Here is a 56,413-nt window from a genome sequence, read left to right as displayed (position 1 = left end):
CAGAACCCCGGCTCATGGAGCCTTCCTGCGAGAGCGCACCTGGGATGCGCACACAGGGTGTCTTCGGCCGCCACCACACTCCGCTGAGCGGTACGTCCAACGTCCATCCCGGCCCCCGGTCTGCTGCGAAGGGCCCCGTCCAGGCCGTGCTTGACCATCGCCCGCAGGGGCCGGTGCATCAGCATCGTGTCAACACCGGCCTGACGACAGGTGAGATCACCCAAGCCTGAGTACCGGTCTGAGATTTCCGAGCAATAGGCTGACTGGATGAAGATCGGATCGGACGTCCATGGGGTGACCGCAGCAGCCTCGAGCTCTCGCCCTCGAGCTGCGGCCGCTGAAGGGGCCCGGCGGTCCGATGCTCGGCTGGTGGCTGCTGCGGTGCTCGGCTCCGTCTTGACTCTGCCTTATGGGTTGGTTGTGGGGAACTCTCGCAATAGAGGATCCGGTGCTGGCCACCTTTGTTGAGAAGTCCACCCACCTCACCTGGCAGTCAGTGGACCAACAGGCTCGGTGCCTGGCCGGGGAGTTGGCCAGCTGCAAGTAGAGGTGGAAGGCATGCCAGACGGGCGAGTGCCTGCGTGACATCCCTGCTTGCTCAGCAGCCGCTGAGCAGGAGAACCCACCGTAGACTCCCGTCTACGACCGCTGAAGACCGGCGGGTTCCCGCTCCGTCCCTTCCAGCAATCCCGGAACCCCCTGGTTTCGGTCAGCCCATGGGTGCAGTTCCGAGCCTGCGGTTCCCAGCCGCTGACCGAGGCCCGTGCGGCTTTCACCCACCTGGAACACGACCACCCGCTGGGCAAGGCCGTCCTCCCGTCGCCGTCCCGGCACTGGAGTGAGCCGGTGCCGGTGCTGGTGTCGCCGGAAGGCCTGTCTTCGCTGCTCGGCGAAGGTGACCGCGACACGGGCGTGCGACGTCTGCTGGACGCGTACGCCGACGAAATCGACCCCGACAACGTCGGCTACGTCATCGTCGGCCCAGCCGTAGTGGCGTGGCCCTTTCGCGCCGCCTGCCTATCGGTGAATCGACACGGAACTTCCCACCGGCCGTGCGGAATTCGGTGCGGCACGAGACGGCCATGACGGATCCGACCCAGTGCTGGGCCAGCGCGGGGTTGGGTTGCCTCCGTAGACCTCGTCGCCGGCCACCACCCAGCCGACCCGCGGCGGGAGCCTGCGGCCCGCCTGCAGGTCGCCAGTGGTGCGGTCGAGTGCTGGCGGAAGGACCCGGAGCAGCCGGGGTCTTCCTGACGTACGCAAGGTGGTACGTGCTTCAGGCCGCCACCCGTGCCGTCCCCTTCGACGCAGCTCGGTCGGCCACCACCCGCCGCCGCCGTACCGGAATGCCCAGCGTCGGGTTGGCAACAGCCCAGGCCGCGCCCTTGCAGACCAACTCCTTGTAGCGGGCCGCGAAGCTGCCGGCCAAGGCGCGGTCCACGGAGCGGTCGTCGGCGGTGACGAACTGGATCAGGCCCTCCTTGCGGCCGAGCGAGATGCACTGGTTGAAGTAGCGCAGCGGGGCGTTCGGCAGCTTGGTGTCGGTCAGACGGGCCGCGATGGAGTCGGCGGCCTGCCAGGCCATGGGGGCGCCCGAGGCGCAGGACATACGCAGTGGCTTGTCGCCTGCGCCCAGGGCATGGCCGGAGTCACCGATCGCATACACGTCCGGGTTTGAGACCGAGCGCATCGTCGCGTCGACCACGATGCGGCCGCTGTCCGCGAGTTCGAGGCCGGTGGCCTTCGCCAGCGGGTGAACCGCGAAGCCCGTGGTCCAGACGGTGACGGCGGCCGGAATGGTCCGGCCGTCCGTGGTCGTGACGCGGTTCGCCTCGACCGTGGCCGCCGAGGCGTTCTCGTACACCGTGATGCCGAGCCCGTCGGTGACCTTGCGCAGGTGTGCGCGGCCCTTCGCGGAGAGCCAGTCGCCCAGTTCGCCGCGCGCGGCCAGCGCGACGTCGAGGTCCGGGCGGGCCTCGGCCACCTCCGTGACGAACTCCAGTCCGGTCAGTCCGCCACCCACGACGACCACCGTCTCGCCCTCGGCGAGCTGGGACAGGCGCTCTCGCAGCCGGAGCGCACCGGAACGGCCCGCGATCTGGTGGCCGTGCTCGGCGACGCCAGGGACGCCGCCTGCGTTCCATCCGCTGCCGAGGGCGTAGACGAGGGTGTCGTACGACAGTCGTTCCGAGCCGTCGGCGCTCTCCACGTCGACCGTCTTGCGGTCCACGTCGATCGTCGTGACCTTCGCCAGCTTCAGCTCGACCCCCGTGCCCGAGAACATCTGACGCAGTGGGCGCGACTTCAGCTCCTGGCCCACGGCCAGCTGGTGCATCCGGACCCGCTCGACGAAGTCGGGTTCGGCGTTGACGAGGGTGATGGCGACGTCCTCGCGGCGCAGCCGTTTGGCGAGCCGGCCGGCCGCGATCGCTCCGGAGTAGCCGGCGCCGAGGACGATGATGCGGTGCTGCATTTGCCTGCTCCTGTCTGCGCGGATCCGGCGCCTTCTGGCCGGTCACACCCCCTGAACCGGGCAGCCCGTGGATTCCTGACAGGAGAGGAGTGTGGCCTGCGTCACATGGCGGCTCAGAGGGCTTCGGCCAGAACCGGACTACCGAAATCGCCTGCGGCCCAGCGCTCTGTCGCGCGCTCCAGCTTGTCAGGGTTGACCTGGCTGCGGACCGCGACGATGCCCTCCCGCGCCCGCTCCAGGCACATGATCCCGAAGACCCGCCCGCCGACCACCGCGACGATCGCGGGGCCACCGTTGGCGGTGGTGGCGTAGAGGTCGGGCGAACCGCCGACCAGATCCCGCTTGGCCTGGGCCGGCTTGAACAGCCCGCGCAGGAACTTCGCCACCACGACTGCGCCCTCGAAGGCGCTGGCCCGGGCCGGCACCTTCCCGCCGCCGTCGCCGACCGCGATGGCGTCCGAGGTGAGCAGCTTGATCAGCGGCCCGGTCTCACCGCTGGTCGCCGCAGCGAGGAACTCCTCGACGACACGGCGCGCGGCCGCCTCGTCGATCTCGGCCCGTGCCCCGGCGGCAGCCCCGCCCCAAGCCGCCCCGCCAGCTGCACCCTCATCAGCCACACCCCCACCAACTGCACCACCATCGGAAGCCGCTTGCGCCCTGCCCTGCGCCACATGCTTCTTCGCGCGATGGAAGATCTGCTGGCTGGCCGCCTCGCTGAGGCCCAGGATCTCGGCGATCTCCCGGTGGGAGTACGCGAACGCCTCGCGCAGCACGTACACCGCACGCTCGTTGGGCGAGAGCCGCTCCAGAAGGACCAGCACGGCGTACGACACCGACTCGCGCTGCTCGGCCGTCTCCGCCGGGCCCAGCATCGGGTCCCCTTCGAGTAGCGGTTCGGGCAGCCACTGGCCGACGTAGGTCTCGCGGCGCGCACGGGCCGAAGCGAGCTGGTTGAGGCAGAGGTTGGTGAGCACCTTGGTCAGCCAGGCCTCGGGCACCTCGATGCGTTCGACATCGGCGGCCTGCCAGCGCAGATAGGTCTCCTGCGCGGCGTCCTCCGCCTCGCTCGCCGAGCCGAGCATGCGGTAGGCGATGGCCTCGAGGCGGGGCCTGGCCGCCTCGAACCGGTCCACGTCACTCAGGGTCAGAGCCATTCCAGGATCCTAACGGGCGGGATGCGCGGTTCCCCGGCTGCACGAGAAGGGCACGTCTATCGGCGAACGCCGACCTCGCCGTTCGGCACGCCGATCAACGCGTGCTCATTGCCCAAGTCGATGGCGTACGTAGGGTGTTCGCCCGAGGTCCGGTTGGAGGCCCTGCCGGCGGGGAGCGTCATTCCAGGCCTGCGGTATGCGGGGCGTGGGGCGGATGTTGGACGGTCGCCCATGGGTGCAGGAGTCGTCCCTCCCGTGACTGCCCTCGCTGTCTGCGGTGCCGTCGGTGTCGGCGCGGCCCCGCGTACTCGCACTCGACGCTCGAGACGCACGCCTCATACCGCTTGATGTACGAGTCAGCGTAGATCTCGCACCAGTCGACCAGGTGAGGCAAGTCCGCGTTCGCACCACCCATGAACTTCGTACAACCAGCTGCACCCTTCGATGGTCACACCAGACGACTCGTACCCCGTCGACCGAGTGGAGCCTCCGTGCCACACAACTGCCGCATCCTGACGTACGCCATCGCAGCCGCCGCCGCGGCCACCGCCGGGCTCGTGTTCCCGTCCGGCGCCACCGCTGCCGCACCCCGTACCGTCACGAGCGACTTCAACGGCGACGGCTACGCGGACCTCGCCGTCGGCGTCCCGGACGGAACCGTCGGCGGCCAGGCCAAGGCCGGGTACGTGAACGTCGTCTGGGGCGGCCCGAAGGGCGTCGGCGCCCACGGAAGCATCCGAGTCACCCAGGCCACTCCCGAGGTTCCCGGCACCCCGGAAGCGGGCGACCGCTTCGGCGCATCCGTGGCCCTGACAGACCTCAACGGCGACGGCATCGCGGAACTCCTCGCCGGTGTCCCCGGCGAGGACGTCACCGACCGCGGTACCGATGCGGGCATGGTCATCGCCGTGGGCGGCTCGAAGGGCGGGCCGGGACCGGGGTCGACGGTGCTCACGGGGCCGTCACCGTCGGCCGCGTACGGCATGTCGGTCATGGCAGCCGACCTGACCGGCGGCGACAACAAGGTGATCGTGATCGGCGGGACCGACAAGGTCGTCGCCCGTGTCATCCAGGGCGAGGACAGCATGGTCACCACCGTCGTCGCCGCCCCCATGGGCGGCCGCGCCCCCGTCCTGGCCACCGGCGACTTCGACAGCGACGGCATCGGGGACCTGGCCGTGGCGTACTGGACCGCGGGCAATCCCAACACGCAGTCCCACGTGCGCCTGTGGAAGTGGGACGCAGACCGGGCCGAGATGGCCAACTTCTGGAACACGGACAACGCCGGCGTGACCGCCCTGGCCGCCGGCGACTTCGACGGCGACGGCCACGACGACCTGGCGCTCGGCGAATGCCGAGAGATCGCCGACGAGAACATCGACGACCCGTGCGGCCCCGAAAAGCTCGCCCAGGGGGGCGGTATCCACATCCACTACGGAAGCCCCGCGGGCGGTTCGTTCGGCAGCCGAGCCCAGACCCTCAACCAGGACACGGCGGGCGTCCCGGGCGTGGCCGAGGACGGCGACCGCTTCGGCGCCGCACTCGCCGTCACCGACGTGAACCGCGACGGCCGCGACGACCTGATTGCGGGCGCTCCCGGCGAGGCCATCGGAAGCAAAGCGGGGGCGGGCGCCGCCTGGCTGCTCTACGGCGGCGCTCAGGGCCTGCTCGACGCAGGGGGCGCCGCCAGGTCCGTTGCCTGGAACCAGGACACGCCCGGCGTCCCGGGCGTCGCCGAGGCGGGGGACACCTTCGGCGCGGCGGTCGCCTCGAGTGACGGCAACGCCGACGGTGTACCGGATGTCATGGTCGGATCCCCCGGGGAGAACGCCTCCTTGGGCGCCGCATGGTTCCTCCGCAGCGGCTCGGCCGGCGGCTCGACGGCCTTCTCACCCCGCACACTCGGCCTCCCGGACCTCTCCACGGCTCAGAAGTACGGCAAGCCGCTGAGCAGCCGCTGAGTGCGCCCAACCGACGTTGCGCCCCCCCGCACACACAGCGCTGGCCCGCCCCGCCATGGAAGACCTGTCGAAGTGGTGGACGATGGATGATCAGCTCCTACCTGGTCGCGGGATGCAAGGGCATGCTCTCGATTCGGTCAGCTTGAGGGGCGTGCCGAGGCCGGAGGTCACAGGTCTGAGAGCGCGAGCTCACGCTCAACGGGTCCGTCCAGGAGGTGCTTGGGCGGACTCGGTCCGCCGGATCCTGCCGGGGCCGCGTACGGGTGGGGCGGCGCCCTCCATGTTCGAGGTCGCCGTGTGGTGCCTGTCGTCGCCGTACGGCCTTCGCGGGCACTCTGTGGCGCAGGCGGGCACCGCTGCCCATCAGGGGTGCGGGCAGGGAACAACTCACCACTGTTTCGGCGGAACGCGTTGGCCTGGCAAACGTGTTCTCGGCACTCGACGGTGCCGCGCCGCCTCCGTACAGCTGGAGGCGACCGTCCGCTCGGCCAGTCCCCAGCGCACGCCACGGGCCGGCGGCCGGTTCGCGGTTGTCTGCGATGCCGACCGCCACGCCGGTCGCTCAGCCACGCGTTCATGGAACAAGGCCCTGTTCTGCGCGGGGTGTGGCTGGCGCGGTTCAAGGAGCAGGTCGCGCCAGGCCCGCCTGCTGACCTCGTCACCGGCGATGAGGCCGTCGACGGCGGAGAACTGTCCGATGACTCCGATCGCGGCCCCCACGGTCTGCGCCTGGGCGGTGAGGTGGAGGCCTCCGGCGCGGATCTCGCCGGAGGCGGGGTCGAGGGAGTGGAGAGTGGAGAGGATCTTGACGGTGGTGGTCTTGCCGGCGCCGTTCGGCCCGAGCAGGGAGAAGATGATTCCCTCAGGGACGGTCAGGTCGATGCCGTCGAGGACGGTCTTGTCGCCGTAGGACTTGCCCAGCCTGTTCGCCGCGATGGCAGGGTTCGTCATGCTGACTGTTTCTCAGAGACCGCGGGCGGGGTCAGAGGCTGCGGGCGGTGATGTCGCCGTGGGCGGTGGTGGCCTGGATGTTGAGGCCGGCGGTGGAGCCTTCGGTGTTCTTCAGGGTGTTGTGGATGCGGCCGTAGGTGGTGCCGGCGTCGAGGGTGGCGGAGGTGCCGCGGGCGGCGCCGATGGTGATGTCGCCTGATTCGGTGCGCAGTTCGACCGTGCCGCTCGTGGCTTCGGCGATGTTCAGGTCGCCCTTCTGTGTGCTGATCTGTGCGGGACCGCCCAGGCGGCCGATGAGGATGTCGCCGGCCTGGAGGGTGAGGCGGGCGCCGGCAGTCTCGTCGAGCTTGACCAAGGCCTGCGCGCCTTCGAAGGTGACGTCGCCGAGGCGTCCCACGCCCCGCAGTTCCGCGGCGGCGGTCTTCGCCTTGACGCGGGAGTCGGCGGGCAGCTGGACGGTCACTTCGACGGATCCGGAGTTGCCCAGGATCCGGTTCTTCGAAGCTGCCGCCTCGATCCGAAGAACACCGTCGGCGTAGGTGACCGTGGTCTGCTCGGCCGCTTTCACGTCGCGGCTCTTGGACTTGTCGGCGGGCAGGATCTCGACGGTGGTGTCGGCGCGGTCGGCGGCGATGAACTGGATGCGTCCCGCGGGGATGTCCAGGACGGCGGTGACGGGGGAGGGGGTGTCGAACTTCTGCATGGTGCACTCCGTGAATCCGTGGTTTCTGATGAGCGAAACGCTACGTTGCATTCAATGATCGGGCAACACCCTTGTTGTGCAAGAACCCTATAAGCGCAGGTAGTTGCAGGGATTTCATTGCAATGGTCTGGACTCTAACGCAACGGGCCACACCCCTGGTCGTTGCAATGGAATGGGAGTGAACGCTATGGTCGACCCGCCGGACGTCAGTCACGGATGCCGGACGCGAATGCCGGCCTCTGGGCACGGTTGCCGGGTACGAACACCGGATGCCGCGGATGGGCGCCGGGGTCGGCGCAGGGTCGTGAAGGAGAAGGGGAGCGCAATGCCGGGAGGCAGACTTACCCAGCAGGAGCGTCAGCAGATCGCGCTGGGGTTGGCCGATGGCCTGGCTTATGCCGAGATCGCCAGAAACCTGGAGCGTCCGACGTCGACGGTCACGCGTGAGGTGATGCGTAACGGCGGCCCGACCGCCTACCGTGCGGACCTCGCCCATCGTGCGACGGAACAGCGTTCCCGCCGCAAGCAGCCGGCAGCGCCCCGTGACCCGGGCGCGCGGGCGCAGGCTCACGGGCGTGACGTCGAGGCGGTGCGCGCGTATGAGGAGACGTTCACGACGGTTCTCATACAGTCGGGCACGCCGAAGATGATGGCCCGGGTGATGTCCTGTCTCACCCTCACCGACACGGGCAGTCTGACCGCGGCCGAACTCGTCCAGCGTCTGCAGGTCAGTCCTGCGTCCATCTCCAAGGCGGTCGCGTTTCTGGAGAGTCAGGGCATGGTCCGCCGGGAGCGCGATGAACGCCGCCGTGAGCGTTATGTCGTGGACAACGACATCATGTACCAGTCGATGATGGCCTCCGCCCGCTCCACCGCCCACATGGTTGACATCGCGCGGCAGGGTGTCGGCGTTCTCGGGTCAGGTACTCCGGCGGCAACCCGTCTGGAGAACATCGCCCGTTTCCTCGATTTCGTCTCCGAAAGCATCGCGCGCGCGGCGGAACAGGCCCGCGACATCCTCCATACCCAACCCGAACCGCCGAAGGACAGCACTACCTGAGCCGCCCTCGGACCGCAGACACGTAGCCGTCTTCGCCGGCGCGCAGGCGAACCGGCTCAACAGCTTCCGGGCTGTGGCCATGAGGGACGACCAATCGCCGTCACCCCTTGGAGGCGGCTTCCCGGATCAGTGGCTCGAACTCCCGTCGCACGTAGGCGTCGAACGGAGCTGTCAAGGCGCCGTCGATCACCTGCTGCACCCCCTGCTCCGCCGCGAACTCCTTGACCGCCGCGCGGGAGTCGGGCTCCACGCCCCCGCCGATGATCAGCACCCCGAACTCCTCGGTCTCCAACAGCCTCCGGGCCCCCTCGTCGGTGCTCACTCCCTCGGCGTCAAAGCCGTCCGCGTGCAGCGTGGCCAGCACCTCCGTCACCCTGGCGGGCGTCCTTCCCAGCACCAGTGCCCTCATGGCGGCTCCCCTCAGATGCGTCAACATTGGCGCCCCGAATCTAGAAGCTCAACCAGACTTGAGGTCAACCCCCAACTCTCGTCCCCGCCCGGGCTGCCACACCGCCCTCGCAGGCAGGCCGACGCTCCGCTCCCGCAAGCCCTCGGACTGGCGGCTCGGATTCTCGCCGTCCCACACGCGTCCCGCACGCTGATCTGCCGCCGGGCAATGTGCACAGAATGACGGTGCCTGCCTGGTAGGAGGTTCGTTCCGAGAGGGCGCTTCACGCGATCGGGGGGCGGTTAGATGCCGCCTCCGCCGGGTCGAGGCCTGCCACCCCTCAACTCGTGGAAACCGCGGCTGTCGCATGACGTGCGCAGCAAACACCATCGTCGCGCTCGAGCGCAGGAATGCGGCGTCGGCGCGTTCGCGAGATGCCGGCCCGCGCGCCCATCGCGTCCGTGTCTCTGCGGGGTGCGGGGTGCTCAGGTGGGCAGGGCGGCTCTGCCACGAGCGTGGGGGGTGCGAGCCAGGTCCGGCGGCCTAGTACTTCTGGGCACCCGGACGCCACCCGCGGTTGTGTTCTCCTCAGCGGTCCTCGAACGGCCAGTGCGCCTTCCCTCCCCGTACAGCGCTGGCTGTGCCCTGGCGGGTGGGGTCAGTGAGGCGTAGTGGTCGTCGTCCGGTGAAGCCCCGGCTTCTGGCGTAGTCCTTGGGGTCTGGATGAGTGAGGGAATGCCGCCATCGGAGTTGAGCCTGGACGGACGCTTGAGTGACTTCTCTACGTCCGGTCGAGCTACGAGCGGTCGTCTGGGGGGGGCGCCCTGTCCGCACCTGCGTCTGCGCCCGCGCCCGTGTCCGGGCGGGGGAGGGGCAGTCGTCGTTCCCGGGAATGTGCGGCTGTACTGGTCTGCTGAGGAGCGTGGGCGCTCCGCTGAGGCCGAGGCCCTGGAGAGTGCGGCCGTCGTGCAAGGTGCCCTGTACCTGGCGTGCATCGCCTCACCGGCGCCCAGGACTCTGCTTCGCCCCGCCCTGCTGCGCGACCAGGGAGCAGTCGAGGAAGATGCTTGCCGGGCTCGTCCGGGCGGGCAGAGCCTGACCGGCCGCGGCAGAGGGCCCGCGCTGCTTTGCCTGTTGGGTTGGCGGCGCCTGGGGCGCTGCGCGCGCGAAGTGAATCCTCGGCTACGAGGTCGGGGCTGCCTGGCCGCGTCGTCGGGATGCCCGGGCACCAGGTCAACGAGGCCTTGTGCGCGGTAACGAAGCGTGGTGCCCAGCAGAAAGCCAGCGTCTGAAGGCCGAGGAGGTACAGCGCCCTGAGGACCGGCGGGCTCCGGAGACGGCGCGGGCCCATGAGCTGAGGAGTGCGGCCGCAGAGGTGGAGCAGCAGCTGGGCCGGATCGCCAGGGATCCGCCTCGCTTCCCGCTTGCGCGGCGGTTGTGCCACGAGCTCCTGACAGCCAGGGACGGTCAAGTGGTCAGAGAGATGTCGGAGTGGTGGCTCGACGACATCGCCGAGGTCGTCGACAGCCGCACGACGGAACTGGAGAAGGCCAATCTGACGAGCCTGCTCGGGAGTTTCGGCCATGAGATCCACAAGCTCGCCCGCGAGCAGAACCAGCCCTCCACCACGACGGGCGAGGCCCGCCAAGCACTCGCGCCGGCCACCGAGTTCGTCTGTCGCCCGCGCCCGACGATCCCCCACAGACAGCACGCTCCCAAACCCAGACTGGGACCCCCGACCGGCGGCCACGACTGCTGTGGTGGCGCGGCGACAACCACCGCACACACATCAGCCCGAGGTAGAGGACGGTATCGCCGCCGACGCGCCCGCAAGGACCGGCCGCGCCCCGCATCCCGCCGCCGAGGACGGGCCGGCCAGGAACGATGGCTCACCCCCGCAAGCTGCAGCGACGGCTCGGCAGGACGGCGTTTCGCCCGCCTCCCGGCCCTTCCTGAATCTCTAAGCTCGGCCTGTGGGACAACCTGTGCAGCGCGCCGACGGCGCGGGACCGTTCATCACCCGGCTCACCTGGCACCCGCCCAGCGGCGGCACCGCTGTGTGGGAGTCCCGGCTCGCGCGCCGACGCGGGGTACTCGCCGTCCGAACCCCCGGCACTGGGACCACTCGGCACAACCGTGCGGACGCTGTTGCCATCGCCCGCCTCGGCAGACTCAACACCATCGCGGCGACCGCCTTCGTCATCGGCGGGGCGTTCTTCGCCGCCGGCGCGGCCTTCGCCCAGTTCGGCTCCGGAGACGCCACTCAGTGCGCCTCGATCTACTTCGTCGGCGGCCTGTTCTTCAACACGGGCGGGTACGTCTCACTGCTCCAGGTGATCAACGCGCCCCGCCACGTGGGCGGCGGTGAAGGCCAACTGGTCACTCCCCGCTGGCGGTGGTGGAGTTACGAACCGATGCGGGTGGACTGGCTGAGCACCTTCGTCCTGTTCGCGGGCACCCTTGTCTTCGCCGTCGACCTTCTGGACTCCTTCCTGGAAGGCCTGAACGTCCAGCAGGTCAACCGGCTGATCTGGGCGCCCGACGTGATCGGCTGCTCGCTCTTCCTGGTCTCAGGCCACCTGGGAATGGTCGAGATCTGCCATGGCCGGCCCCGCCTCCGCCCGGACAGCCTTGGCTGGTGGATCGTCGCCGTGAACCAGCTGGGCTCGGCCCTCTTCATGGTCTCAGCGCTCGCTGCCTACACTCGCCCGGCCACCGAGAGCCTCGTCAACGCCGACATCGCCAACTGGGGCACCCTCACCGGCGCCCTGTGCTTCTCCCTCGCCGGCGTCCTCCAACTCGGCGAACACCCATAGGCTCGTAGGCCGGGTGACGCCGAGTTCAGCCTCGCCGCCGGCGCGGATAGTTTCGCGAAGCCGGCCAACGGCCCTCGCCGTCCTCAGCGGCCGGCTGCACACCCCGCTCTCCCCGGACAGCCTGTTCTTGGATCGAATGCGGGCGCGTCCCCGCCGCGATCAGCGCAACATGGTGGGAAGCCGACAGCGCTCGACCGATTTCCGGCGTGCTCGGATTGCACGGCGGAGGTCAGGCCGCAGGTGCGCGGCCGGCGAGGCTGACGTCGCAGCGGACGGTTTTTCCATCGGCGACGCGCGGGGGAATACCGCTCTGTGGCCCAGCCGTTGGGTGCGATGGCACGGTCGCTGTAGCCATCCGGTGCGTGGCCGTCCAAGCCTTGTACGAACGAGGAGAGCGGTGATCACCTGATGAAGGCGGTGCGGTTCCACGAGTACGGCGGGATCGATGTACTGCGGGTGGAGGAGGTGGAACGGCCGGCACCCGGCCCCGGGCAGGTGCTGGTCGAGGTCCGCGCGGCCGGGATCCAGCCGGGCGAGGCACATATCCGCACGGGCGCGCTGCACGAACGCTGGCCTGCGACGTTCCCTTCCGGGCAGGGCAGCGATCTGGCCGGCGTCGTGGCGGAGATCGGTCCGCACGTACGCGGCTTCGCGGTGGGCGATGAAGTGTTGGGCTTCACCCATCGCAGGGCGAGCCATGCGGAGTTCGTCGTGGTCGACGACGTGAACGTGGTCTCCCGTCCCAAGGGGCTGTCCTGGGACGTAGCAGGGTCGTTGTACGTGGCCGGCACGACCGCATACGCCACCGTGTTCGCGGTGGACCCCGAACCTGCCGACACGGTCGTCGTGTCCGGTGCGGCGGGCGGCGTCGGGTCTCTTGCCGTGCAGCTCGCGCGGCGGCGTGGCGCCACGGTGATCGGGCTGGCGAGCGAGCGGAACCACGCCTGGCTGAAGGATCGGGGAGTTGTCCCGGTGGCGTACGGGGAGGGCGTGGCGGACCGGATCCGGCAGGCTTCCGGCGGGAACGTCGACGCGTTCATCGACACGTTCGGCGACGGCTACGTGGACCTGGCAGTGGAGTTGGGCGTACGGCCCGAACGGATCAACACGATCAGCGATTGGCAGGCCGCGGCCAAGGTCGGAGCAGGGACCTACGGAGAAGGTGCGGCGGCGTGCGCGGTCGTGCTCGGCGAACTGGCCCGGCTCGCCGCGCGGGGGGAGCTGAGAGTGCCGATCGCCCACACCTACCCGCTGGAGCGGGTGCGAGACGCGTTCGGCGAGCTGGAACGGCAGCACACCCACGGCAAGATCGTTCTCCGGCCGTAGGCCTCGGGCTCCCTGCTGGTCAGGGAGCCCGAGCCCGCCCACATGCTGCGTGCGCCGGATCAGGTCGTCATGAGTCTGCCGCGCTTGAGCCGGACCACCTCGTCGGAGGCGTCGGCGACCTCACGGGAGTGGGTCACCAGGATCACGCACTTTCCGTCGTCGTGCGCCAGCTTGCGGAACACCTCAACGATCCCGCCGGCGGTGTCCTGGTCGAGGCTGCCGGTGGGTTCGTCGGCGAAGAGGATGTCGACCTCGCAGGCCAGGGCGCGGGCGATGGCGACCCGCTGCTGCTGGCCACCGGAGAGTTCCAGCGTGCGACGGTGCTGGTCGACCTCGTCCACGCCCAGCAGGCCCAGGAGTTCGACGGCGCGCTGCTTCTTGTTGCCGCCCCTCACTCCGGTGATCTCCATGGCGGAGGTGATGTTCTGCACTGCTGTCATGTAGGTGAGGAGGCTCAGCGACTGGAAGACCGTCGCCACATGACGGTTGCGGTAGCGCCCGAGGCCGATCTCTGCGACGTCCTCGCCGCGGAAGCGGACGCTGCCACGGGTGGGCGAGTCGAGGCCGCTGGCCAGGGAGAGGAGGGTGGTCTTGCCGCTGCCGGAGGGACCGATGACGGAGTACATCCGGCCTGCATCGAAGGAGTAGTTGACGTCCTTGAGCACGGTGCGGCGGCTACTGCCGGACTGGTAGGCGCGGCTGACACCGGTCAGCTGGAGGATCGGGGTGGTCACGTCAGTCGCCCTTCGTGAGGATGTCGCGCGGGTTGAGACGCAGGATGCGCGTGCCGGGCACGATGGTGGCCAGGGCGGCGATGCCCAGGCCGGTGGCGCCGACCGCGCCGATGTCGCCCGCGCCGAGTTCGATGTCCATGGAGTCGATGGGCTTGCTCCGCGGTGTGTCCTGCTTCTTGAGCCCGTTCGGGTCGGACGGATCCTTCTGGGTGCCTTGGCCGGCGGCGGAGTCCTCGGCGGAGGAGACCTGACTGGAGAGCAGCTGGTCGCCGATGCCCTGCGCGATGAACTGACTGCCGGCGGCGGCGAAGCCGATCGCCAGGACCGCGCAGGCGACCACCTCCACCAAGTGCTGGCCGAGCAGCTTGGGCTTCTTCTCACCCAGCGAGAGCAGAATGCCCAGCTCCTTGCGGCGCTCGCGCATGTTGGAGGCGATGATCAGCGCGAGGATGACGGTGCCCGCGACCGCGACCAGCCAGACCGTGAGGGAGGCGAAGTCCGCCGTCTTGTTGATCGGGCCGACCAGAGTCTTGTACTGCTTGTCGTTGACGCTGATCGGGAAAATCTTGAGATCGGCGCCGGCCGCCTTCGCGTCGTCCTTCAGCTTGCCCAGGTCATCCGGGTTGCGCAGGGTGAAAGTGGCTTGACGGAGGGTCGCTCCGCCGTCGGCAGGCTCCTTACCCTGGAGGCGGGTCGCACCTTCCGGGGTGACGTAGATCTGGTTCGAGGAGTCGGCCACCGCGGGTACGTACGAGCCCGTGTCGACGGTGCCGTTCTCGTAGATGCCGCCGACGGTGAACTCGACCTCCTCGGTGCTCATCCCGCCCGAGTCCTTCGCCGCGCACCAGCGTTTCGCCGCCAACGCCTCCCACGAACTGCTCACCCCGCTGGCCACCACCAGGGCCGCGCTCCAGATCGCCGGCGACGACTCCACAGGCGAGTCGTTCGCCGAGCTCGCCCCGATGCTGCGGGAGACCAACGAACGCAACATCAGTGTCGTACGCGCGCTGCTCGACCTGGCAAGCGCTGACTACGCCCCTTTCGACCCGGATCCGGTAGACCTCGCCGAACTCGCGGAACGGGCCGCTGCCGAACGCTCCGCGCAGGCCTCGGCACGCGGCATCCGCCTCGACGTGGACACGGAATCCGGCTGCGAGACCTGCGAGGTGGCCGGAAACGCCACCCTGCTGCGGCAGTTGGTCCTCAACCTCCTCGACAACGCCCTCCTCCACAACATTTCCCCGCACGGCGATGTCCACCTTTCCGTCTTCCGGGACCGGGACGCAGCGGTGGTCATGGAGGTGGAGAACACCGGCCCGCACGTGGACAAAGCCGTTGTGGACCAGCTCTTCGAACCCTTCTACCGGGCCCGCTCCCGGGTCAGCAGCGATCGTTCCGGGCACGGCCTCGGCCTGGCCATCGTCCGCTCGATCGCCTCGGCCCACCACGGCACGGCCACAGCGAGCGCGAACCCTCAGGGCGGACTGACGGTACGTATCGAACTTCCGGTGCCCGCACTCCCAGGGTCCTAGAAGAGGCCCCCGCCCCCTGCCTTACGGCCACGATTGTCGGGGGACGCCGCAGGAGCGTCGCCGTAGGCGTACGCGGTGCGGATGTGCCCGTCGCGGGCGTGGACCACGACCTGCGCGGGGGTGTGTTCCTTGGCCCGGTCACGCGCGGAGTCGATCGCATCCTTCTGCGTGCGGTGCGGCTCGTGCAGCAGCCGACGGCCTTCCCTGCCCTCGACCTGCCACTTCACCCCCGCGTCCGCAGCCCGTTCGCCGGACGGTGTGACGTGGTAGACGGTCTGCTTCGCTGCCATGATGCTTCTCCTCGCCGTGCAGGCGGACCTCCGGCGCCCGGACGTCGCCGTCCTCTTCGGAGCCGTCTTCTTGGCCGACACGGTGATCTCGCCCTTGGAGACCTGGTAGCCCTCGCCGTTCTCGGCCTCGGTCAGCTCCTGGCCGGCCAACTCGCAGACTTTGCGGTAATGGATATAGCCGCCGTCCTCGACATCCACGCCGGACCCATTCAGTTTATCGCTCTACCTGCCGGGCCCCGGGTCGAGGCGCGAGAAGCTGACCAGTCCCGGCGGAGCTGACATCAGCCCCGGGAAACCGCGCCCTGGCACGTATAGGCGGCGTGAACCAGGCCTCCGGACCCGACCGCGAGAGATCACCCAGCAGAAGGGCCGGTCGGCAGGGCCGAGCAGGAAAAATGCCGAATGAGCGAAGAAGCCGCAGGCTGGATGGGAACAGCTCGCCCGCGTATCCACCGAACAGCCGCGAAGCTGCCCTGTTGTCACTCTCCGTAGCAGCGAGTCCCCGCCGCACGGCGTGACGAACACACCGATCGAAAGGCGCACGCAGCTCATGAACGACGTCACAGGTAAGGCGACCACCTCGGATGCCGGGATTCCGGTCGAGAGCGACGAGCACTCGCTCACCGTCGGCGCCGGTGGCCCGATCCTCCTGCAGGACTCCTATCTGATCGAGCAGATGGCACAGTTCAACCGGGAGCGCATTCCTGAGCGGCAGCCGCACGCCAAGGGCAGCGGCGCCTTCGGCCACTTCGAGGTCACCGCAGACGTCAGCGCCTACACGAAGGCCGCAGTCTTCCAGCCGGGCACGCGCACCGATCTGGTGACCCGGTTCTCGACCGTCGCCGGCGAGCGCGGGAGCCCGGACACCTGGCGTGACCCGCGCGGATTCGCGGTGAAGTTCTACACCACCGACGGCAACTACGACATGGTGGGGAACAACACCCCGGTCTTCTTCGTGAAGGACCCGATGAAGTTCCAGCACTTCATCCGCTCCCAGAAACGCCGCGCGGACAACAACCTCCGTGACCACGACATGCAGTGGGACTTCTGGACCCTCTCACCCGAATCCGCGCACCAGGTCACGTGGCTCATGGGCGACCGGGGCATCCCGCGCACCTGGCGCCACATGAACGGCTACACCTCGCACACGTACATGTGGATCAACGCCCAGGGCGAGCGGTTCTGGGTGAAGTACCACTTCAAGACCGACCAGGGCATCGAGTTCTTCACCCAGGACGAGGGTGACCAGATGTGCGCGGCCGACACGGACTATCACACCCGGGATCTCTTCGAGCACATCCGGGACGGCGATCACCCGAGCTGGACGCTGCACGTGCAGGTCATGCCGTACGACGAGGCGGCCACCTACCGCTTCAACCCGTTCGACCTGACCAAGGTGTGGCCACACAGCGACTACCCGCTGATCGAGGTCGGCAAGATGACCCTCGACCGCAACCCCACGGACAATCACGCCGAGATCGAACAGGCCGCGTTCCAGCCCAACAACCTCGTCCCCGGGATCGGCCCCAGCCCCGACCGCATGCTGCTGGCGCGACTCTTCTCCTACGCCGACGCGCACCGTCACCGCATTGGCGGCAACTACCAGCAGCTTCCGGTCAACGCTCCCATCGCGCCGGTGAACACATACTCCAAAGACGGAGCCATGGCGTACCGCAAGACCGAGGACCCGGTCTACGCCCCCAACTCCAAGGGCGGCCCGGCAGCCGACACGGGCCGCTACTCGCCGCCCAGTTGGTACGCGGACGGCGACATCACGCGCGCCGCGTACGTCGACCATGCCGATGACGACGACTGGGGTCAGCCGGGCACGCTGGTGCGCGAGGTCCTCGACGACGCCGCGCGCGACCGTCTCGTGGACAACGTCGTCGGGCACCTGCTCAACGGGGTGAGTGAACCCGTCCTCGCCAGGGCCTTCGATTACTGGTCCAACATCGACAAGTCCCTCGGTGAGCGCATCCAGCAGGGCGTGCGAGCCAAGGCTGACGAGAAGGACCCCAAGGCGGAGGAGCAGGCAAACCCTGCCCGGAGCAGCATGCAGAGGAAAGCCTGAGCTATCGAACTCGCAGCCCGCTCTGAGACCAATTCTCGGTCTCACTCCATGGACCGCACGTTGCCAGCGCTACGCATCAGAGCTTTCGCCAGCGGGCGCAGGCCCAGGAGAACATCCCGTAAGCCATGAGGCCGACCGCGATGAACATCAGAAGCCAGGGACCGAAAGGTGTATCGGCGAAAGAGCGCAGAGTGTCGTCCATACCCTTGGCCTTGCCGGCCTTGTGCTGGACGGCCGCCGTAAGGGCGAAACCGCCTGCGACAGCGAAGATGACGCCCCGAGCCGTACCGCCGAACACCCCGAGCACAGTGACCACCTGACGGGCTTTCGGAGACATCCCGGACATCTTCAGGTGCTCTTGGAACTTGCGTCTCAGGGCCCTCACCGCGATCCATACACCGGCCGCGGCCACCGCGGCGCCGGCGATGGCGACGATCCACTGGCCTGCCGGCCAATCCAGAACCTTCGCCGTAACGTCGCGGGAGTTCTCGTCCGAGGCACCGCTTCCGCTGCTCTTGTCGCCGGCCGCGTAGGACAGCACGGAGTACGAGACGAATCCGTAGAAGACAGCACGGCCTGCGGCCATGGCCCGCTTGTTCGCCCTCCTGCCATCGGGCCCTGCCTGGCCGAACGCGGCCCCGGACAGCCTCCACACGGCCATGCCGGCCAGGGCTGCGCCGAGGAGCCAGAGCAGAGCGGCACCGAAGGGCTTGCCCGCGATCTCCGCGATGGCCCCGCCCCGGTCCGCCTGCTTGCCACCCCCGTCCGAGAAGGAAATCCGCAGCGAAAGAACGCCGATCAGTACGTAGATGATCCCGCGAGCGACGAACCCCGCACGGGCGCCCGCTGCAACTGCCGTGCTGTTCGCGGCGCGTCGCGCCTGACCGCGCCCGCGTGCCGCTGCCGATCCAGGAGTCATGTCCACCGTCTGCCCCCGCTGGAAGAATCGACCCCTGGCACATTGCGCATTCCGGAGTCGTGTCTTCCTCACTGGAGACGACAGGAAGAGCAACGTGGTGACGCTGCTGGGCGACGGTGCCGAGATGTTCGCTGCCAGTCATTGCCCCTTGTCACGTCGGCGGAGCAACCTCGGCGAAGGGAACAGTGTGGATTGCCGACGCATGGGCCGCAGAGAGACGGGCACACGGACAAAACATGGAGAAACCAAGCGCCCGCAAGATTCGCTGGTGGCGGGGGTTTTGACCCCTTCCCGGCTATGCAGACGGCGGGAAGCGGATGCCGTCGGGCAGACAGAATGCCGACGCATACCGACGAGACTTGACGAGAGGAACACCCATGATTGTGCTCGGAGCCATTCTGCTCGTAATAGGCATGTTGGTCGGTATCTCGTTGCTGACGACGGTCGGCGGCATCCTTGTCGTTGTCGGTGCAGTCCTGTGGATTCTCGGCGCCAGCGGGCGTGCAGTGGGGGGACGTAGGCACTACTTCTAGGGAAGCGTTGATCGGTGTTCACGTGGACACCGACACCACGCGCCCTCAGAGCATGTCTCTGTGATGGGTCGGTCAATTGATCGGACACGCCTGCACGGATAGTGGGACACCTGATGGAACTCGTACGCACCAAACATGTTGCCGTGGTCGCTCATCGCGACCGCGGGATTGCCCTGACGCTCGATTTCGCCGAACACCACAGCCGTAGGTGGCGCCGCGCAGGCCGACGATGGTGCCGCTCGGGAGGCGACGCGGGAGCTCAGGTCTGGTGACGGGTGCGACTCGGCTGTCGAAATGTTGCTGTCCTCCTCACCGAGATTGAGGAGGACAGCAACCGTGCGTGGGGTTCAGGCCGACGGGAGTTCGCGGCCCTTGACGCTGGTGATGAACATGCACCGTGTCCAGACCGGGGGTGGAAGGGAATCGCTGGTCATTGTTGGAGCGAGCAGGCGGATCCTGCCTGGCACCCCGGTCCACTGCCGGCACAGGAGTGCGTTGATGACCCTGCGGTGGCCGATCCAACGGCCGCCGCGCCGCTCGGACTTCCGTAGGTGCGAACCACTCGTCAGCCGCGCAGGCAATGCTCCGAGGCAGTGCGCCTGGCGCAGCTGCCGCGGTCCAGAGGCTTATTACTAGTGCTTGGAGATGTTGATGTTGTTGATGTCGCCGACGGTGAAGTTGATCAGTCCGCCGCAGGCGAGGAGGCAGAAGCCCGGGGGCGGACCGGGGGGCGTCGGGACGGACGTGACCTGGACGGTTGTGGTGTTGTGGGAGGCGTCGCACTCCGTGGTGCCGTTGTAGGCGGCGGTGATGGTGTGCGTGCCGGGGGTGGCGAACGAAGCGGGGAGATTTGCCAGGCCGTTGGCGTTCACCTGCACGGTGTCGAGCTCGACCTTATCGTCGAAGAACGTCACGCCGAGCCCGCCTGTGGGGTCGGCAGGACAGTCGACCGTGGCCGTGAGCTGGACCGTAGCGCCCACCTGAGTGGACTGCGGAGTGGCCGTCACCGTGGCGCTCGACCCTACGGCCCAGGCGGGTGAGGCCAGTCCCAGCACGGCGGCCAGGGCTGTGGTGACGACGAGTCTTGACCTGCGTGGTGTGATCCTCACCGGTTCGGCTCCTTGTTGTGTCGCAGGGCCCGCGGTTGCGGGCGCCTGGGAGCTTCACGCTATGGCGGTGCTTCTTGCCTTCCTGGGAGGCGGCGCCCACAAGTAACCTGGTTGGATCATCGGTTGAGATGGTCGTCGGGCAGTCGAGTGGCACGACGGCACGACGGGCTGTATGGGGTGTGTGCGGTGGATCGGCGTATGCGGACGTCGGGGTGTCAGATGCCGGGCGGGGCGATGCGGGTGTAGGTCAGACCGGGGCTGGTGCCGCCTGCCGTCGTGACGGTCACCGTGACCGCACCCGCGGGTCCCGCGGGTGCGACCGCCGTGATCTGTGTGTCCGACACGACGGTGAATGAGACGGCCGTACCCCCGAAGGTGACGGCCGAGGCGGTGGCCAGGTGCGTGCCGGTGAGGGTGACCACGGCGCCTGCGGACGTCGGGCCGCTACTGGGCACTACTGCCGTGAGGGTGGGCGTGGCGACATAGCTGAACGCCACGGGATTGCTCGTGCCGCCTGGCGTGATCACTGTGATCGGTGAACTCCCCGTCCCCGGCGGGGCAGTGGCCGTGATCTGTGTCGCTGACACCACGGTGAACGAGGCGGCGTTGGTGCTGCCGAACCGTACGGCACTGGCATTGAGCAGATTGCTTCCGGTCAGGGTGACCAGCACGCCGCCGGCTGCCGGGCCGAGCGCCGGGTCGGCACTGTTGAGGACGGGCGGCATGGCGTAGAAGAAGAAGGCGTCCGGGGCGCTGGTACCCCCCGGTGTCGTGACGCTCACTACTGCGGCCCCGGCACTTCCGGCGGGTGTCACGGCGGTGATCTGGGTGGCCGAGTTCACGATGAACGACGTCGCCGGGACCCCGGCGAAGGTGACCGTCGTGGCCCCGGTGAACCCGGTTCCCGTGAGGGTGACACCGGTGCCGCCCGACGTCGGACCGCTACTGGGCGCCACACCCGTGACCACCGGCACCTGCGCCACCACGTAGGTGAACGTCACCGAGTTGCTGTTACCGGTCGGATGGATCACGATCACCGCTGCCGCACCCGCGGCGTGGGGCGGGCTCACCGCTGTGATCTGGGTAGCGGAGTTGACGATGAAGGAGGTCGCGTTGGTGCTGCCGAACCGTACGGCGGTGGACCCCGTCATCCCGGTGCCGGTGAGGGTGACGGTGGTACCCCCGGTGGTGGGCCCTTGCGAGGGATTGATGGTGCTGATCGTGGGCGGCATGAGGATGCTCCTATGGCAGCCTGGGCGATGCCCGGGGTAGGTGACGCGGATGTCCGGTCCAGGCCCGGGGACAACCGTCCGGCCTGGGGCTTGGGCGGATGAGTGCCGTCCGCCCACTGGGGACCACGTGGTCGGACGGCGGACAGGGCGGGAACTACCGTTCGGGCGACGGTGGTCAAGGAAGGCTGCCGCCCGGTGAAGACCGGGCGGCAGCGGGGCTGACGGTCAGATGCCGGGAGGCGCGACGTAGGTGAACGCGCCGGCGGCCGTGTCGGAGCCGGCCGGGTTGGTCACCACCACGTCGACCGCGCCGGCAGTGCCGGGCGGGGTCACTGCCGAGACCGTGGTGGAGTTCACCAAGGTGAACGGTGCCGGGTTGCCGTCGAAGGTGACCGACCCGGTGGTGCCGAGGTTGGTGCCGGTGATGGTCACTCCGGTACCACCGGACGTCGGCCCGGCAGTGGGCGTCACCGCGGTCACGGTGGGGACGTCCACGTAGGTGTAGGACAGACCGTTGTTCGTTCCACCCGCGGTGGTCACGCTCACTCCTACGGAACCTGGTGCCGCGCCCGCCGGCACGACGACCGTGAGCTGGGTGTCGGAGACGACCGTCGGTACGGCGGAGTTGGCGCCGAACGACACACTGGTGGCCGTCGCCAGACCGACACCGTTGATCGTGACCGTGTTGGTGCCCGCCAGGGGGCCGGATGTCGGCCCGAGCGAGGACTTGAACGGGGCTCCGACGTAGAAGAACGCAAGCGGGCTGCTCGTGCCGCCCGCGGTGGTCACGGTCACTCCGACGCTGCCGGCGCCCGAGGGCGACACGGCTGTGACCTGGGTCGGTGAGACGTTGCTGAAGCTGGCGGCCGGCTTGGTGCCGAACGTGACGGCGGTGGTGCCGGACAGGTTCGTACCGGTGATTGTCACCGGCGTGCCACCGCCGGTGGATCCCTGGTTCGGGGATATAGGCATGGAGAGACTCCTTGCTGACAGGACAGGTACACAGGACACGGCGGAACCTGGGGACCGCCGGGCATCCTTCGCGGAAAGCCCTTACGGCAGGACGGACGGCTGAGCCGTGCAGCCGGTCAATGGAGTTCCCTCGTGAACGCACAAAGGAAGAACCGGCAGATGCCGCCCTTTACCGTGATCCCCGGTCGTGGGATGGGCAGCCCACCGGTTCGCTGCTTCAAGTACCCCACAAGGATGAATTTCTGACAAGGTGCCAGTCACTGCAGGTGGATGCTTGATGGGGCGCCTGCGTACCACCGGCGTGCGCCACCGATCTTCGCCTGGTCCGCACAAAAAAGACCAGCCGGCACCGCGTAAGCGGCACCGACTGGCGTTCCAACCCCACTTGGGTGCCCATCGCGATCCCGGCGGACCTGTTCCTTCCCACGTGTGAAGGGACAGGCCACCCCAGCACCACGCATCCCGAGTGGTCAGGGCTGCCCATTAGTTGGAATATGTTCAGTAACGCAGGATCCTGGCATATGCGGCAAGTTCCTGGTGGCCGGTTCACCCGATTGGCCTAACTTTGCGGATGGGGTGCTCGAAGCCGCGGCCTCTTTACGTCCTGCGGCAGCGAGCACCGGAACTGACAACGGCGGCTGGGGGCGCCCTCATCGCCCGCGCAATACAGCCAGTTCGCGATCAAGCAGTCAGGCCGTAGTCCTCCTGGTCGTGAGGCTCCTCGCGTATGCCGCCCGCGAGTTGTCCCCTGTCTCCTGACGTGTTTCGGGTAGTGGACAGGACCTCGTCGACGAAGTCCTGTGTTTTCCTGCCGGGTTGGCCGAGGTGGTGGGTGGCTTGTTGCCAGTGAGCTATCGCCGTATGCAGCCCAGCCCGGTTGCCGGCTTGGGCTTTGGTTTCATGTGGACGCGGTAGTGGATCTCGCTGTGGGGGGCGGCGGTGAGGCCGGTGGCGCTGGCTTGGCGTGCAGTGGGCAGCTCTTGGTGGGGGTCTTCGAGGGTGTGGTGGGTGGCGACGGTGTGGGCGATGTCGGTGATCTTGTGGCGCATGCGCATGCGGAGCGGGATCATCCAACGGCTGGTGCGGTAGGCGGTCGGTGCGCGCATGACCGGCTGGCTGCGCATGAACCTGGCTCCACTCATCAGGCCCCCTGGGAATCGATCATTCAGGGAAGCGGGAGGCGCTCTACCGGCGGACCGCCGAGATCAGTCCGCCGGGTCGCTCCTCGCGCTGCGGCGGGGTGCTGATCGGGCGGCCGTAGGCGGCAGCGCGCTCGTGCAGGGTGTGGCTGGCGGCCTCCCAGCCGTGCCCGGCCAGCCAGCCCACCGGGTCGTCGGGCATTTCCGAGACCCACATGGATGCCGCCGATCCCGGCGCGGGGTCCGCGCCGAAGCGTTCGATCACGCCGCGCGAGCCCAATGTCAGCCCCATCCGGCTGCCTGTCGCCGCTTGCGTGCTGATCCGGGCAAGCAGCAGTTCCACCGCGTCCTCGGGCAGATAGATCAGTAGTCCTTCGGCGATCCACGCGGTCGGCACGGCCGGGTCGTGCCCTGCAGCGGTCAGCGCGCCCGGCCAGTCCTCACGTAGATCCACCGGGACGGTGATCCGCTCGCAGCGTGCGACGGCCCGCTCCTGGCGCAGCACCGAAGCCTTGAAGTCCAGTGGCTCGGCGGTGTCGACCTCGAACAGCCGGGTGCCCTCGGGCCAGTCCATCCGGAAGGCCCGGCTGTCCATCCCGGCGCCGAGCAGCACGACCTGCCGGACCCCGGACGCGGAGGCCTGCTGCAAGAGGTCGTCGAGGAACTTCGTCCTGATGACGATGGAGAACGAGACGGCCAGTCGGCGGCGTCGCGCGGCCTCGTCATCGGGCGGCGGCGAGGAGGGCCACAGGCCGCCGGCGGTGGCGAAGGCCTGTGCCAGTGGGTCGCGGAACAGCGCGTTCTCCCGCTCGGTCTCCAGCGCCCGCACCCTGGCCACTCCCACCGCCGTTGCCCACACTCCCGACGGCTGCACCCACTCCTGCTCATCAGTCACCGTGCCAGCCTAGAAGATCGATTCCAAGGGGCCTGATGAGGGGAGCCAGGTTCTGAACTCGCCCTGGTCGACACGAATCTCACCGAGCTCGTGCCGGCAGCCCGCCGCGGACGGATGCTGGCCACCTCCTTTGCCCTCGGCATGCCGGCCGTGCCCGTGGCCGGAGCACTCGCAGCCAAGCTCCCGCACGAGCGTGTCGAGGACGGCATGCTGATCGGACACATGGTCGGGAACGACGTCGATGGGGTCGCCGAACATGGGGTCGACCGTGCGGTAGTCGGCCACGTCGTATCCGGCATCGGCCCGGGGTGACTTGTAGAAGGGGCTGAGCCAGATGGCGTTGATGCCAAGGTCACGAAGGTACGGGAGCCTGCTGTGGATGCCCTTGAGGTCGCCCATGCCGTCGGCGTCCGCGAAGCTCCGCGGATACACCTGGTGATCACGGCGTCGCGCCACCAGCCCGTAGGAGCGGAGGGCTCAGTGGTGGGGTTGGCTATCTGCTGGCTCATCCTGTCTTCGGTGCGTCAACTCGTTCGGTCATTCGGTAGTGGCGAAGAGCCGTGGAAGCAGCACTGCCCGGGGCCGGTGTCGATGTCCGGCCCGGGGCAGTGCTGCTGGCTCAGATGGAGCGACAGTGTTTCGTGCGAGGCCCCCAGGCGGGTGTCCCTCAGGGAGCGTGCTTGCTGATCAGCTCGCTCAGGTGCGTGAAGCTCTTGGTCGCGGCCTCGAGCGAGGCGCACTCGACAGAGAGCACCACATGATGGTCGGCCTGGGCGAGGGTGGACACGATGCGGTCCCAGTCGATGACCCCCTCGCCACAGGCGCAGCCGAGCATGCCGCGGACCTTGCCGCGGTAGTGCGCGGCATCCTCAGGCGAGATGTCCTTGGCATGCAGGTGAGTCACGCGGTCGACGATGTCGTCGAGCCACTGGTGCGGGTCGTTGCCGCTCAAGTAGCTGTTGCCGGTGTCCAGGTTGATTGTCAGCGCCGGGCTGTCGATGAGCCCCATGAGCCGGTCGAGACGTTCGGGAGTCGCGGTGTACTCTCCGTGTGTTTCGATGGCAATGGCGATCCCTCGCACCTCCGCGACCTTGGCGGCCTCCTGGAGCGTGTACCGCATGAGGGTGTAGTTCTCCTCCTCGGTGGTCCAGGAGGGAAGCGGCCCGTCATCGATCATGATCATCGGTGCGCCGCACTCGGCGGCGTACCGGATCGACTGCCTCAGGTACTCGACGCTGACCTCCGGTTTGGCCAGCGGTGCATGGCTGGACAGTGAGGATATGTTCAGCCCGCGGCTCTCGGCCGCGTGCTTCAGGCGCAGCGGGTCGTCGAGCATGGAGAGACTGTGGAAGTACCCGGCGGCGCTGAGGAGTTCACGGCCCCAGTGGACCATCGGTTCCACGTACTCGTAGCCGATGGCGGCGGCCTGATCCATGGCCCAGTCGAAGGAACCGTTCTCGAACCGGGCGAACTCCAGGTTGAGTCCGAGCTTGATGTTGCCCATGGTGTGCCCCTTTCGGTCGGATCGCTCAGAAGCCGCGCTGGACGACGTACTCGTCGCGCGTCGCACCGTGGTAAGCGGGGACCGTGATGTCCCACCAGCCAGTCGGGTGCATCTCCGTCCACGGCAGTTCATGGGCGCTCATGGCCTCGATGACCACCGGGCCGTTTGTGTTGAAGGCGCGGCGCACGGCTCCCTCGAGCTGTGACGGGTCCTCCACACGTTCGGCGGCGCAGCCCAGGGAAAGTGCGAACTCCGTGATGTTGACGAAGTAGGGCTTGCCGTCCTTGGTGGTCCAGCCGCTGACAATCTGACGCTCGTGGCCGAAGAGGTTGATCTGGAGGTCCTTGATGGCCTCCCAGCCGCCGTTGTTCAGCACGACGACAACGAGCGGTAGGTCGAGCATGACCGCGGTGGCCAGTTCGGTGCCGGTCTGCAGGAAGCTGCCGTCGCCGACGAGGGCCAGGACGGGCCGGTCGCCGACGGCGACCTGGGCGCCGACCGCGGCAGGCAGCCCGAACCCGATGCCGGACATGCCGCCGGCCACGATGTTGGTGCGCGGTTCGTAGATGGGGAACTCGTTGAAGGCCTGGTTGGCGGGGTTGCTGGAGTCGGTCACCAGGATGCCCTCGCGCGACAGTGCCTTGCGGATCTCCACCATGGCGCGGGAGTTGGTCATCGGCAGGTGGTCAGTGGTCCGCATGGGGCTCAGGTGAGCGTCCCACTGCGCCTTGAGGTCCTGGAGCTCGGCGAAGTACGCGGAGGAGCGCCAGTCCGGGGCCTCACCCAGCTGGTTCAGCTCGGCGAGCAGCGAGGCGAGGCTGGCTTTGGCGTCGCCCACGATGCCCACCTCGGCGGGGTAGTTACGGCCGATCTCGAAGCCGTCGATGTCGATCTGGACGAGCTTGGAGTCCGGGATGTTGAAGGTGACGCCCGGCTTGTACGAGGAGGTGATGCGGTCGCTGAAGCGGCAGCCGACCGCGAGGATCACGTCGGCGGTGCGTGTGACCCCGTTGCCGGAGATGGATCCCATGTCGCCGCAGGGCCAGGCGTACAGGTCGTGGTCGGCGGGGAAGGCGCCCTTGCCCATGAATGAGTGGGTGACCGGGGCGCCGAGGCGTTCGGCCACGGCGAGCAGTTCGGCGGTGGCCTCAGAGGCGATGACGCCGCCGCCGGTCAGGATGACCGGGCGCTTGGCCTCGGCCAGAAGTCGGGCGGCTTCGGCGATGCGCGCGGAGTCGCCGGTGGGGCGGCCGTGCGCGCGACGGCGCTGGGTCTGCTCGGGCTCGTAGTCGCCGTACTCGGCCTGCAGGTCCTGGGGGATGTCGAGCAGGACGGGGCCGCGGCGGCCTTCGTGCATGGTGTTGAAGGCCTGCGCCAGCACGGTGGGGAGCTGGTCGACCCGGCTGGGCTGCCACCAGCGCTTGACGACGGGCTCGGCCATGCGCGGGAAGTTGTTGCCGTGCGGGCGGTCGATCTCCTGCAGGACGCCGTGGTTCTCCATGTAGGTGTGCACGGCGCCGGTGATCAGCAGGAACGGCTGGGAGTCGGCGAATGCGGTTGTCAGCCCGGTGAGGGTGTTGGTCGCTCCCGGGGCCGATGGACGTACAGCAGGCGGCGATCTTCCCGGTGGCCCGGTAGTAGCCGTCGGCCATGTGGGCAGCGCCCTGTTCATGCATGGCCGGGATGACTTCGATCTCGTCCTTGCGGTCGACGAACGCATCGATGAGTGCGGTGTTGCCGTGTCCGGGAACGGCGAAGACCTTCTCGACGCCTTCGCGGATCAGGTAATCGACGACGATCTGGCCGCCGGTGAGCCTGGACATGTGTCTACCTCTTGGTCGTGTGCTGAGCGGGGACGGCTTGCTTGGTGTTTCCGACGATGTGGTCCGCGACGCGCAGCGCGTTCGCCGCGATGGTCAGCGCCGGGTTCATCACAGGCAGCGACGGAAAGAACGACGAGTCGACGACGTAGAGGTTCTCGACGTCGTGGGAGCGACAGTTGGCATCCAGGGCGGACGCGGCTGCGTCGGCGCCGGAGCGGATGGTTCCTGCCTGGTGGGAGTTCACTTCGATGCCGGTGCGCTGGCTGAAGACCAGCGGGTAACCCATGCCGCGCAGGATCTTCTTTGTCTCTCGGACCAGAACCTCGTGCGCGCGGACGTTGTTGGGCTTCCAGGCGACCTGGATGTCGCCCTTGGGAGTCAGGGTGATGCGGTTCTGCGGGTCGGGCAGGTCTTCGGTGAACAGCCACCAGTCGAGGCTGCGGTGGGCTGCGTAGCTGAGCGCCCACTTGGGGATGCCAGGGCGCTGGCCGGCCAGCATCTCGGCCTGGAGCTTGCCGATGAGCTGGACGTGGCCGAGCGGGTAGGGGTGGTCGTCGGTTCCCTTGTTGTAGAAGTCGTTGAAGTAGAGGGTCTTCTGGAACTCGGCGTTGTTCTTCCGGGTGGGGTGGACGGCGACCATGACGCTGTTGTTGTGCACCATGTAGTGGCGTCCGACCGTGCCGGAGGAGTTGCCGAGGCCCTCGGGGTGCTGCTCGTTGGCTGAACGGAGCAGCAGGGCGGCCGAGTTGACTGCGCCTGCGGACACGACGACGGTGTCGGCGTCGATGCTGATCGACGCTCCGTTGTGTGTGACGTCGACGCCGGTCGCCCGCCGGCCGGAGTCGTCGGTGCGGACGCGGGTGACGTCGGCGTTGGTGACCAGCTCCACGGAGCCTGATGCCAGGGCAGGGCGGACGAAGGTGACGTCGGCGTCGGACTTGGCCAGGACGCGGCAGGGGAACCCGTCACAGAATGCGCAGCGAATACAGCTTCCGCCGTCGCGCAGGTCGATGCCGATCGGGAGATTCGAGGGGGTCAGCCCCATTCGGGTCAGGGCGTCGGCGGCTTCCTGAACCGTGCCCTCGTGCCCGAGCGGCGGGTAGGGGAAGGGCTCGGACCGCTTCAGGGTGGGGTCGTCGTGCTGGTCGCCGTGGACCCGCAGAAGCTCCTCGGCGCGCTGGTAGTAGGGCTGCAGGTCCTCGTACTGGAAGAGCCACTTCGGCGACGTGCCGTCAGCGTGCTCGGTGGCCTTGAAGTCCTCGCGGCGGAAGCGGACCAGTGAAGAGCCGTAGAGCTTGGTGTTGCCTCCGACGTAGTAGTAGTTGCCCGGCGTGAAGGCCTTGCCGTCGACGCCGTACCACTGTTCCGCGTTCTGGTAGCGCTTGCGCTGGAAGATGGCTTCGGCGTCCCAGTTCTGCTTTTCCTGCGGCAGGAAGTCGCCGCGTTCGATGAGCAGCACGCTGGCCCCGACGTCCTTCAACGCATAGGCCATCGCGGCGCCGCCCATGCCTGAGCCGACGATCACGAAGTCGTAGCGCGTCTTGGTGGGGCCGTCATTGGGAAGAGTCGGTTTTCCACTCATGGGAGTTCATCCCTCGCTGGAGATCTGGAGTGTGCGGAGGACCTGCTGCAGAGCAGGGAGCAGGCGTCGGTCGTGGTGAGGAAGTTGTTCTTCCGACGTCACGGTCAGGGGCGCCAGCCGGCCGAAGAGGCGACGCAGCCCCTGTTTGGTTATTCGATTAACTGAATGGGAGATTAACACCCTGACCTGCACTGTCAACCGCTTCGCAGGCTCGGACCGACGCTCAACGGCAAGGCCTCTGGGTAAGGTTGATCGATAGCTGGGCGAGCGAGGGGAAGCGGAGATCGTGGTCACGATGCGAGATGTCGCCCAGGCGGCAGGCGTCTCCCAGGCGGCGATCTCGTACGCCTACAACCGGCCGGAGAAGCTCTCGGCGGCCCAGCGGGAGCGCATCCTTCAGGTCGCTGACCAGCTTGGCTACGTCGGTCCCCATTCGGCCGGCCGGACCCTGCGCACGGGGCAGGTCGGCGCAATCGGCCTGATGATCACCGACTCGCTGCCGTACGCCTTCGACGATCCCGCCACCAGCGCCCTCCTCAAAGGAATCTCCGAGGCGGGAGAGGTGGCGGAGACCGCGCTCACTCTGCTGCCGTGCCCACTGGAGTCTGATCAGCTGGCGCAGCGCTCGGGAGTGGTGATGCGGGGCCTGGTCGACGGTTTCCTGGCGTACGCGATGCCCGAGGGGCACCCTGCGGTGGAGACCGTGCTGCGCAGAAAACTTCCGGTGGTGGTCATCGACGGGCCGAATCCGGGCGGACTGGCGTGGGTCGGGATCCGGGACCGGGAGGCCGCCCGCTCGGCCGCTGCCCACGTGCTTGGCCTGGGCCACCGGTCGGTCGGGATTCTGGTCGATCGTCTGGTGCCTGACGGGCACAGTGGCCCGGTCTCCCCGGCCAGGCGCCGCCAGGCCCGCGACCGCGTCATGCGGGAGCGGCTGGCGGGTTTTGCCGCCGCCTTCCGCGCGGCCGGTGTGCCCTGGGGGTCGGCCACCGTCATCGAGGCAGGCGGCTTCAACGAAGCCGCCTCCGTCTCGGCTGCCGAGGCCTTGCTCGATGCCGGGCCGATGACGGCCGTGCTCGCCGCCACCGATGTCCTCGCATTGGCCACGATGGGCGTGGCGCGCAGCCGAGGCCTGAGCGTTCCCGGGGACCTTTCGGTGATCGGTTTCGATGATCTGCCTGCGGCTGCCGGAGCCCAACTGACCACCGTGCGGCAGCCGTTGGTTGACAAGGGACGTCAAGCCACTCAGTTGCTGCTGGATGTGATCGATGGCGGGGAGCCGCGGGAGATCTGTCTGCCGACCGAGCTGGTCGTGCGTGGCACGACAGCTCCGCCCGGACATCGCTGAGACCTCCGCAGCCACGGCTACTGCCGGGCTTCGTCGAGACGAATGTCCCGATCGGTCCACGACAGGGTCGTCCCACCGTGACGTGCGGCCCGCAGGTCACCCGAGCGAGCATGCCCCTCGAAGTTCTCCAGGCGGGAGGCGCGGCCGCAGATCTCACCCAACAGCGCGCTACTGGCCTTGTCCCTGACCTCCTGGTAGGTGACGGTCTTGAGGTACTTACCGACCCACAGTCCGCCCGTGTAGCGAGCAGCGCCCATGGTCGGCAGGACGTGGTTGGTGCCGATGACCTTGTCGCCGTAGGGCACGCATGTGTCCTGGCCGAGGAACAGCGCGCCGTAGTCCCTCATGCCGGTGAGGGCGTCGCGCGGTTCGGCGGTGAAGACCTGTACGTGCTCGCTCGCGTAGGTGTCGGCCAGGGCGAAGGCCTCTTCCTGGTTGTCGACGAGGATGACCTCGCCGTGATCACGCCATGCGGCACCGGCGACCTTGCCGGTGGGCAGTCCCGGCAGCAGTTCCTCGATGTGCTCGAGGGTGCGCCGGCCGACCTCGCGGGAGGTGGTGATGAGCACTGCGGGAGAGTCGGGGCCGTGTTCTGCCTGGCTGAGCAGATCGACGGCGACGGTGAACGGGTCGGCGGTTTCATCGGCGACGATGAGGACCTCGGTGGGGCCGGCGAACAGGTCGATGCCCACCTCGCCGAACAGCTGCCGCTTCGCCTCGGCGACGTAGGCGTTACCGGGACCGGCCAGCATGTTGACCGGGGCGATCGTCTCGGTGCCCAGGGCGAGCGCGGCCACAGCCTGCACTCCGCCGAGCACGTAGATCTCCTCGGCCCCGGCCAGGTGCATCGCGGCGACACTGATGGGAGGCGGCGTGCCCTGGTTGGGAGGGGTGGTGGCGGCCACTCGCTCCACGCCCGCGACCTTCGCAGTCACGATGGTCATGTGGGCCGAGGCGGTGAGCGGGTAGCGTCCGCCAGGCACGTAGGCCCCCGCCGCGGTGACGGGGATGTTGCGCTGTCCCAGGAAAACACCGGGCAAGGGCTCGATCTCGAAGTCGTGCAGAGAGTCGCGCTGCGCCTGGGCAAAGTTCTGCACCTGGTGCTGCACGAAACGCAGGTCGTCGAGGACAGTGGTGGGCACCGAAGAGACTATGGAGTGGATCTCCTGCGGGGTGAGCCGGTAGGAATCCCGGTTCCAGGAGTCGAACTTGGTGGAGTACCGGCGGACGGCGTCGTCGCCGTTGGCCCGCACATCGGCAATGACCTCGGCCACGGTGTCGACGACATCCGGGCGGCTGGCGCGAACCGTGTTCTTGGACGGCGCGGACTTGAGAATGACAGGCACGGCTGCGTCTCCTCGTGTTTCAGAGCGGAAGAGCTACAGAGCTCGGCTGGAGGGTGGGAATGGGCGGAGTCAACGCCGTCCACTGGCTAGTCTCACCGGACCGTCGTCCCGACCAAAGACACATAGTGGGAACCAACTGCTTCCCTGGATGCACAGTGTGTTCGGGGACGGGGCTACCGGTGGCACACCGCCTGCATCGGCTGTGATCAGCGGCGATGTCGCCCGGCTACCGGAGTGACCTGACTCAGGCGTTCTGCGGAAAGCCAAGGTTGATGCCGCCATGACTGGGGTCGAGCCAGCGGGACGTGATCACCTTGCCCCGCGTGAAGAAGTGGACGCCCTCGGTGCCGTGAGCATGACTGTCTCCGAACAGCGAGTGCTTCCACCCGCCGAAGGAGTAGTAAGCCATCGGGACCGGAATCGGAACGTTGATACCGATCATGCCGACCTTGATCTCATTGGAGAACTGCCGTGCGGCGCCACCGTCGTTGGTGAAGATCGCGGTCCCGTTGCCGTACGGACTGTCGTTGATGAGCTTCACGGCCTCGTCGTACGAGTCGACCCGGACCACGGAGAGCACCGGCCCGAAGATCTCGTTGGTGTAGATGCTCATGTCGGCGGCGACGTGGTCGAAGAGGGTGGGGCCGACGAAGAAGCCCTCCCCCTCCGCATCGGGCTTGACGGTGCGGCCGTCCACCACGAGCGACGCGCCCGCCTTCTCCCCGGCGTCGATGTAGCCGGAGACACGCTGCTGGGCCTGTGCGGTAATCAGCGGGCCCATGTCGCAGCCGCGGGTGCCGTCACCGGTGCGCAGCTTCAACGTGCGCTCCTTGATCTTTGCGACCAGTTCGTCGGCGATATTGCCGACCGCGACCACCGCGGAGATGGCCATGCATCGTTCGCCGGCCGAGCCGAAGCCGGCGTTGATGGCCTGGTCGGCGGCCAGGTCAAGATCTGCGTCGGGCAGGACGATCATGTGGTTCTTGGCGCCGCCCAGCGCCTGGACGCGCTTGCCGTGTGCGGCGGCCGTCTCGTACACGTACTGAGCGATGGGGGTTGATCCCACGAAGGAGATGGAGTCCACGTCGGGGTGGGTGAGCAGACCCTCTACGGCGGTCTTGTCACCGTTCAGGACGTTGAACACGCCGTCGGGCAGCCCGGCTTCCTTCCACAGTTCCGCCAGCCACAGCGCGGCGCTGGGCACCTTCTCACTGGGCTTGAGGACGACGGTGTTGCCGGCCGCGATGGCGATGGGGAAGAACCACAGGGGCACCATGGCAGGGAAGTTGAAGGGCGCGATGATGCCAACGACGCCAAGCGGCTGGCGCACGGAGTGGACATCGACGCGAGTGGAGGCGTTCTCGGTGAAGCCGCCCTTGAGGAGATGCGCGATGCCGCACGCGAACTCGACGACCTCCTGCCCGCGGCTTACCTCGCCGAGTGCATCGGAGAGCACCTTGCCGTGCTCTGAGGTGATGATCTCGGCGAGTTCGGGCTTGCGCTCATTCAGCAGCTCGCGGAAGCGGAAGAGGATGCGGGTGCGTGCCGCCAGCGAAGTGTCACGCCAGGCCGGGAAGGCGGCCGCGGCGGCTCCGATGATCTCGTTGACGTCGCTCTCTGCGGCGAGGGCAAGTTGGGCAGTGACCTCGCCGGTCGCAGGGTTGGTGACGTCGGCGAAACGGTCGGCGATGCCTTCGTAAGCGCTGCCGTGTCGCCAGTGGTGCAGGGTGAGTGCCATGTTCCAAGTCCCTTGCTGGTGTCAGTCAGAGCGGGGTCCGGGGGCGTCTGGTGCCGGGCAGACCGAGCTTGGTGGAGCGGAATCGCCGTATCAGGGGCGATGCGGAGGCCGATGAAGGCAGGTCTAGGCCTGGACCTCGATGAGGGCACGGCCGACGATCTTTCCTTCGCTGAGGAGGCGGTAGGCCTCGTCGGCCCGTTCCAGAGGGAAGCGCTGGCTGATCAGCGCTCCAGGGTCGAGTCGCCTGTCGGCTACGAGCTGCCCCAGGTGCGCCAGGTCGCTGCGTGGCCTTCCTCCGAAAGAGCCGCAAATCTGGATCTTGCGGCGGACGATCCGCGTGATCTCGACCTCGGCGGTACGGCCGGCGGGCGCGATCCCGATCATCACGCACCGGCCGCCGTCCGCGGCCATGTCGGTGGCCTGCCGGAAGGTGGTGGGCTGCCCAATGGCCTCAAGGACGAGGCTGGAACCCCCGCCCGTGATCTCGCGTACCGCTTCAACCGCGTCGCTCGCAGAGGCATTGACCACCTCCGTGGCTCCCAGACGCTTGGCGGTGCTGAGCCGGTCGTCGGCAATGTCGACGGCAACGATCTGGCCGGCTCCCAGCGCCTTGGCCACCGCCACCGCGCTGAGACCGACACCGCCCGCGCCAATGACCACGACCGGAGCGCCCTCGCGGAGTTCGCCCACGTGAACCAGCGCGCCGTAGGCGGTCAGAAACGCGCAGCCGAGGATCGCTGAGTCCTTGAGATGGCTGCCGACGGGTACCGGGGCCGCACCGAGCGCGGGCAGTACGGCGTACTCGGCCAGTCCCGCCATTGAGTACATCCAGACGGGATCACCGTTCGCGTCGAACAACCGCGTAGTGCCGTCGTAGAGCGTGCCGTTGAGCCGGTTGTGCGCGAAGAAGGGCTCGCACAGCTCTTCACGTCCCGACGTACACATGGCACAGGCCCCGCACGGCATGATGAAGGCGCCGACGACGCTCTGGCCTTCGCTGAGGCGCTCCACGCCAGCTCCTACCTCAACCACCGTGCCGGAGATCTCGTGGCCGAATACCGCGGGAAAGGGGAAGGCAACCGAGCCGTCCTGGACGTGGAGATCCGTGTGGCAGACGCCGCAGGCTGCGACCCGCACCAAGATCTCTCCCGGCCCGGGGCGGGGGATGCGCAGGTCGGCTATGTCGAACGATCCGGACGGGCGGGAGACAACTGCGGCTCTCATGAGTACTCCTTAAACAGGCTTCCCGCGCTGCACGTTTGCGCGTGGGGCACCACGCGAGTGACGGCTGTGCGCGGCAGGCGAGCGACCGGTTCAGAGTGGGCAGCCGGCGGATGGAGGGCTCTGCTCATCGTCCGCCGGGCGGGTGTCGCCGCGTGGTGACTGCAAACCAGCATGAGAGCCGCACAGAGTCCGGCGGCAGACACAGCATGTGCAAGAATTGACCGAAACGCTGCATCCTTCGTGCAAGGGCGTTCCGCTGCCTCTTCGGGGCAGGATGGTTCTGGGTTGACGTGAAACGGCTGGTTGCTCGAACGCTGTAGCTCCAGCGGCGGCCCCGTCAGCAGGAGAAGCGCCCTCAGCGGTCCCGATCCCCGCTACCCGTCGAACAATCACCGGTCTGAAGAGGTCTTGTTATGGCTCTGTCTGTTGCAGCTGCCCTGCAGCTCGAGGTCTTCAGCCGTACGGCCGTGCACGTCTACGCGGGGGAGGAGAACCTCCACCGCAGCATCCGCTGGGTGCACCCCGTAGAAATCCCAGACATCGGTCGGTTTCTGACGGGCGGGGAGCTCCTTCTCACTGCGGGACTTGGAGTAGGGCGCACCGCCAGCGACCAGCGGCGTTACCTCCGCGAGGTCAGCGAAGCCGGCGCAGCAGCCCTCATCCTCGAACTCAGCGGCCGAGTCTTCACCTCAATGCCCACAGCCCTCATTGACGAAGCGAGACGGCTGGACTTTCCCTTGATCGGCCTGGAAGACGAGTTGCCGTTCGTCGAGGTGTCTGCCCAGGTGCATGAGCTGGTCACCGACTCAAGAAATTCGGATCTGCTCTCGTTCCAGCGGCTCAACGACGACTTCATCCAGCTGCTGCTGGCCAGCCGAAGCCATGTGTCCTTCACTGAAGCGCTGGCCCACCATGTGGGCTCGCCCGTGGTCCTGGAGGACACGGACCATCAGGTCATGGCCTATGCGGGCGGAACTGCCGGCACCGACCAACTGATGAAGAACTGGGGGCTGCACGCCCGGATGGCACACCGGGGCAACACCCCTGGCGCGCACAATCGCTCGAACATGGTCCAGTCCCATGACGAGCCCGGTTGCACCCGACGGATGATCGTCCTGCGCGGCGAGGCATGGGGGTGGATCCATGTCTTTCATGGCGACGGTCCGTTCGTGGATGTCCACGCCTACGCACTCGATCGCGCTGCCGACACGATTGCCATCGCCCTGCTCGGTGACCGGGAAAGCGGCGCACGCGCCTCCCACCGTCAAAGCTCGCTGATCAACCGGCTACTGCTGGGCGACATCACCGGCGAACAGTTCATCGATCGAGCGCTCAAGGTGGGCCGGGACCTGCGCGACCGCCCACTGGCCGTATCAGTGCTGAGCAAAGACCCCAACGCTGAAGCCTCGGCGGGGATGCTCCTGGACTCTGTGCTCAAGGGCCTGAAGCTGCCAGCAGTCGTCGCAGACACAGGAGACCATGTGGTCGCGATCATCGGGCTGACGAAGCAGATGCCCGTACAGCAGCTCGCTGACCATCTCGACACCTGCGGGGCACGGGGCGGGGTGAGTCGCAGCGGTCCGCCCGCCCTGCTCATCGACGCGGTGCGGCAAGCCCGCACGGCCGCATCCGTCGCCGAGACCCGCGACACCCCGACCACTTTGCACTTCGACCGCCTGGGCGTCTTGCGCCTGCTTGTGGCGTTGGCCGACGGGCCCGAGCTTCGGCGGTACGTGGACGATGAACTCGGCCCACTGCTCACTCACGACGCATCCGAGACCAATCCGCTCCTGCCCACCTTGAAGGCGTACCTTTCCACGGACGGCAACAAGTCCCGCGCCGCAGAGGCGCTTTACATCCAGCGGCGCACGCTCTACTACCGTATTGAGCGTCTCAACGGACTTCTAGGCAGATCCGTCGAGGATCCTGAAGTGCGTGAAGGTCTTTCCCTGGCATTTCGCGCTCTCGATCTTCTCAGCAGCTCGTCTCAGATGCCCGCCCGCCCACACCCCGTGACGAACTCGTAGGACCACGCACAGCGGACGACGCTGGTGGCCGCGCCGGGCGCCGAACCGGGTCATCGGTCAGTGCTTCCTGCTGGCCCAGACAATCCCCTGCCGCATCAGACGCTCCACAGGCTCCGCGGTCAAGTCCTCAAGATAGTGGCCCAACGCGCTGTAGAAGACGCGGCCTGCGCCCCACTCCTTCGTCCAGGCCTGCGGCATGCGCTGTCCAGCAAGCCAGGGCATATGTTGACCGTCGAACACGGTCTCCAGGAGCACATGATTTCGCGGATCGACGTTCATGTAGTACTGCTCGCTCGCCGCCTCGAAGTCTTCAATCCCATCGGTGACCGGGTGGCTCCCGTCCAGCACGTGGAGGGGGTACGGGTGGCGTACACCTTCTCCAGCCGGGTGATAGAAGACGTCGGCACCGAGCATCATGTGGTACATCACGCTGCCTCGGAATGCGGCTCCCCCGCCGTGCCAGGAGACGAAACCGGTGCCGGCTTCGACGGCACCGAGCAGAGCCGACTCCTGTGAAGCGGTCAGGGTCTCGCTGAGGAGAGCGTTGTTCCAGTTGTTGAGGATGACGTCGTATCCAGTGAGGTCCTGATCGAGGACAAAGATGTCGTTCGATTCTTCGACCTCAAACCCGAGTCCGTCGAGCAGAGTTCGCATCCATTCCGCGACACCGTAGGGGCTGTGCCCCGGCCATCCTCCGTAGAGATAGAGGGCACGAGTCATTGATTCTTCCTGTTCGTGATCGTGGCGGTGAGCATAAGCGTGACGCTGGTTCGAGTTCTTGAGGTTCCGCACGCCTTCCAAGAGTTGTCCCGTAAGTGGGTTCCGGGCTTGGTGCGCGTCAGAGGAAGACCAGCGGGACGTCCTTCTCGATGCAGAGCCGCAGGACGTCCGCCAGCTGACGGGCGTCCTCGATGTGTTGTTGGAGGAGCTCATCGCCGCCCTCCCGTGCCCACTGGTCGGTGATCGCCTCCAGACGGAGCAGAATCGACGCGCACTCGGTGGGCGAGAGATCGTCACCGCTGTCATCTGGATGATCGAGGAGTGGCTCCAAAGCGGTGGACACGTCTCTCCACGGGCGCTCGCCTCCGAAGCCCCACATCTCGGAGAGGGCGAACCCCTCGGTCTCAGCCAGACGCCGCCGGAACGCGGCAAAGCCGCTGTAGGACCAGGAGACATCCGGACTGCTGTTGTCTCCGTCGCCCGGGAAAAGAACCAGCCCCATGCGCCCTCCCTGTTTACGGGCACGCAGGATCGATGACATGGGGCATCGTCGGCAACTGGGATGATCTCGGTGGGGCTGGTGTGATCACGGCGTCGGAGCCGTCTCGGATAAGCCCGTTCACCGGGCTGAGCCCTCGCTGTTTCGGCAAGTTGGTGACCACCGTGCGGAGCGAGATGTCCGTCGAGATCCAGTGTGGACGGCCCTGGGGACTCACGCTCGAGGACCGCATTCTGTTGGTTGCGGCCTACTGGCGCACGAACTTGACGATGCGCCAGATCGCTCCGCTCTTCGGTATCTCGAAGTCGGCGGCGGACCGGATCATCGACCACCTCGGGCCACAGCTCGCGCTGCAGCCACGTAAGCGGTTCCGCAAGGACACCGTGCTGATCGTGGACGGCCCCCTGGTGCCCACCCGCGACCACACGGTGGCCGAGCAGTCGAAAAACTACCGCTACTCCACCGCCCACCAGGTGGTCATCGACGCCGACACTCGCCTGGTCGTTGTGGTCGGCCGGCCACTACCGGGCAACCGTCACGACTCCCGCGGCTGAGAGGAATCCGGCACCAGGGCCGCCGTCGGCAACACCATGACCATCGCCGACGGCGGCTACCAAGACACCGGACTGGTCATCCTGCACCGTCGCCGCAAGGGCGAAGAACTCCTGCATGGGAAGAGGAACACGACCGGTCGCACAAGCAGGTCAGGGCCCGCGTTGAGCACACCTTCGCCCGCATGAAGGGCTGGAAGATCCTGCGCGACTGCCGACTCAAAGGCGACGGCGTTCACCACGCCATGCTCGGCATTGTCCGCCTGCGCAACGTCGTTCTCGCCGGACAGACGAACGGGCCGCACAGCAGCTGCTCTTGCCTATCCCGACTCCAAGATCGTTACGGGACAGGCCTTAGCTAGGCGTATCTGCTTCGCTGCGTCCGATGCTCAGGTAGACGTCGGGACGGGTCTTCCGCCACCTCAGTCCGACGAGAGCACCGACGATGACAATGGCAACGAGGAGCAACTGCTGGCCATAAGCGAGCCACTCCGACGCCTCGATCGACATTGAGTAGTAGACCGAAGTCAACGTGAGAAGCAGCAGAAGGCCCGCAAGCGCCAGGATCGGCGCGAACAAGGTATTCCATGCGCGCTCGCGATGCTCGACGACGCGGAAATACCGAACTACCGAAATCGTAGTGAGCGTGAACAGCATCAGGAGCGCGAACGTCCCGAGGGCGAACATAGACGAGTACATCTTGACTGCATCGATGCCCCCAAGAAGGAAGGGCAGAGTGCAGATAACGGTCAGCGTAGTAGATATGGCTGACGCACTAGCCGGGGATCCATGTCGGCCATGTGCGCGTCCAAGGAATTCCGGAAGAATGCGATCGCGTCCCAGGGAGTAGAGGTAGCGCGAAAGAGAGTTGTGGGTGGAGAGTGCGCCGGCGAAGACGCTGGTGACAACCAGGGCGGTCATGGCCTGTGCCACGGTGTCGCCCATGTAGTAGCGGAAGCCGCCATTGAACAGGGACGTTGGGTTGTCCGCACCGGCCGCCGCGACACGGTCCGGGCTCCAGAACGTCACGAGCGCCCAGGACGTGAGGATGTAGAAGCCGGCGAGTCCGCCAATCGCAAGGTAGGTCGCTCGAGGAATCGTCCGTTCGGGCTGCTTGACTTCGTCCCGGTATATGGCCGAGGACTCGAACCCCATAAAACACGAGATGGCGAACAGCGTGGCGACTCCAAGATCTCCCTCGAAGACGTGGGCCGGTTCGAATGACTGGACTTGATAGCCGTGCGGCCCGCCGCTGAAGAGTACGGGCACGTTGAACATCATGACCAGCACGACTTCCATGACCATGAAAACTGCGAGGACTTTACCCGACAGTTCCACATTGAAATGCCCCAGCGTGGTGATGATGCCGCAGCATATTGCGCCCCAGATCCACCATGGAGCGGTGGGGAGGTCGAAGGCCTTGAGTACGTTCTCGACCGAGACGCCGAAGAACGCATAGGTTCCCACCATGTACACCAGATAGGTGAAGGCGGCCAAGAATCCTGACCCGAGGCCCACAGTCTTCGAGAGTCCTGCGGTGATGTAGGTGTAGAAAGCGCCGGGCTTCGACAGGTTGCGGGTCATCGTGGTGAATCCCACGGCGAACAACAGAAAGATAAGACCGACGAAAGCGTAGATCATCGGAGTGCCGATTCCATTACCCCTGGTGATTCCGAGAGGTAGCACTCCGGTGACATTTCCGATGGGGGCTGACATGGCAAGCACTGTCAGTGCCAGCTGCAGCGTTCCCATCGTGCCGCGCAAGCCGCCTCTGCCTTCCGGCAGCACAGCCTCTTTTCCAGCAGGAACTTCGTCTCGGGGGCGGGCTTCTATGCTTTCGGCGCTCATGACGTCCTTTCTGGGCCACGCCCCGCGCGATTCTCTCGAGGAGTCGCGCCTGGCTGTGGGAGCAGGATTGGGGCCCTACTAATGCTGGACTTCAGAACCCGGTTCGCCGCAGGGGAGGTTGATCGGCGAACCGGGTATGGTCACCGGACTCCATTGGAGTCGGGTCGGTCAATTTGTGCCACGCCGACGGCCGCAGGGCGATGCCGGCACTCTGGGCATGTGAAGTCACCTCGAATCTGCGTTAACGGCAGAATGGGCGATCCCAGCCAGTGATCGAAAGACACACACCGTGCAGCGATGGGCAGAACGCTGCACAGTCCGGGAAGCCGCGCGCGGGAGGCCCTCCAGCACATCGAGTCTCTGCGGGCATATAGACGGCGGTTTCACGACGAAGAGGCCGCCAAGGATGTACGAGATGAGTCGGAGCAGCAGCATGTCCGCTGCCGCGCCCGCCGCATCGACTCGCCATGGAAAGGCACCACCCTCGCGCTGGTTATCGGGTCGGCAGCCAGGTGTCGACGACGGTTGCCAGTCCGTCCTGTCCGGTGAAGATGTGCCCGTTCATGCCGATCGCCTGCGCCGCGCGGACGTTCTCCTCCCGGTCGTCGACGAAAAGGAAGTCGGCGGGCGCGGCCCGCAGGGCGACGACGCAGTGCTGGAAGGCCGCCGGGTCGGGCTTGGCCGCTTTGATCTTTCCGGAGAAGGCGATGTGGTCGAGGTGGTGCAGCCAGGGCTGTGCGGCGAGGAAGGCGTCGGCGTGGTCGGCGGGGATGTTGGACAGCAGGGCGACCTCGGAACGGTGCCGCAGGGACTGCACGTAGGTGACCATGCGGGCGTCGACGCGGGACCAGCTGTCGATGTCGGTGAGCCGCAACTCCTCGATCGTGTCGGCGTCGACGGACCGGGACAGCCCCCGCAGGACGTCCGTCCAGTACGCGGAGGCGGACTGCTGTCCGGCGTCGTAGGGCGGGCGGTACGTCCAGTAGGCCGTGGTGAAGGCGTCGACGGGCACATGGCAGCGGGCGGCCATCTTCTCCAGCGCGCCCGGAGCTTGGTGGCGGGCGATGACTCCGAAGAGGTCGAAGAGCACGATGCGGCGGTCGGTGGTCATGGTGGTGGTCTCCTCCGGATCCCGGGTTTCCGGTTCAGGGGCGGGGCGGCAGGGCACGGGCGAGCGAGTCGAGGGCGGCCAGGGCGTCGGGGCCGGCGGGGGCGAGGACGACGCTGGTCGCACCGGCCGCGTGGCGGGCGTCGATTGCGTCGCGTGCCTGGTCAGGGGTACCGGAGATGCTCAGTTCGCGGACCCAGGCCGCCGGCATGGTCGCGGCGAAATGCCGGGCGTTCGGGGAGGCGGCGCGGTGGGCCCGCAGCGCGGCGGCGAAGGGCAAGGGGTCGATGTGCGCGGCCCAGTCCTTCTCGCCGACCGGGTCCAGTGCGGTGCGCACGCGCGCGAGGGCGGCTTCTTCGTCCTCGTCCACGGCGGCGGCGTCGTAGGTGACCATCTCCGGCTGCCCCGATGTGGTGACGGGGCTCAGGTGCTTGAGGGAGGCGGCAATGTACGCGGGGGCGGCGGGTTCAGCCAGTAGCAGCCCGTCGGCCACTTCGCCCGCGGCGGCCTGCGACTTGGGGCCGCGCACGCCCAGGACGACCGGCGGCACGACATCGGGGACTTCCGTGAGGACGACGCCATCGCAGCGTACGTAGCGGCCGCCGGCCGGGCCGGGCTCACCGCGCAGGAGTAGGCGCAGCGCTGTCGCGTACTCCTTGATCAGCGTCAGCGGGCTGGCGGGCCAGGATCCGGCCTGGCGCATCCAGTCGGGCATGCCGTGGCCGATGCCGGCGAGGAGGCGGCCGGGGTGGAGCTGGGCGAGGGTGGCCAGTTCCATCGCGGCGAAGCACACGTTGCGGGCGCCCGCGGGCAGGATGCCGATCCCCACGGTGACGCCGGTGGTGCTCGCCAGGACGGAGGCGGCCTGGGCGACACCGCCGCGCCAGCCGAGGTCCTCCACCACCCAGATCTGATCGAACCCCAGCTTTTCGGCCCGCCGCGCGTAGGGCAGCACGTCACGAGCGGGAAGGTCGCGGGGCAGCATGACACCGACACGGCCCCGGGCGGGGGCGGCATTCACCTGGGTCATCTCGGATATCTCGGACATCGAAGGCTCCTGGCGGGTCGGGGGTGAGGGGAGCCTGCGCGGCGCGAGGTCAGGGGCCGTGCCGCACAGGCGGTCAGTGGCTGCTCGACGCCGGCTCACGTGTGCGGTTGGACCTGGTGCGCAGGACGCCGGCGGCCACAGAGGCGGTCAGGCAGAGCAAGGTCAGCAGGGCGAAGGCGTGGTTCAGGGTGACCAGATGGGTCAGCCAGCCGATGACGGCGGGGCCGGCGAGCATGCCGACGTAGCCGAGCCCGGCAACGCGGGAGACATTCGCGCCGGCGGCCGCGGGGTCCGCATGCCCGGCGGCGCTGAACAGCTGGGGGACGCAGCCGGACAGGCCGAGGCCGAACAGTGCCCAGCCCAAGAAGGCGGCCCACATCCACGGGGAGAACGCGACGATCGTGATGCCGACGGCGGCCGTCGCCGCTCCGTAGCGGAGGATCGCCATGGGCCCGAACCGGGAGACGATCCGGTCGGCCAGCAGCCGCCCGAGGGTCATCGTCGCCGCGAAGGTGCCGTAGGCGAAGGCGGCGAGGCTCGCGGGGGCACCGAGGACGTCCTTGAGATGCAGGGCGCTCCAGTCGTTGGCGGCCCCCTCGCACAGCATGATCATCAAAGCCAGGGCGGCGAGGAGCCGGATGCGCCCGCGCGCGCTGCGGCCCTTGGCGGCCGGCGGGGCCCCGCTCTCCTCGATCACGTCGGTGCCGGGGGCGGTGGGTGTGGCCGACAGCAGGGCACGCGCCGATGCGAGAGCGATCACGATGCCGATGGCTCCTATGGCGGCCGTGCCCGCGGCCGGGCTCAGCCCGGCGCTCGCGGCGCCCGCTCCGGCGAGCGCGGCGAGGACACCGCCGACGGAGAACGTGGCATGGAACCCGGACATGACGGGCCGGCCGTACGCCTTCTCCACGTGTACGGCGTGGGCGTTCATGCTGACGTCCAGGCAGCCGTTGCAGAAGCCGAAGATCAGCAGGGCCCCCGCCAGCGTCCACGGATCCCGGGCAAGACCGGGCAGCACCAATGCGGCGCCGCACAGGACGCCACCGGCGGGCACCACGACGCGCGCGCCGAGGCGGTCGGTAAGTCGCCCGGCCACCTGCATGCCGGTGAAGGCCCCAAGCCCCAGCAGTACCAGCAGGCCGCCGAGCGTGGCGTGGCTGATGCCCACGCGGTCCTCGATGGCGGGAATGTGCACCACCCAGGTGCCCATCAAGGTGCCGCACAGGACGAAATAGACAAAGGTCGCCACTCGGGCGGCTCGCAGCGAATGTTCCATGCCAACCACCGTATCGAACATCATAAATGTTTGAAAAGCCAGCTACTGAACAACTTGCATGTTCGTTTCAAGGTGGTGTTCAATCTCGGCATGAGCAACGCAGACCGGCACGGACTGATCGCCCAGGCCGTGAGGGACAAAGGCAGCGCCACCGTCCAGCAGCTCGCGGAGCTGACCGGGACCTCCGAGATGACCATCCGGCGCGACCTCGACACCCTGGCCGCGCAAGGCGTCCTCGTACGTGTACGAGGCGGGGCGCGCTCCCTGCTGCTGCGCGGAGAGGAGCCGCCCTTCGCGCTGCGGGCCCACGAGGCGGTCGACGCCAAGCGCCGTATCGCCGCCGAGATCTCCGCACTCATCGCCGACGGCGAGAGCGTCCTGCTGGACAGCGGCACCACATGTCTGGAGGTCGCCCGCCTGCTGCGCGAGCGGCCCGTCACCGTGATGCCGCTGTCGCTGCAGGCGATCCACGCGCTCAGCGACCCGCCGGGAACGGCCGCGTTGATGGTCCCCGGCGGGCGCCCCCGCAGCGCCGAAGGGGCTCTGACCGGCCCTCTCGCTCTCGCCTCCCTGGCTGCCCTGCGCTTCGACACCGCGATCATCGGTTGCTGCGGCCTGAGCGCGGCCGAGGGCCTGACCGCCTACGACCTCGACGACGCGGCCGTGAAGAAGGCCGCGATCGCCTCCTCGCGCCGCACCGTCGTCGCGGCCGACGGCAGCAAGCTCGGCCACACCGCCTACGCCTACGTCGGCCCCGCCACCCTCCTGCACACCCTCGTCACCGACCCCACTGCACCCGTCAACGAGGTGACTGCACTAGAAAGCGCCGGCACCATCGTTAAAACCGCCTGAACACTCCGCTGCTCGGACGCACCGCGCCGGCACGGGCCGCCGATAGACCGAGAGGTCCGCGCCGTTGCAGCCGAGTCGACCACCACCGATCCGGGGAGCAGGTCCCGCGCTTCCTCGACGGCGGTCGCGGCCTTGTCGATGTCGCCCGCCGGCCGGGTGCGAGCTCCACGTGCCCGTCCCAGCCGTCGTCGTGCTCCAGCACATCGAAGCTCCAACCCCGGCATCGGCCCGTCGGGAGGAGCAATCTTGCGGTCCCCGAGCTCCTGCGCGTCCTTGCCTCGCTGGAGGTACTGGCCTCGCCTGCGCTGCTGTTGGTGGTCCGTCATCAGCCCCTCTTTCCGTAGGTCGGCCCTGAACCTGCCGTTGCACCGACCGCGCCGCACAGGTGGACGGCAGAGGGACTTTTGGGCTGAGGTAGCCGCTTCGGCGTGATGAGGGCGACGTGGTCGCCCGGCTGCCTGGCTCAGGGGTGGCTGTGGGGGACACCACTCACTCAAACCGGGCAAAATATGCGACTCTGTTGATTGTGCAAATTTCAACCATTGCTCGGCGGCAGGGCCGGGCGCCGTCATCGTCGGGCCCGTGGCCGCTGCTGACGCGGCTCGTTGAGGCGACCCGTCGGGGCTGGGGGCGGCATGTCCTGGTGCACGGCAGCAAGAATCTGATCGCGGCGCTGCTTGCCTGGGAGGCCGCCACTCTCTGGATCCCGGGAGAGTCGTCGTATGTGGCTGTGGCCACCGCGCTGCTCATGGTCAATGCCGCGACGGTGTACCGCTCTGTGACGCAGGCCGTCCGGAGCGTTGCCATCCGGGCGATGGGAGTGTTGTTGGCTCTTGGCACCGTGTGGTTGCTGGGATCCACCGCCGGAAGCATCGCGGGCATCGTGGGGATCGCCCTGGTCGCGGCCGGGCGTCGAGCCTCCGACGAGCGGCTCCAGGTCGCATCGACGGCGGTTCTCACGCTCACCACTGCGGCCGCCGCACCGGTCGGGAACGTCGTCTTCACGGCGCTTGCGGCGCTGAGTGGCGCGGTGGTGGGTGTTGCGGTGAACGCGCTGGTGCTGCCGCCGATGCATCTGGAGGAATCCGATGACGCGGTTCGAGACCTTGCCCGGGTCATGGGGGCATTGCTGCGCGATATGGGCCACGGGCTGGGGGAGCGGCAGCATGCCGCCCGCGCGCATGGCTGGGTGCAGGACGGCAGAGGCCTGGGGCGGCGGGTCGCGGATGCGCGCGAGCATGTGCAGCAGGGGCAGGAGAGTCTGCGCTGGAATACCTGCTGGGTGGTGCGTCCGCGGCACCGCCCTGTGACTTACGGTGACGTGCTCAGTACTTTGCATGGCGTATCGCTCCAGGTGCGCGGAATCGCGCGAACGCTGGCCGACAACGTGGACGACGACCACGCCGACCACCACCTGGGACAGCAGTTCCTCGATCGGTACGCCGAGATGCTCAAGTTGGCAGGGCAGGCGGTCGAGGCGTTCGTCGAGGCCGAGGCCGAGAGTGCAGCCCGCCCGGCGGAAGCCCGCGAGGGACTGCGCGAAGCGATCGACGGTGCCCGGGCGTGGCACGAGACCATGACCGACCTCATCGGCCGGGGCGCGTTGGTCAAGCCGGGTGCCTGGCATGTCTACGGATCCCTCATGACCGACGTGGAGCGCCTCCTGGCCGATCTGGACCACGCCGACAGCCTCTGACTCCGAGGGCGCGGCGCGAAGGCGCCGGGGGTCCAAGGCCGGGCGGCGGACCAGAGGCTGGGCGCGGCGCGGCCGCCTACCGCGATCAGAAGATGGCCAGGCTCGGAAGGAAGGTGACGCTCGCCGAAAGGCGGGCCTGGCTGTCGACACGTGCCGGTGGATGCACGATCAACAGGATGGCCGCACCGGCTGGTCCGGCACCGTGAACGCCTGGACTCCGGCCTTCGCTGCCGAGGTCGTCCACGCTGTGGAACAGGTCGGGCACCGGGATGCCCGGGTTCTTGCCGGAGGTGGTGCGGATGATCGCCTTGGGCCGGTGGCGGGGTTCCAGGGTCGCGCCGGGGAGGGCGCCGCTCACCGATGTGTCCGTGGGCTTATAAGAGCTCCCAGGCCTTCAAGGGTGCGCTCCGGGCCCGAGCACGCGCGGCGCCTGCTCGGGCACGGCCGGCTCCGTGAGCAGGCCCAGCAGTCGCGTCCGCCCCGCCTTCAACCGCAGCCGCCGACACAACCGTTGACCGGGACGACCACCCAGCTCGACCGCAACCGCATGCTGCCACTGCTTCAGCCCGAGACTGGAGCGGCCGTACCGCTCACTGAGCTTGGCAACCTGCTCGACGAACGTCCGCTGCGGACACCGGCCCCGGTCGCAGAAGAACCGCCGGACCCGTAACCGTACGGTCAGGCTCTGCCCGTTCACCGGCAGCCCGGCCAGGCCCCGCTCGTACGACGAATGCACCCTCGATGCCAGCGAGTTACACCCCGGACAATGTGGTGGTGGGCCGCATGCGACCGCATCGACGACCGGCCCCTCGGCAGCCTCGGTGACGCGCGTCAACCGCACATCGAAACCGGAGAACAGAACATCAGCGAGCGATTCGACCCCCATACGCAGGATGTCCCGCAGAGGAACGTTCCTGCATTGCCGCCTCTGACCTGGGTATTCACGGAACTGCGGTCAGAACCCGTTTCAAAGATCCCCATCACCTTCCGGGCCCGGTGAACACCACCCCCTGGTTAGATCGACAGAGGGACAGTCATGTCGAGCCCGGAGGCCAGCGGCTCCCTTGCAGGTGTTCTCACTCCGGTGTTGTGGCCGTCAGGTCCCCCTGGTCGTCCTTGATTTCGACTTCCACGATCTTCGAGGTGCCATCGACGCGAACATCGCATTCGAACTTGCGCCCAGCCTCAACGGCGACCGACGCAGGGCAGGTTACGTCGTCTTTGGTAGGAGTCTTGCGCGCGCCGTACTCGACGGCGTTGATCACGTGTCGTTCCAACGCGCCTTGGTCCAGGACTCTCGGCGACTGTACTGCGATGGGGCTGCCGGCCAACACCTTGATCGTCACTGCCAGGCCGCAGCAGGCGAGCACGGCCAGGGCGGTCGCAATGAGCGTGCGGGAGAAACTTCGTTGATCTGTCACGCGCACAGTCCTATCGGCCTTGTCCGTGCCTCGACAACCCTCGCTCGGGCGGGGCTCGCCGGCCCGGACAACCCGGTCACAGTCAGGGCCTCATCGACCGCGGAGCCATCCGCACTCAGCGATCTGTCGCCCCCGCACCCGCGGGGATGATCCGCTCCTGCGCACGTTGGCGGTCGGGAGCGGAACGTCGCCCCCTGCGCCTGCGGGGTGATGTCCGCGCCCAGGTCCTGCTCGCCCCTGCCGCTGAGCTGTCGGCAGTTGTCGACGTTGGTCATCGTTGAGTGCCCTTCCACGGACAACTCTTGCTGGAGCGTCGGCGAAGTCGATGCACGACGCTGGGTGCTGCGGTGTCAGGCACCTTGGCGGTGGTGCCGAGCGTGTCGAAAGAGACCCCTGCGATCACCCTTGCTACCGTCCACTTCGCCTAAATAATCCATAATTGACCGCTTCGCACCCGCGGGTGGTCGAGAGGACACGGACCATGAACGACTTTTCCCGTCGCCGACTGCTGAAGACTTCTGCGGTCGCCGGCGCCGGCGCAGTCGTCGTGCCGGGCGTCGCGGCAGCCGCGACCCCCAGCGCGAGTGTCGTGACGGAGACTTCCGTAAACGAGGCGTACGGGGCGCAGTGTTCGCCGGCGAAGCTGACCGGCCGCATCGTCCGTCCCCACGACCCTGGGTACACGGATGCGCGCCTCGGCTGGGACCAGCTCTTCTCTCACTATCCGCTGGTCATCGTCTTCGCTCAGAACACCCAGGACGTGGTCAACGCCCTGACCTGGGCGCGGCAGAATGATGTCGCGCTGCGGATCCGGAGCGGCCGCCACAGCCTAGAGGGCTGGTCGAACGTCGACAGCGGCCTCGTGATCGATATCAGCGAACTGAAGTCGGTCCATCTCGACAGCGCTGCTCGTGTCGCCACGGTAGGCGCCGGACTCAACCAGCTGGAAGCGGTGACCACGCTCGCGAAACGGAACTTCGCGGTGACGACAGGCACCGAAGGCACGGTGGGCCTGGCCGGCGCGACGCTCGGTGGCGGCTTCGGCTTCCTGACGCGCTGGCTGGGGATGGCGTGCGACAGCCTGATCGGCGCCGAGGTCGTCGTGGCCGAAGGTGGCGAGTGCGCAAAGGTGATCAAGGCAGATCTGACCCATAACTCGGACCTGTTGTGGGCGCTGCGCGGTGCGGGCAACGGCAACTTCGGGATCGTCACCTCACTCACCTACAAAGTGGCTCCGCTGAAGAGCGTTACGTATGTGCAGGCCACGTGGGATGGCATCGATGACCTGCGTAGGGTCTTCAATGCCTGGCAGCGCACCGCGCTGCACGCCGATGACCGCCTTGGCACGCAGGTCGAAATCCACCGCAATCAGACCTTGTTGTTCGCGGTCCTCGCGGAGGGGACACCTGCGGAGGCCAAGAAGCTACTGGCCCCGATCCTGTCGGTCGGTAGCCCCCAGGTGTCGGTGCAGGTTGGCAACTGGGGCGAGGTGTATTCGGGATTCCAGATTCCTACCGCGAACGAACCCGCGAACTGGAAGTTCTACTCGCAGTTCACCAGGAAGCCGTTCCCGGGCAAAGCGATTGACGTGATCTCCTCGTTCATGCGGGACGCGCCCACGGACGACAGCAACTTCTTCACTCAGGCGTTCGGTGGGGCGGTCAGAAGGACTCCCCGCGGCGGCACGGCGTTCCCGCATCGCGACGCACTGTTCTACTCCGAGCCCGGTGCCGGCTGGGGCACCCGTTCCGACCAGCCGGGCATCTGCGACCCGCTCACCCCGCAGGCTCAAGCCTGGATCGCCGAGTTCAGCCAGGCCTTGCGCCCCTACGTGGACGGTGCCTACGTCAACGTGCCGAACGTCGGCATGCAGGACTGGGAAACCGCCTACTGGAGGGACAACTTCGACCGCCTGCGCGAGATCAAGGCGAAGTACGACCCGCACAACGTCTTCCAGTACGACCAGAGCATCCCGCCTGCGTCCCGCTGACCGAGCGTTGATGGAGCCCCCTCCCGACCAGTGAGGGGGCTCCGCTGCGCCTACCCGTCTCAGGCCTTTCGCTCAAGAGAGCCTGACTTTGCTGCGGTTCGATAATTCGCGGTTGGAGCGCCCCTTTCCGGACAATTTTCCGATCTCGGCACGCCATTTGGGGACTGATCGGAGGAGCCCACCGGCTGCTAGTGCTTTGACCGCATAGGTTCGCCGGGTTGGCGGGTCGGAGCGGTTGGATGTGCGGTGGTATCGGATCCGACCGGTGGAGGTGCGGTGGCCGAACCTGTCCGTGTGCGCAGACTGAGCGACCAGGAAGGGCAGAAGCTGCAGCAGATCGTGCGCCGGGGCAGCACCAGTTCGGTGCGCTACCGGCGCGCGATGATGCTTCTGGCGTCGGCCGGCGGGAACCGCGTCCCGGTCATCGCCCAGCTCGTGGCGGCCGACGAGGACACCGTCCGCGACGTGATCCACCGCTTCAACGAGATCGGTCTGGCCTGCCTGGACCCTCGCTGGGCGGGAGGCCGTCCCCGCCAGCTCAGCCGTGACGACGAGGACTTCGTCGTCAGGACGGCCACCACCCGCCCGACCAAGCTCGGCCAGCCCTTCACCCGCTGGTCGATCCGCAAGCTCGTCACCTTCCTGCACCGCGTCCACGGCCGCGTGATCCGCATCGGCCGCGAGGCATTACGGTGCCTGCTCGCCCGCCGCGGCGTCACCTTCCAGCGCACCAAGACCTGGAAGGAGTCCCCTGACCCCGAGCGCGACGCCAAGCTCGACCGCATCGAGCACGTCCTGGACCAGTTCCCCGACCGGGTCTTCGCCTTCGACGAGTTCGGGCCGCTCGGGATCCGGCCCACCGGCGGCTCTGGCTGGGCCGCCTCCGGCCACCCCGAGCGGCACCCCGCGACCTACCACCGCACCCACGGCGTCCGATACTTCCATGGCTGCTACTCGGTCGGCGACGACAAGCTCTGGGGCGTCAACCGTTGCAGGAAAGGCGCCGCGAACAGCCTGGCCGCCCTCAAATCGGTCCGCGCGGCCCACCCTGACGGCGCCCCGATCTACGTGATCATGGACAACCTGTCCGCGCACAAGGGCGCCAAGATCCGCATCTGGGCCAAGAAGCACCGGGTCGAGCTGTGCTTCACCCCGACGTACGCGTCCTGGGCGAACCCGATCGAGGCCCACTTCGGCCCGCTGCGGCAGTTCACCATCGCCAACTCCAACCACCCCAACCACCCGGTCCAGACCCGGGCCCTGCATGCCTACCTGCGCTGGCGCAACGCCAACGCCCGCCACCGCGACGTCCTGGCCGCCGAACGCCGCGAACGCGCCCGCATCCGCAGCGAAAGGGGCATCCGCTGGGGCGGACGCCCTCTCCTCATCGCGGCCTGAAAAACCCGGCGACCCAATCGGGTCACAGAACTAGCCGGCGTAGGGGTTGCCGCCGAGCCAGGTGGTGCCGTCGATCAGTTCACGCACCGCGTCCAAGTGACCGCTGTGGCAGGCGACTTCGGTAAGCACATGGATCAGGATGTGCCGCACATCAGGCAGCCGCCAGGTCGGCCAGATCTCCACAGGCCAGGCGGCGGGCTTCCGTTCGAGCTCGGCGACAGCGAGCACGGCGTCCGCGCGCACGATGGCCGCCCGGTAATCGGCGAAGACCTCCTCGGCGCTCATCCCCTCGGGTGCATACCAGTGCGCCTCCGCGCCCGCCGAGAGCTGTCCAGCCACATCCGACTCACCCGCGATCACCCCCGGGAACCAGAAGCGTTCGACATCCAGGGTGAGGTGACGCAGCAATGCCAGGCAGCTCCAGCCGCTGGGCAGCACCGGCCGCCGCAGATCCTCCTCCGAGAGACCTTCGAGGATCCCGATGACGTGCTCGCGCTGGTGGTCCAGGGCACCCTTGAGGGCTTCGAGCTCGGCGTTCACCGGGCGGCGCACAGCGGGGTGAGGCGCTCCCGAGTGCCCGCCATCTGCGGCTGCCACCAAGCGCCCGCTGTCCACTTCCGCGCGTTTGTCCTCCGGCATACGCGAACGGTCGAAGACCTCGGTCACCACGACGGGCTCGCCTGTCGTACTCGTCATCCCCGCACCTCCAGTCAACCGCAAAGCATGATCCTGACTCCGGGCCTGGACGCTACACCGGGGGTACGACAACGCCTGGCCGAGCACGTGTGAGCCCCGTTCTGCGCGGACTCCCACCAAACCAGTTCCGGGAAAGACCCGGCGAACCTATGCGGTCACAGCACTAGAGATCCTTATGGGTGTGAGTGGGGTCGTGACGGCTGTCGTGGGCTGCGCTATGCCGGAGGGATGAGGTATCCCGATGGCGGAGGGCTGACGGCTGGGGAGCAGGTTCAGCGTGAGGTAGTCCGGTTGGCGGCCGCTGATCTGATCGAGGCGGGGGCCGGCGACCGGGAGGTGGCCGGGGCGGGCGGGTGTATGGGGCGGCCCGTATGGGGGTGGTTGCTGGGCGTGTCGGGTGGCGTTTGCGGACCGGTTGCAGAGGATCGGTGGCCATGGCGGGCTGTTCCAGCGGAGTGGCCGGCCAAGCGGATGCTTTCACTGACCGAGGAGTGCCATGTCCCAGCAGGACAACATCGCCGCCCAGACGGCGTTCGGTGAGGCCGTGAACAGCGGGAATCTCGCTGCCATCGCGGACGTCGTGGCTCCCGGCTCGATCGACCACGACGCCGCTCCCGGACAGGGCCCGGGTGCCGAGGGGTATCAGGCCATGTTCGGTGACCTCAGGCGCGCCTTCCCCGACCTGCATGTCGAGGTCGAGCACCTGCTGGCGACCGAGGACGAGCTGGCCTTCGCATACACCGTCACGGGTACCCACCGCGGCGAACTCGCGGGGCACGCGCCGACCGGCAGGTCGGTGAGTTTCCGCGGCATGCAGATCAGCCGCTTCGAGGACGGCAAGCTCGTGGAGCGCTGGGGCAGCAGTGACGAACTCGGCATGATGCGGCAGCTCGGCCTCGTCTGAGCCCGCCAGCACGCCCCGAGGCGGGTGGCGGTCTGGATCTCTTGTTTGCGCGGCGACGCGATCGTCACGCCGGCTCCCCGGACGCAGGAACCTCACGCAATGGGCCCGTCGGGACGTCCTGAGAGGGCTGGAACGTCTCTAGGGGTATCCGAGTTGGTTGGGGGCGTTATGGCGAACGAAAGTCTCCGGGCGGTCATGGCGGCGGGCGGCTGGGCCCACGAGGCGCCGGCGGCGAGGGTGGAGGTCGATCCGAAGTGTGTCGAGGGGTGGGTCAATTTGGGCCGCGTCCCTCGCCCCAAGTGACCGCCCTGTGAGCGGCGGAGGCTCTGTGCGAGGACGTGCATGCCCTGTGGCTGGCGTTTCGCCAGCCTTGCAAGGCGCGCAAGCGTGAGCCCCGAAGTCGTGGCGCTCTACCCGCAGCGCGCCGATCTCCCGGTATCCGTGTTCGTGGATCTGTTCCGGCGACGGTATCGAATCGCGCTGCCGCCTCGCCCTCCTGTACTACCGCACTTTGGCCAAGGCACCGGGTGTTGAACTGCGCACCCACAGCACGACGTTGTACAACTCGCTGTACAGGGCAGACGACCAGCTCCTCGTGAACGTACACCTCTGGGGAGTCGGCGCCTGCGGCGCCCCGGTGTGGCACCTTGGGCGTACTGAGGACGGCGGGATGTTCGGCACTTACGCGGCCAGCTTCCATGCCGTGTGGGACACGGCCCGTCCGGTTGAGGAGTAAGCAATGGCACGCACTGGGTACTGCGGCGGCGGCATGGACATGAGCGATTCCCTGCCGGGTACCGCTGTGCGGGAAGTGAAGGAGGAGACGGGCCTGGAGGTCGAGATCACGGGACCGGTCGGGAGGTACACCGACCCGCGGCACGTGATCGCGTACTCGGACGGCGAGGTGCGCCGTCAGTTCAACGTCTGCTTCACAACAGGGGTCACCGGCGCGGCGCCGGCGATCTCCGATGAGTCGGCCGTGCTCCGGTTCGTGGCACCGGACGAACGGGACTTGCTGCCGATGCACCACACCCAACGGCTTCGGCTGCAGCGCTTCCTCGAGGACCGGTCTGCGTCCTGCCTCGGTTAGTTCCGGACCCGACGAAGCAAAAGGTCTCAGCATGAACTTTGCCGTGACACCGGACGAGGTACGAACCGCGTTCGGACTGTCAGGTGTGGTCTACTTCCCCCGCTACGACGCAGCGCACAACCGTCTCAGCGACACAACCGCCCTCCTCCTGAGCGGCGTCGGACTTCCTGACACCGAGTGGTTCATGTCCAGGGCCAGCCTCAGCGCAACCGACTCCATCAACGTCGCCGAGTGGTACAGCAACTGGGGAACTGTCCCCAAGGAGTGCCACGACTGGCTCGTGCTGGGCCTCTTTGCCGACACCACGCTCGCGCTCGCCCCGGACACCGGGACCGTCTACGCGCTGGGTGACGGGGAAGCACAGCTGGTGTACACCCCGATCCACCGCGACATTGAATCGCTCGTCTACGCCCTGACGAAGTTCGAAACCCTCTGCCAGGAACTCGAGGAAACCGACAGCGAGGACGTCGAGGAGCGCGTAGACGCGCTGCGCGCCGAGATTTGCGAATTCGATCCGCTCCCGTTCGAAGCCGAGGACTCTCAGTGGCGCCTCGCATTTGAAGAGGTCATCGATGGCATTTGGTGAGCGCTGGCATGGTGGCTGGAAGGGGCAGGTCTGCGGTGGTGGCCGGAGCGTGATGCCTTGGCGAGCTGAGCCTGAGGGACCGCTTTCCGTGTCAGCCGGGAGGCTGGCCGGCCGACTGTCGTGAGCTGTGCGTGTGTCGGCGGCAAGGCCCTGGTGTCGTAGATCAAGAAGTGCTGCGGCCGCGGCAGGGTGTTCGGCTGGCTCGCACGGACTGAAGGCGCAGGGACGGAAGTCCGGCGCTCGCTGCCTCGCGCAGTACAGCGACGCCAAGGCGCGGACGGCGATGCAGTACATCGCCGCGCACCCGCGCAGTCAGTTCACGCAGTGACCGCGCAGCAGGCCCGGGGGCCTCAGCGGCAGTGGGGCCGGGGCTCCGGATCGACAGCCCCCGTCCGGCTCCGCCTGGTTCATCGTGTTCGGGGGGTGGGTGTGTTTCGGGTCTGGGTGAGCCGGGTGGTCCACAGCTGGTCGACGCGTGAGCGTTCGGTGGTGTTCGGGTAGCGGTTGGTGCAGGCGGGGCCGGGGCCGCCGCCTGACATCAGTTCACTGCACGGTCCGCTGTAGTTGTCCGGCAGGCCCAGTACGTGTCCGGTCTCGTGGGTGGCGACGCGGATGGAGTCGTTTTGCCGGCTCTGGGTGTAGTCGAGGAAGACGTAGCCGTTTCCGTGGCCGTTGGTGGAGGCGTAGGACCCGTCTGGGTCGTTGCCCTCGCGGTAGGAGAAGTCGGCGCCACTGGATGTTGCCTGGAGCTTGACGTTGGATTCGGAGCTGTTCCAGATCGAGGCCGCTGTTGATATCTGTGAACGGAAGCTTGGAGCCTGGGAGGCGTTGTAGTAGACGGTTACGGCCTGTGTGTTCGGCTGGGCGGCGCGTTTGTCGGCGACCGATTTGAGTACGGCCTCGAAGAATGCCTTGTTGTTCGCAGCCTCTTTGGCCGATCCGGCGTACTGCGCCACGGAGGTGTCGGCGGCAGCGGGCGGGGTGGCGGCCGTCTGGGCGCTTGCCGGCACTGCGGCGCCCAGCACGCTGGAGGCCAGGCCCAGGCCGAGAGCGAGGGCAAGGAGCCTCGCGGACGTTCGGGACGGCTTCATACGGGGCTCCTACTCGCTCGGTGACGCCGAGGGCCCGGTGCGTGGTCACTTCTGCGTGAGCACCGGTCCCGAACTGCGGCAAGGTCCTGTGGGTCGTCATTCTTAGAACGGCTCGGCGGGGAGCACAATGGGTCCCGCCACTACGTCGCCTCGTAGGTCCCGGGACCTCGCCAGGGCTGTGTGCGGGTCTCGGGTCCGTGTATGGCGGCTGGAGGGGAAGCTGTCGCGGCGTCAGAAGCGTTGCACCGCGGGGCAACGGGCGTGTGGGCCGGCCGGGCGGGATCCCGGGACGCACGACGGGATTCAAATCAGGGCAAATATGGACAAATGCCCAGATGCCTGCCATGCCGTATCTACTAGGTGTGCCGGTTGGTTGGCGGGGCGCTGTGGCCGATGTCATAGAACTGGGCTTCTGTTCCTTCGCGCCGAGTGGGTTGTGACCATCGGCTTCGCCGCCTGGCGGCTGCGCCTCCACGTTGCCTGTTCGGGACCTGTTGCTGCGTGCGGCCAGTTCGGTCGGTGTAACCCGGACATGCGGGTGTGGCTGGCGGCCGCCTGTGGGCGCTGCGTGTCTCTTCGGGGCACACGCTTGTGACGCGGCGCCGTACGGGGCAGAGGGCGGTGTCGTCCCCCCCCATTACCGTCTTCGTTGGCTCCGCAACGGAGCTTCCGGCCTCCGAGGCCGGCATGACTTCCCCCCCTTGTTAACCATGATCCGGGGGGTGGTGTCACCGGTCCCGGAGGCACTGACTGACCGCTGATTAGGGGCATGACCACCGACTTTTCGCA

Annotated in this window: 49 protein-coding genes and 5 pseudogenes; 21 read left to right on the top strand and 33 right to left on the bottom strand. The window is 67.6% G+C overall.

All coding sequences use genetic code 11. The features are described 5' to 3' along the window. Positions 1-720 precede the first annotated feature (720 nt). Positions 721-1,086 carry a hypothetical protein gene (locus tag AC07EJ_RS33695; RefSeq protein ID WP_478885684.1) on the top strand — a complete coding sequence of 122 codons (366 nt, stop codon included), beginning with the start codon at positions 721-723 and terminating at the stop codon, positions 1,084-1,086. 190 nt (positions 1,087-1,276) lie between these two features. Here AC07EJ_RS33695 and AC07EJ_RS33690 read toward each other — a convergent pair whose 3' ends face one another. After that, the gene (locus AC07EJ_RS33690) at positions 1,277-2,473 is read right to left on the bottom strand and encodes an NAD(P)/FAD-dependent oxidoreductase (RefSeq protein WP_393585375.1); all 1,197 of its coding nucleotides are present in this window, start codon (positions 2,471-2,473) and stop codon (positions 1,277-1,279) included. 113 nt (positions 2,474-2,586) lie between these two features. Then, positions 2,587-3,627 carry a sigma-70 family RNA polymerase sigma factor gene (locus AC07EJ_RS33685; protein WP_478885683.1) on the bottom strand — a complete coding sequence of 347 codons (1,041 nt, stop codon included), beginning with the start codon at positions 3,625-3,627 and terminating at the stop codon, positions 2,587-2,589. A gap of 491 nt (positions 3,628-4,118) precedes the next feature. Here AC07EJ_RS33685 and AC07EJ_RS33680 point away from each other — a divergent pair, with 491 nt between their 5' ends. Then, positions 4,119-5,588 carry an FG-GAP-like repeat-containing protein gene (locus AC07EJ_RS33680; protein ID WP_478885682.1) on the top strand — a complete coding sequence of 490 codons (1,470 nt, stop codon included), beginning with the start codon at positions 4,119-4,121 and terminating at the stop codon, positions 5,586-5,588. Between the two features lie 654 nt (positions 5,589-6,242). Here the strand turns inward: AC07EJ_RS33680 and AC07EJ_RS33675 are convergent. Beyond that, a pseudogene (locus AC07EJ_RS33675) lies at positions 6,243-6,539 on the bottom strand (ATP-binding cassette domain-containing protein); the annotation flags it as partial. Between the two features lie 31 nt (positions 6,540-6,570). Further along, positions 6,571-7,242, bottom strand: coding sequence for a DUF4097 family beta strand repeat-containing protein (locus tag AC07EJ_RS33670; RefSeq protein WP_478885681.1), 672 nt, complete (start codon positions 7,240-7,242; stop codon positions 6,571-6,573). Positions 7,243-7,567: 325 nt separating this feature from the next. Here AC07EJ_RS33670 and AC07EJ_RS33665 point away from each other — a divergent pair, with 325 nt between their 5' ends. Next, positions 7,568-8,302, top strand: a complete 735-nt coding sequence (locus AC07EJ_RS33665) for a helix-turn-helix domain-containing protein (RefSeq protein WP_478885680.1) — start codon at positions 7,568-7,570, stop codon at positions 8,300-8,302. Between the two features lie 100 nt (positions 8,303-8,402). Here AC07EJ_RS33665 and AC07EJ_RS33660 read toward each other — a convergent pair whose 3' ends face one another. Next, positions 8,403-8,711 (bottom strand): hypothetical protein, encoded by a 309-nt coding sequence (locus tag AC07EJ_RS33660; protein WP_389491096.1) that lies wholly within the window; start codon positions 8,709-8,711, stop codon positions 8,403-8,405. A 1,952-nt stretch (positions 8,712-10,663) separates the two neighbouring features. On the opposite strand from AC07EJ_RS33660, the gene AC07EJ_RS33655 reads away from it, so the two are divergent. Further along, positions 10,664-11,506, top strand: a complete 843-nt coding sequence (locus AC07EJ_RS33655) for a hypothetical protein (protein ID WP_393585380.1) — start codon at positions 10,664-10,666, stop codon at positions 11,504-11,506. 408 nt (positions 11,507-11,914) lie between these two features. Beyond that, entirely contained in the window at positions 11,915-12,832 is a 918-nt protein-coding gene (locus AC07EJ_RS33650; protein ID WP_393585382.1) for an NADP-dependent oxidoreductase, read from the top strand. A gap of 59 nt (positions 12,833-12,891) precedes the next feature. On the opposite strand, the gene AC07EJ_RS33645 is transcribed toward AC07EJ_RS33650, so the two are convergent. Together AC07EJ_RS33645 and AC07EJ_RS33640 are read right to left on the bottom strand one after the other, a co-directional pair. Continuing rightward, on the bottom strand, positions 12,892-13,566 hold the full coding sequence (locus tag AC07EJ_RS33645; RefSeq protein ID WP_478885679.1) for an ABC transporter ATP-binding protein: 675 nt from the start codon (positions 13,564-13,566) through the stop codon (positions 12,892-12,894). Position 13,567: 1 nt separating this feature from the next. Further along, entirely contained in the window at positions 13,568-14,386 is an 819-nt protein-coding gene (locus AC07EJ_RS33640) for an ABC transporter permease (RefSeq protein ID WP_478885678.1), read from the bottom strand. Between AC07EJ_RS33640 and AC07EJ_RS33635 the strand changes: the two genes are divergently transcribed. Continuing rightward, positions 14,361-15,098 (top strand): sensor histidine kinase, encoded by a 738-nt coding sequence (locus tag AC07EJ_RS33635; protein WP_478885677.1) that lies wholly within the window; start codon positions 14,361-14,363, stop codon positions 15,096-15,098. The two genes, AC07EJ_RS33640 and AC07EJ_RS33635, sit on opposite strands and share 26 nt — an antisense overlap. Here the strand turns inward: AC07EJ_RS33635 and AC07EJ_RS33630 are convergent. Continuing rightward, positions 15,095-15,586, bottom strand: coding sequence for a DUF2188 domain-containing protein (locus AC07EJ_RS33630; RefSeq protein WP_393585391.1), 492 nt, complete (start codon positions 15,584-15,586; stop codon positions 15,095-15,097). The genes AC07EJ_RS33635 and AC07EJ_RS33630 overlap by 4 nt on opposite strands. A 352-nt stretch (positions 15,587-15,938) precedes the next feature. On the opposite strand from AC07EJ_RS33630, the gene AC07EJ_RS33625 reads away from it, so the two are divergent. Continuing rightward, a complete protein-coding gene (locus AC07EJ_RS33625; RefSeq protein ID WP_478885676.1) occupies positions 15,939-17,459 on the top strand; it encodes a catalase in 1,521 nt (506 codons plus the stop codon). 76 nt (positions 17,460-17,535) lie between these two features. On the opposite strand, the gene AC07EJ_RS33620 is transcribed toward AC07EJ_RS33625, so the two are convergent. Beyond that, a complete protein-coding gene (locus AC07EJ_RS33620) occupies positions 17,536-18,378 on the bottom strand; it encodes a DUF1206 domain-containing protein (RefSeq protein ID WP_478885675.1) in 843 nt (280 codons plus the stop codon). A 377-nt stretch (positions 18,379-18,755) separates the two neighbouring features. Here AC07EJ_RS33620 and AC07EJ_RS33615 point away from each other — a divergent pair, with 377 nt between their 5' ends. Beyond that, positions 18,756-18,911 carry a DUF6131 family protein gene (locus AC07EJ_RS33615; protein WP_362908401.1) on the top strand — a complete coding sequence of 52 codons (156 nt, stop codon included), beginning with the start codon at positions 18,756-18,758 and terminating at the stop codon, positions 18,909-18,911. A gap of 632 nt (positions 18,912-19,543) precedes the next feature. Here the strand turns inward: AC07EJ_RS33615 and AC07EJ_RS33610 are convergent. From AC07EJ_RS33610 to AC07EJ_RS33565, 10 genes and pseudogenes are all read right to left on the bottom strand, one after another. Then, positions 19,544-20,020 carry an Ig-like domain-containing protein gene (locus AC07EJ_RS33610; protein WP_389491072.1) on the bottom strand — a complete coding sequence of 159 codons (477 nt, stop codon included), beginning with the start codon at positions 20,018-20,020 and terminating at the stop codon, positions 19,544-19,546. 215 nt (positions 20,021-20,235) lie between these two features. Further along, positions 20,236-21,252: an IPT/TIG domain-containing protein gene (locus tag AC07EJ_RS33605; protein WP_478885674.1), complete on the bottom strand. Its 1,017-nt coding sequence runs from the start codon at positions 21,250-21,252 to the stop codon at positions 20,236-20,238. A 225-nt stretch (positions 21,253-21,477) separates the two neighbouring features. Next, the gene (locus tag AC07EJ_RS33600; protein ID WP_389491068.1) at positions 21,478-22,224 is read right to left on the bottom strand and encodes an IPT/TIG domain-containing protein; all 747 of its coding nucleotides are present in this window, start codon (positions 22,222-22,224) and stop codon (positions 21,478-21,480) included. Positions 22,225-23,075: 851 nt separating this feature from the next. Continuing rightward, positions 23,076-23,366 carry a hypothetical protein gene (locus AC07EJ_RS33595; RefSeq protein ID WP_478885673.1) on the bottom strand — a complete coding sequence of 97 codons (291 nt, stop codon included), beginning with the start codon at positions 23,364-23,366 and terminating at the stop codon, positions 23,076-23,078. 43 nt (positions 23,367-23,409) lie between these two features. After that, positions 23,410-24,258, bottom strand: a complete 849-nt coding sequence (locus tag AC07EJ_RS33590) for a class I SAM-dependent methyltransferase (RefSeq protein WP_478885672.1) — start codon at positions 24,256-24,258, stop codon at positions 23,410-23,412. Between the two features lie 9 nt (positions 24,259-24,267). Continuing rightward, positions 24,268-24,690, bottom strand: coding sequence for an alpha-amylase family glycosyl hydrolase (locus AC07EJ_RS33585; protein ID WP_389491061.1), 423 nt, complete (start codon positions 24,688-24,690; stop codon positions 24,268-24,270). Positions 24,691-24,925: 235 nt separating this feature from the next. After that, entirely contained in the window at positions 24,926-25,762 is an 837-nt protein-coding gene (locus AC07EJ_RS33580) for a sugar phosphate isomerase/epimerase family protein (protein ID WP_389491059.1), read from the bottom strand. Positions 25,763-25,787: 25 nt separating this feature from the next. Next, positions 25,788-27,434, bottom strand: a complete 1,647-nt coding sequence (locus AC07EJ_RS33575) for a thiamine pyrophosphate-binding protein (RefSeq protein WP_478885671.1) — start codon at positions 27,432-27,434, stop codon at positions 25,788-25,790. Beyond that, positions 27,424-27,585 (bottom strand): annotated as a pseudogene (locus tag AC07EJ_RS33570) (thiamine pyrophosphate-binding protein); the annotation flags it as partial. The gene AC07EJ_RS33575 and the pseudogene AC07EJ_RS33570, both read right to left, overlap by 11 nt. A gap of 4 nt (positions 27,586-27,589) precedes the next feature. Next, positions 27,590-29,167: a GMC family oxidoreductase gene (locus AC07EJ_RS33565; RefSeq protein WP_478885670.1), complete on the bottom strand. Its 1,578-nt coding sequence runs from the start codon at positions 29,165-29,167 to the stop codon at positions 27,590-27,592. 295 nt (positions 29,168-29,462) lie between these two features. On the opposite strand from AC07EJ_RS33565, the gene AC07EJ_RS33560 reads away from it, so the two are divergent. Further along, positions 29,463-30,515: a LacI family DNA-binding transcriptional regulator gene (locus AC07EJ_RS33560; protein WP_389489588.1), complete on the top strand. Its 1,053-nt coding sequence runs from the start codon at positions 29,463-29,465 to the stop codon at positions 30,513-30,515. Between the two features lie 17 nt (positions 30,516-30,532). Here AC07EJ_RS33560 and hisD read toward each other — a convergent pair whose 3' ends face one another. From hisD to AC07EJ_RS33545, 3 genes are all read right to left on the bottom strand, one after another. After that, a complete protein-coding gene (hisD, locus tag AC07EJ_RS33555; protein WP_389489508.1) occupies positions 30,533-31,861 on the bottom strand; it encodes a histidinol dehydrogenase in 1,329 nt (442 codons plus the stop codon). A gap of 244 nt (positions 31,862-32,105) precedes the next feature. Continuing rightward, entirely contained in the window at positions 32,106-33,599 is a 1,494-nt protein-coding gene (locus tag AC07EJ_RS33550; RefSeq protein WP_478885669.1) for a CoA-acylating methylmalonate-semialdehyde dehydrogenase, read from the bottom strand. 123 nt (positions 33,600-33,722) lie between these two features. Then, the gene (locus AC07EJ_RS33545; protein ID WP_389489512.1) at positions 33,723-34,823 is read right to left on the bottom strand and encodes a zinc-binding dehydrogenase; all 1,101 of its coding nucleotides are present in this window, start codon (positions 34,821-34,823) and stop codon (positions 33,723-33,725) included. 413 nt (positions 34,824-35,236) lie between these two features. Here AC07EJ_RS33545 and AC07EJ_RS33540 point away from each other — a divergent pair, with 413 nt between their 5' ends. Next, positions 35,237-36,850 carry a PucR family transcriptional regulator gene (locus AC07EJ_RS33540; protein WP_478885668.1) on the top strand — a complete coding sequence of 538 codons (1,614 nt, stop codon included), beginning with the start codon at positions 35,237-35,239 and terminating at the stop codon, positions 36,848-36,850. Positions 36,851-36,907: 57 nt separating this feature from the next. On the opposite strand, the gene AC07EJ_RS33535 is transcribed toward AC07EJ_RS33540, so the two are convergent. Both AC07EJ_RS33535 and AC07EJ_RS33530 read right to left on the bottom strand, forming a co-directional pair. Further along, positions 36,908-37,642, bottom strand: a complete 735-nt coding sequence (locus tag AC07EJ_RS33535; RefSeq protein WP_478885667.1) for a ThuA domain-containing protein — start codon at positions 37,640-37,642, stop codon at positions 36,908-36,910. A 46-nt stretch (positions 37,643-37,688) separates the two neighbouring features. Further along, positions 37,689-38,072, bottom strand: a complete 384-nt coding sequence (locus AC07EJ_RS33530; protein WP_389489517.1) for a hypothetical protein — start codon at positions 38,070-38,072, stop codon at positions 37,689-37,691. 32 nt (positions 38,073-38,104) lie between these two features. On the opposite strand from AC07EJ_RS33530, the gene AC07EJ_RS33525 reads away from it, so the two are divergent. Beyond that, entirely contained in the window at positions 38,105-38,623 is a 519-nt protein-coding gene (locus AC07EJ_RS33525) for a helix-turn-helix domain-containing protein (RefSeq protein ID WP_478885666.1), read from the top strand. Next, entirely contained in the window at positions 38,620-38,982 is a 363-nt protein-coding gene (locus AC07EJ_RS33520) for a transposase (protein WP_478885714.1), read from the top strand. Before AC07EJ_RS33525 ends, AC07EJ_RS33520 begins: the two co-directional genes overlap by 4 nt. Here AC07EJ_RS33520 and AC07EJ_RS33515 read toward each other — a convergent pair. The 4 genes from AC07EJ_RS33515 to AC07EJ_RS33500 form a co-directional block, all read right to left on the bottom strand. Beyond that, a complete protein-coding gene (locus tag AC07EJ_RS33515; protein WP_478885665.1) occupies positions 38,975-40,468 on the bottom strand; it encodes an APC family permease in 1,494 nt (497 codons plus the stop codon). The genes AC07EJ_RS33520 and AC07EJ_RS33515 overlap by 8 nt on opposite strands. A gap of 493 nt (positions 40,469-40,961) precedes the next feature. Next, on the bottom strand, positions 40,962-41,579 hold the full coding sequence (locus AC07EJ_RS33510) for an HAD family hydrolase (protein WP_389489519.1): 618 nt from the start codon (positions 41,577-41,579) through the stop codon (positions 40,962-40,964). A gap of 34 nt (positions 41,580-41,613) precedes the next feature. After that, entirely contained in the window at positions 41,614-42,624 is a 1,011-nt protein-coding gene (locus tag AC07EJ_RS33505; RefSeq protein ID WP_478885664.1) for an LLM class flavin-dependent oxidoreductase, read from the bottom strand. Between the two features lie 73 nt (positions 42,625-42,697). Next, positions 42,698-43,900, bottom strand: coding sequence for an MFS transporter (locus AC07EJ_RS33500; protein WP_478885663.1), 1,203 nt, complete (start codon positions 43,898-43,900; stop codon positions 42,698-42,700). 90 nt (positions 43,901-43,990) lie between these two features. Here AC07EJ_RS33500 and AC07EJ_RS33495 point away from each other — a divergent pair, with 90 nt between their 5' ends. Together AC07EJ_RS33495 and AC07EJ_RS33490 are read left to right on the top strand one after the other, a co-directional pair. Then, the gene (locus AC07EJ_RS33495) at positions 43,991-44,752 is read left to right on the top strand and encodes a DeoR/GlpR family DNA-binding transcription regulator (RefSeq protein WP_389489526.1); all 762 of its coding nucleotides are present in this window, start codon (positions 43,991-43,993) and stop codon (positions 44,750-44,752) included. 643 nt (positions 44,753-45,395) lie between these two features. Further along, positions 45,396-46,448 (top strand): FUSC family protein, encoded by a 1,053-nt coding sequence (locus tag AC07EJ_RS33490; protein WP_389489528.1) that lies wholly within the window; start codon positions 45,396-45,398, stop codon positions 46,446-46,448. Positions 46,449-46,533: 85 nt separating this feature from the next. Here the strand turns inward: AC07EJ_RS33490 and AC07EJ_RS33485 are convergent, their stop codons facing one another. The 3 genes from AC07EJ_RS33485 to AC07EJ_RS33475 all read right to left on the bottom strand — a co-directional run bounded on the left by AC07EJ_RS33485 (position 46,534) and on the right by AC07EJ_RS33475 (position 47,869). Beyond that, the gene (locus AC07EJ_RS33485) at positions 46,534-46,806 is read right to left on the bottom strand and encodes a hypothetical protein (RefSeq protein WP_478885662.1); all 273 of its coding nucleotides are present in this window, start codon (positions 46,804-46,806) and stop codon (positions 46,534-46,536) included. Between the two features lie 36 nt (positions 46,807-46,842). Next, on the bottom strand, positions 46,843-47,334 hold the full coding sequence (locus tag AC07EJ_RS33480; RefSeq protein ID WP_478885661.1) for a transposase family protein: 492 nt from the start codon (positions 47,332-47,334) through the stop codon (positions 46,843-46,845). A gap of 190 nt (positions 47,335-47,524) precedes the next feature. Beyond that, positions 47,525-47,869, bottom strand: a complete 345-nt coding sequence (locus tag AC07EJ_RS33475) for a DUF4333 domain-containing protein (RefSeq protein ID WP_478885660.1) — start codon at positions 47,867-47,869, stop codon at positions 47,525-47,527. A gap of 481 nt (positions 47,870-48,350) precedes the next feature. Between AC07EJ_RS33475 and AC07EJ_RS33470 the strand changes: the two genes are divergently transcribed. Both AC07EJ_RS33470 and AC07EJ_RS33465 read left to right on the top strand, forming a co-directional pair. After that, positions 48,351-49,859: an FAD-binding oxidoreductase gene (locus AC07EJ_RS33470; protein ID WP_389489538.1), complete on the top strand. Its 1,509-nt coding sequence runs from the start codon at positions 48,351-48,353 to the stop codon at positions 49,857-49,859. 276 nt (positions 49,860-50,135) lie between these two features. Then, positions 50,136-51,257 (top strand): IS630 family transposase, encoded by a 1,122-nt coding sequence (locus tag AC07EJ_RS33465; protein ID WP_389483374.1) that lies wholly within the window; start codon positions 50,136-50,138, stop codon positions 51,255-51,257. A 30-nt stretch (positions 51,258-51,287) separates the two neighbouring features. On the opposite strand, the gene AC07EJ_RS33460 is transcribed toward AC07EJ_RS33465, so the two are convergent. Further along, a complete protein-coding gene (locus AC07EJ_RS33460) occupies positions 51,288-51,797 on the bottom strand; it encodes a DinB family protein (protein ID WP_389483493.1) in 510 nt (169 codons plus the stop codon). A 384-nt stretch (positions 51,798-52,181) separates the two neighbouring features. Here AC07EJ_RS33460 and AC07EJ_RS33455 point away from each other — a divergent pair. The 5 genes and pseudogenes from AC07EJ_RS33455 to AC07EJ_RS33435 form a co-directional block, all read left to right on the top strand. After that, positions 52,182-52,295: pseudogene (locus AC07EJ_RS33455) on the top strand (IS630 family transposase); the annotation flags it as partial. A 154-nt stretch (positions 52,296-52,449) separates the two neighbouring features. Then, on the top strand, positions 52,450-52,857 hold the full coding sequence (locus AC07EJ_RS33450) for an ester cyclase (RefSeq protein WP_389489540.1): 408 nt from the start codon (positions 52,450-52,452) through the stop codon (positions 52,855-52,857). A gap of 168 nt (positions 52,858-53,025) precedes the next feature. Next, a pseudogene (locus AC07EJ_RS33445) lies at positions 53,026-53,593 on the top strand (XRE family transcriptional regulator). A 24-nt stretch (positions 53,594-53,617) separates the two neighbouring features. Further along, positions 53,618-53,947 (top strand): annotated as a pseudogene (locus tag AC07EJ_RS33440) (NUDIX hydrolase); the annotation flags it as partial. 31 nt (positions 53,948-53,978) lie between these two features. Further along, the gene (locus AC07EJ_RS33435; protein WP_478885659.1) at positions 53,979-54,533 is read left to right on the top strand and encodes an SUKH-4 family immunity protein; all 555 of its coding nucleotides are present in this window, start codon (positions 53,979-53,981) and stop codon (positions 54,531-54,533) included. 407 nt (positions 54,534-54,940) lie between these two features. On the opposite strand, the gene snpA is transcribed toward AC07EJ_RS33435, so the two are convergent. Continuing rightward, positions 54,941-55,624, bottom strand: coding sequence for a snapalysin (gene snpA, locus AC07EJ_RS33430; RefSeq protein ID WP_389489546.1), 684 nt, complete (start codon positions 55,622-55,624; stop codon positions 54,941-54,943). Positions 55,625-56,413 lie beyond the last annotated feature (789 nt).

Source organism: Streptomyces sp. NPDC045026 (genome assembly GCF_056432625.1).
The sequence above is the reverse complement of the archived record's forward strand: the minus strand, read 5'-3'. Positions and strand labels throughout refer to the sequence as shown.

Coding starts and splice junctions, on each gene's coding strand:
- AC07EJ_RS33690 (WP_393585375.1), bottom strand. CDS start 2,473: ATGCAGCACCGCATCATCGTCCTCGGCGCCGGCTACTCCGGAGCGATC.
- AC07EJ_RS33670 (WP_478885681.1), bottom strand. CDS start 7,242: ATGCAGAAGTTCGACACCCCCTCCCCCGTCACCGCCGTCCTGGACATC.
- AC07EJ_RS33550 (WP_478885669.1), bottom strand. CDS start 33,599: ATGGCACTCACCCTGCACCACTGGCGACACGGCAGCGCTTACGAAGGC.
- AC07EJ_RS33660 (WP_389491096.1), bottom strand. CDS start 8,711: ATGAGGGCACTGGTGCTGGGAAGGACGCCCGCCAGGGTGACGGAGGTG.
- AC07EJ_RS33505 (WP_478885664.1), bottom strand. CDS start 42,624: ATGTCCGAGATATCCGAGATGACCCAGGTGAATGCCGCCCCCGCCCGG.
- AC07EJ_RS33480 (WP_478885661.1), bottom strand. CDS start 47,334: ATGGGGGTCGAATCGCTCGCTGATGTTCTGTTCTCCGGTTTCGATGTG.
- AC07EJ_RS33650 (WP_393585382.1), top strand. CDS start 11,915: ATGAAGGCGGTGCGGTTCCACGAGTACGGCGGGATCGATGTACTGCGG.
- AC07EJ_RS33625 (WP_478885676.1), top strand. CDS start 15,939: ATGAACGACGTCACAGGTAAGGCGACCACCTCGGATGCCGGGATTCCG.
- AC07EJ_RS33685 (WP_478885683.1), bottom strand. CDS start 3,627: ATGGCTCTGACCCTGAGTGACGTGGACCGGTTCGAGGCGGCCAGGCCC.
- AC07EJ_RS33560 (WP_389489588.1), top strand. CDS start 29,463: ATGCGAGATGTCGCCCAGGCGGCAGGCGTCTCCCAGGCGGCGATCTCG.
- AC07EJ_RS33435 (WP_478885659.1), top strand. CDS start 53,979: ATGAACTTTGCCGTGACACCGGACGAGGTACGAACCGCGTTCGGACTG.
- snpA (WP_389489546.1), bottom strand. CDS start 55,624: ATGAAGCCGTCCCGAACGTCCGCGAGGCTCCTTGCCCTCGCTCTCGGC.
- AC07EJ_RS33500 (WP_478885663.1), bottom strand. CDS start 43,900: ATGGAACATTCGCTGCGAGCCGCCCGAGTGGCGACCTTTGTCTATTTC.
- AC07EJ_RS33665 (WP_478885680.1), top strand. CDS start 7,568: ATGCCGGGAGGCAGACTTACCCAGCAGGAGCGTCAGCAGATCGCGCTG.
- AC07EJ_RS33620 (WP_478885675.1), bottom strand. CDS start 18,378: ATGACTCCTGGATCGGCAGCGGCACGCGGGCGCGGTCAGGCGCGACGC.
- AC07EJ_RS33605 (WP_478885674.1), bottom strand. CDS start 21,252: ATGCCGCCCACGATCAGCACCATCAATCCCTCGCAAGGGCCCACCACC.
- AC07EJ_RS33470 (WP_389489538.1), top strand. CDS start 48,351: ATGAACGACTTTTCCCGTCGCCGACTGCTGAAGACTTCTGCGGTCGCC.
- AC07EJ_RS33510 (WP_389489519.1), bottom strand. CDS start 41,579: ATGACCACCGACCGCCGCATCGTGCTCTTCGACCTCTTCGGAGTCATC.
- AC07EJ_RS33595 (WP_478885673.1), bottom strand. CDS start 23,366: ATGAGTGGAGCCAGGTTCATGCGCAGCCAGCCGGTCATGCGCGCACCG.
- AC07EJ_RS33640 (WP_478885678.1), bottom strand. CDS start 14,386: ATGAGCACCGAGGAGGTCGAGTTCACCGTCGGCGGCATCTACGAGAAC.
- AC07EJ_RS33450 (WP_389489540.1), top strand. CDS start 52,450: ATGTCCCAGCAGGACAACATCGCCGCCCAGACGGCGTTCGGTGAGGCC.
- AC07EJ_RS33530 (WP_389489517.1), bottom strand. CDS start 38,072: ATGGGGCTGGTTCTTTTCCCGGGCGACGGAGACAACAGCAGTCCGGAT.
- AC07EJ_RS33600 (WP_389491068.1), bottom strand. CDS start 22,224: ATGCCTATATCCCCGAACCAGGGATCCACCGGCGGTGGCACGCCGGTG.
- AC07EJ_RS33545 (WP_389489512.1), bottom strand. CDS start 34,823: ATGAGAGCCGCAGTTGTCTCCCGCCCGTCCGGATCGTTCGACATAGCC.
- AC07EJ_RS33580 (WP_389491059.1), bottom strand. CDS start 25,762: ATGGGCAACATCAAGCTCGGACTCAACCTGGAGTTCGCCCGGTTCGAG.
- AC07EJ_RS33565 (WP_478885670.1), bottom strand. CDS start 29,167: ATGAGTGGAAAACCGACTCTTCCCAATGACGGCCCCACCAAGACGCGC.
- AC07EJ_RS33515 (WP_478885665.1), bottom strand. CDS start 40,468: ATGAGCGCCGAAAGCATAGAAGCCCGCCCCCGAGACGAAGTTCCTGCT.
- AC07EJ_RS33575 (WP_478885671.1), bottom strand. CDS start 27,434: ATGAACAGGGCGCTGCCCACATGGCCGACGGCTACTACCGGGCCACCG.
- AC07EJ_RS33525 (WP_478885666.1), top strand. CDS start 38,105: ATGACATGGGGCATCGTCGGCAACTGGGATGATCTCGGTGGGGCTGGT.
- AC07EJ_RS33615 (WP_362908401.1), top strand. CDS start 18,756: ATGATTGTGCTCGGAGCCATTCTGCTCGTAATAGGCATGTTGGTCGGT.
- AC07EJ_RS33540 (WP_478885668.1), top strand. CDS start 35,237: ATGGCTCTGTCTGTTGCAGCTGCCCTGCAGCTCGAGGTCTTCAGCCGT.
- AC07EJ_RS33495 (WP_389489526.1), top strand. CDS start 43,991: ATGAGCAACGCAGACCGGCACGGACTGATCGCCCAGGCCGTGAGGGAC.